The organism is Alcaligenes sp. SORT26 (genome assembly GCF_017377875.1).
GTDB lineage: Bacteria > Pseudomonadota > Gammaproteobacteria > Burkholderiales > Burkholderiaceae_B > Alcaligenes > Alcaligenes parafaecalis.
Window position 1 is genome coordinate 2,583,335 of record NZ_CP070975.1, and the last position, 57,671, is coordinate 2,641,005.

Sequence of the window (57,671 nt, forward strand, 5' to 3'; positions counted from 1 at the left end):
AAGGAACCCCATAGAAACCAGAGTCCAGAGCGTCTTCTTTCCCGATGTATTGCATGACCTTTTCGAACTGCGGGCCTAGCATCAGCCGGAATGAGTCCCCAATCGGAAAACATTCTCCCGAAGAATTTACGAAGAAACGAGCCAATGTTTCGGTCGCTTCTGCAATCCGAACCACAAAGGATTCAAAGGCACGCGACCCTACTCTTGAGCGCTTCAGCAACAACACACACTCAACAGCAAGTGCAGCGTTAAACACCTGATAAGAAGCCGAGTGCTCCTTGGTGTAGCCGCTATCAGTAAACATAGCTTGCAGTGTCTTCATTGCCCGTTTGACTACCATACCCACGTCAACACGCGCGGCTAAGCTTGGAAAGGCCAAACCACACTTCAGCAAAGCCATATCCAGCATCAATCCGTGGTTATGCCCAGAGCGATACACTGCCGGCCGACTCATATTAAGAATCTCTGCTTTAACGAGGGCCTCACATAGAGCAAGTCCTTGCGTATTGCCGGCTTTCTTAAAGCCATCCGCAAGCAATAACAATTCGGATGCCCGAATGGCCATCGTATGGTCACCCCGCAAATCGGAGTAATAAGGATTTTTTTTGCGCTTAGCGATATGAAAATCGTAAAAATCCTTCAGTACAGCAACGCGGAACTCTTCATCCCGATGATTTTTCAACCATCGCAAGCTGACAAAATTATGACGCCAGTTTCGATTACTAAAAGGATCTACATCCCATTTGATTGGAAAAGAAACCCTATGATTTCCAAATTTGCTGTAATTCAGCAGAAAGGGCTTAGCGCCTACTGACATCCGAGAACTCCAGAATCGTGTTAAGAGCATTCTCATAGTAGGCATCAACATAATGGAAAGGTGCTGGCCCCCATTGATGATTCAAGCTACTAACCAAATTCTGCGGATCTGCTCGCATTACCTGGAAACTCTCCAGATCAGCAGCCGCTCGCGAATAAAGCTTCTCCAGATACAGATTGGCAGCAACAGTTTGCTCCGGTGTAAACCCCCAAGCCGGAACACTTCCGTCAGAAGCGGCCTGTGCCCACCTAACCTCATTCAACAGGACACATTGTTTTTTGCCTAAGCTGTCGAGCAAATCAATGAACGATGTCCAGCCGCGCTCCCAGAGCTCATAGTGCTCATCACTACCTGTTTGAATACCACGAGCACGAGCCACCTTTCGGTCAAAACCCGAGTTTCGCAACTCATTCGAGAGTGTGCATAATGCACCACTGGAAAAACTGCCCAAGTGGAATCGTTCATCAATAAAATCTACCAACAAGACATCAAACTCCGTCTTGCGCACGATGTCAGGCCACTTTTTGTTCAAATCGGCACTGACCATACGCGCTTGAAAGCTGGAAGAAATATTGCCGGACCAAGTATCTTTAACTTTCACCGGACAAAATGCACTCGCAAAGGAAGAGCGGCCATAATATGAAGCCAATTTACATTCTTCAGTTTCCATCAATCGAAAAATATCTCGACTGACGCAACTCCCCAGGATCAATACCTTAATGCTCTGATTCATCTTTTTTATCACTAGTAAAATCAGGTTCCGCCTTATTTGAACCGAAACTCAAATTGCATTTCATCACCCGAAAATGGCCCAAAGACCACTGCTCTGGAGTCGTCAATCTTATTCACAGCAGTACTGATTACGCTGGGAAACTTTTGTTTAAAACCCAGGTAAAACGCAACAGGAAGTTTGGAGTCTGATGGAAAAACAAACATTGTTTTCCGTTTGCCGGTAATACTCACCCCCCCATCACATAACTCCAGGGTCTTATCCTTGGGCACATGAAAAATCCAATATCGAGGCATACCCTCATAACCGGAAAATTCATCCTGAATAGAAAAACAATCCTGATCTTTAATTAATAGCCTGCGTGTCACCAATCCCGATTGGTACATCCTCGTCTCGGCCTTGACTGCATACGGGAATCCAGCAACTTCTATTTGCTTCAATGACGCAAATTCCCGACCTACACTTGCCCGATCGATTTTTGCACCAAGAACAAACGGTACATTATGGGCTCGCGCAGAGCGCATATAGACTCTTACAGGATCAAGCCGATTGTGGTTGTAGAGCCCGGAGTCGATCAACCAATCTTCACCATAAGCATGAACCAAGACATTCAAATCATCATCCTGTCGATGGTAAGGGCTGAGAAACCCACTCTTCATGACAATGTGCGTATGACCAGGCCATGACTGCCACGAGGACCGGTATGCTGCGTAACCAGACTCCTCGTATACAGCAAAACGACCTGTCGGCTCGACCCCTGCTCGGCCACCGGTTGAAACCCACTCCACCATTGGGGCACTGGGCAAATCAGCCAACTCAGGATGAACGCTCGGTCTATAACTCGCACTATCGCCCATGTAAGCCAGAAAGCGATCGGGTCGAGTAACCCAAATCAAAAACCTGAGAGCCTTATCAAAGTGCTCATCAAAATCAGCGCTGAAGTGGCCAGATGCTTGTAGCAAGCGCCGTGCCCGCAACATATTGGCGATCATGCCAAAGTGATAAGAAGGGCTGTTCTCTACATGAACACCCTCATCAGTGAAAGCAAAATGAATTTCATCACCAAGACGAGCTAACCCGAGCTCACGCCATGCCCCTGCCGCCTCTGCGTTGGGAAAGGCCATGGAAGCTAAAATGAGCGACAAAGCCTGATCAAATCCGTGATTCGTATGTTTTGAATAAAAATCATCACGCATCAACAAATCTGCATGCCGTACAGCCAACTCAAGAAAGTCGCACTGAGGAAACTGCAGCTTAATTCTCGATAAGCGATCAAGACGCAAGGCTGTTGCATGATCATGCCAAGGAAAATCATGTTCGATAGCCTCATGCTCAAACCTGATCTTCCACGCCCCAATCAACTGGTTGAGCATACCCAAGCGGCCCGTCGCGATCAGCGGATCCAATGGAAGAAACGCATGCAAGGTCCAGCGCCAGGAACGGTCCTGCTGCGGGCCGCTGGACCACAAATCCGCACCACAATATATCGATCCAAAATTTTTTGTGTCGATAAAGTTCTCGTCAACGAGCCTCTCTGCCAACAACTCATCATTATCCGTTTTGGCGGGGAAAAGACTGCTGTGTGTCATCTTAAAACCGTTGCCCTGATTTGAGTTTTTGCGCGCACGCGCATTAATGATCAGCGATCAGGCTGATCTCCCGCTTGATCACCAAGCCAGCATCACTTTGCGCTCTGACGCGCTCCGCCGCCTTTGCTGAATAACGCAGAAAAGCATCAGCGTCCGAATAGAGAGCTGCTATGCCGTCTGCCAATTGCTCGGCATCCTCTGCTGATGCCAAAACACCGCAAGAATCATCGACGAACTCTGGAATAGCTGATACACGATTCGTAACTGGCACAAGCCCCGAAGCCATGGCCTCATCCCGCGACACCCCTTGCGAATCGCAACGGGTCGGCACAAGAAAAACCCCATTTTTCTTGTGCAATTGTGCAATTTCAGCCTGCGTCACAAACTTCCGATCAATACGGACATTAGAGAACTTGCGTAGCGGTGCCACCGTCTCCTCAAACAACTCACCATCACCCACAAAGTGAAACTGAATATCTTGAAAAAAAGGTTTTTCACTCAAGTACTGGACCGCCTTGACACTAAGATCATTGGCATAGGCACGTGCAGAATACGGACGAATCGATAACACTCGCTTGCGCTGCTCGGCATCCTTCACTTGATAGGAAAACAATGAGGTATCGATGGCGTTGTGGATAACGCTGTACTTATTCTTGGGCAAATTTATTCCAAGATCCGAGAATACTTCCTCTGCAAAATACTTAGACACAAACACCATATGCAGGTTGGGATGAGGCGCCTTGAGCACCTCACGCCAAAATACATTGCGTTGCTCGCCCAGCTTTTTCCTTCGCGCAACCTCTACTTCTGGGAGTCCTTCAAATTCGAACTGTCTACGCTGCCAAGCCTGAATCTCCGACCCATGCGCCCAAACGGTTACACGCACAGTATCCAGATACTTCTGCAACACCCGCCACATATTGCTGTCAAGAATGTGCACCAACACATGACGAATCTGCCCAGTAGCCAAAGTAGCATCGAGCAAATCAGCATCTCCACTCGCTACATCGATACCTTCAAATTCTCGGTAGCCTGCCGGATCTTTACTGATCCGGAAAATATCAACGATTTGCCCTTCGTTCTTATAAGCACGAATTCGACTATGCACGAAACCGTATTTATACAAATCATCATAGGCTGGATATTGTTTGGTCAAAACGAGACTTGAGGACCGACAAATAATGGCGGCTGGCCGCTCGGCATTGCTACCTAACACCAGGCGCTCAACCAACACATCACCGCTCCCCTCAATACGCAACCCGAAACGAATTTTGGTGCAATGAGCCGGAATGGCAAGCGCATGTTTGTCCCCCCCATGATTCATCTGATGAGAGATTTTTTTGCCAGCTTCATCCTGAAACTCGAATACAGTCTTGATAGCCAAAGAGCCTTCGCAGCAGAACTCAAACTGGCTGTTCAACAGCAAATTCATTTCTTCTCGTTTCTTGACCGTCTTGGCATACAAATACACAAACTGGCCCGGCTTCAAGGTCGAAACGATACGCAAGCGATCTTCACGCATACCAAGGCTTACTCCCTCACGAGCTGATAGCAGGCCGCGCAGCTCTGCCGCACTAATCTGCGGGAGATTGCTACTATCGCCACTCGCTATATGAGTAGCTGCGGGCAGCCGTGCTGATGTAACAGCAAGGTTCTCAGCAAATGACACACCCTGATCGGCCAAGGGCAAATCATCGACCTGCTTATGCAGAGCAATCGATAAAGCAGCCCCACTCTCTATGTAATTAAACTCATCGATCGCCAAAGTGCCCTTCAAATCGAACCGGAATTTCCCAGGCGCAGCCAGCATGGCTGTCAACCACCCCTCAGACAACACCGACAGCCTAGCAATCCCACTACGTGCAGCGACTGAAGCGACATATCGATATTGGCCATCAGGAATCTCCAGTGTGAGAGCTCCATCTTTGGCCGTATAACGAGTGTGTTTACCGAATGCGGGGGCATTGCAATAAGTACTAGCCAAAGCCAAGTCTGTCAGGTAATGCTTGCCATAATAATCACCAAGAATCCATTCACCCACCAGCGTCTCAGCGCCCAAGGTTTCCAAATACTTAAGCAAAGAACTAGCATCCGCATGTACTGTAATACCCGATGTACTGGTATCAACATCCGGCACACTGCTGACGATATGAAGTTGCTTGTACGGATATGCCTGCCGTTGAAAGCTTTCGACCAAACTCAACACATCTGCCCGCGTTGATGCACCAGCAACCAACACTACTGGCGGTAACGTCGGCTTATAAACCGTATTCGTCAGCTTGGCGCGTATATAAGCCAAGCGATGCGAATAGGTATGCTCCCCCATTACCTTACGCAAGCCCAACAAACGAGTCTTACGGTAAGTAACATCATCTTGGACGACGTCCTGCAGCCAACGCGTCAATGTTTCAGGTTGATCTGATGAAGCAACCAGATCGCCAAACAGCAATCGGACTCCGCGCGAAAAATTCGATACCACAACAGTATTCGAGGCCAGCAACTCAAACACTCTTCGCGCAAACATCGTCTGTGATTGCTTGATGGTGTTCATATTGATGCCGTAGCGATAACCTTTATAAGCTTTATCAATTTCGGCGAACGGTAGTTTGCCCAGAATCATGGGCTTGTACTCATCGGGGAAGGTGTAATGTGGATGTGGGTTATCCGCATTACGATCATAGATCTCAACTGGACGCAGATCTTTGACTGCATCAATCAGTGCAGCAAAGTCTCGTTGACGCTCTGGATAACGAAGATAGTAAGAGCCCGCAAAATTGAAAGCGTCCTTACGATCAAAAATCTCGATTGGATTATGCGTTTTAGGCTGTGCCGCGAAAGGCAAAAAGTAGACCTGGTCGTGGCCTACATGAGCCTTGTACTTGGGCACACAATCAATGTCAGTCGTAAACACATAATCCACTTGCTTGGCCAAAGGGATAAATGTGCCAAAGTGCACTGGATCCTCTTTATTCCAAAACAAGGTAGGTACGCCATTACGCTTGCACCAATCGATACAAGCATTGATTTCCGGCCCATTTGTACTGATTTTCAGTTTCCAGAGCTGTTCAAATCCCTGCCAGGCTGACTCAATAAAAAGTATATGTGGCTTGAACCTTTCTAGCTGCTCAATGCAATGCTCAGGATGCAACTGCAACAGCTCACATTCCGGGTCGTAGGAGTGAAAAGTAAATTCATCCATCACCCCCGCCACACGCAGTTGCTTAGCAGGCAAATGGGCTAACTCACCATAGCTTGCAGACACGCCTAGGCGTGACTGACATAAAGCTAAGTTCGCAGCAAAAAACTGGTGCCCCAACTGCTCTCCCAGCTCTTTGTACAGAGCCATCGCCTGAGCATAATCCCCATCGCGAAATGCCCGCGCAGCACTACTTACTTTCGATTGCAACATATCAGCCTTTTCTGCTTCTCTCGCGCTTATTCCGCAAACAAACCCACAACATCAATGCACTGAGCATGCTTACGAATCTCAGCAACTTGCTCGATGAATGAACGATGTTTAACAAGAACGCAGACGACATCAGCATCAGCCAACGCGCTACCTAAAGCAGACAGCTCAATACCTGTGCCTTGCAGCTTGGCAGGCAAGTCGTCGATGTTGGGTTCTACGGCATGTACTTTGCAGCCCAGGCTGGCAATTTTCTTGGCAACGCCAACAGCGGGGCTTTCACGCAAGTCATCGATATCAGGTTTGAATGCCAGGCCTAGGCATGCCACTTTGATATCCGCCATGCGGGCGTCAGGACGCAACGACAACACCCCTGCGATCGCTGCTTTAACTTTTTCTACCACCCACTCCGGTTTGTAGTCGTTGATCTCACGAGCCAAACGAACAATGCGCGCTTCCTCAGGAGTCTTGTCTACGATGAACCATGGGTCCACAGCGATGCAGTGACCACCCACCCCGGCACCGGGCTGCAAAATATTAACGCGTGGGTGACGGTTAGCCAGGCTGATCAGTTCCCACACATTAATATTCAAGCGATCGCAAATCAGGGACAGCTCGTTGGCAAACGCGATGTTGACGTCGCGGAAGCTGTTTTCTGTCAGTTTGCACATCTCGGCGGTACGTGCATTCGTCGGGACCAAGGCGCCTTCCACAAAAATCCGGTACAGCGCGGTAGCCATTTCAGTAGCCTTCTGAGTCATGCCACCGATCACGCGGTCATTGCTAACCAGTTCATGCACGACACGACCTGGCAAAACGCGCTCTGGGCAGTAGGCCACCTGAATATCAGCCTCCTCACCTGCCTGCTGCGGAAAGCTCAGGTCTGGACGTGCCTCAGCCAACCATTGAGCCAATTGCTCTGTAGTGCCTACCGGAGAAGTCGATTCCAGAATGACCAGATTGCCTTTTTTCAGCACAGGTGCAATCGCTTTTGCAGCGTCGGCGATATAGCTCAGATCTGGTTTATTACCTTCCAGGAAAGGAGTGGGTACGGCGATCAGAAATGCATCTGCTGGCTCAGGCGTCAACGTAGCGCGCAGGTAACCGCCATGCACGGCAGCCTGCACCAACATGTCCAGTTCAGGTTCAACGATATGAATCCGGCCTTGATTGATCGTGTCGACCGCGTAAGCGTTCACATCAACGCCAATCACCGTCTTACGGCGAGAGGCAAATAATGTTGCGGTAGGCAGGCCGATATAGCCCAAGCCGATCATGGATAGAGTTTCAAACATGCTGGTCTTCCGAATCAATAGTTCAAAGTTTTTAAAATTTCACCAATGCGGGTAGCGGCCTTGCCGTCACCATAAGGGTTGTGCGCCCGTGCCATACGCTCATATTCAGCGGCGTCATCCAGCAACTGCGTGGCAGCGCTGACAATGGCTTGTGTTTCTGTTCCCACCAGACGCACAGTTCCTGCATCCACGGCTTCAGGGCGCTCGGTCGTGTCTCGCATCACCAATACCGGTTTGCCCAAAGAAGGCGCTTCTTCCTGAATGCCCCCGGAGTCGGTAACCAAAAGGTCACAACGATCCATCAGGTAAACAAAGGGCAAATAATCCAGTGGTTCGATCAAATGAACGTCGGAAACGTCGGATAAGATACGACGTACTGGTTCCTGAACATTTGGATTCAAGTGCACTGGATACACCACCTGCACATCACCACGCGAGGCGATCTGGCGCAAAGCCAGGCAGATATTTTCAAAGCCAGAACCAAAGTTCTCGCGACGATGCCCCGTCACCAGAACCAAGCGTTTGGCTGGATTGATAAAAGAGAACTGAGCCTCAAAACGGCTACGCAGTTCCGAGTCCTGACGTACGCGTGCGGCTACATCCAGCAGCGCATCAATTACGGTATTACCCGTGATGTGTACCGTCTTGGGATCCACTCCTTCACGCAACAAATGCGATTGTGATTGCTCGGTTGGAGCAAAGTGCACATCAGCCAGTACGCCTGCTTGGCGACGGTTCATTTCTTCTGGCCAAGGCGAGTACTTATTGTGAGTACGCAGGCCAGCCTCTACGTGACCAACCTTGATCTTGGCGTAGTAGGCCGACAAAGCTGCGGCCATGGTGGTGGTGGTATCGCCGTGCACCAGAATCATGTCAGGTTGCCATTGCTTGTACACATCTCGCATACCCAACAGCACGTTACTGGTAATGTCGTACAGATCTTGACCTGGCTTCATCAGGTTCAAGTCAAAATCAGGTTTGATGGAAAAAATATCCAGAACCTGATCCAGCATCTGGCGGTGCTGACCTGTTACACAAACACGCGCATCAAACGCAGAGTCGGCAGCCAGTGCCTTAACCACCGGAGCCATTTTGATGGCCTCCGGTCGAGTGCCAAATACAGTTAAGATTTTCATAAACTTACTTTGAGTCTTTAGGGTAAACAGTTAATAAACAGGCGTCTTTTTCAAGCTTGTATTCAGTGGATGTCCCAGTCATTCCCAGGGCTTCCATATCTGCCAACCAATGTTGCACCACTTGTTTTTCATCTTCGCGGATATAGTCATCCATCAAAAAATCAATGTGTGCGTTAGGGAAATGCTCCACTAACAAAGGACCTGCGGGATATCGAGCTTGGGGACCCGTAGCAGCCGGAGGGCCATCCACAATCACCAAAATGCGTTTTCGAGAAGCTTGTCTTTGCTTGGCAAGTTTGGCCAAGGTGCTTTGGCAGCTGTAATACGGATAGACTTGACCATCCGCCGCCTGCCAATCCTCAATTGGCGCCAGTGTCAACTGGACAGCCTTCTCCAGCCCTGCTTGCTGGATATAAGCCAATGTCTGCTGATAATACGAATCCAGATGCTCGAAGGAAACGAACTGAGTCTGACGAGTGCCGTTACGTTCAGCCATCAAGGCCAAAGACTTGGCCACAATAACGGTGGACATCCCTGACCCAAACTCAATCACAAGGTCATAGGGTTTCAGCACTAGTTGCCGCATCAAACATAATGCAAAGTCCGCGGATACAGGCCAACTGTGAGCCTCGCTGTTGAACGCGGGTAGCACTCCAGTGGCAAAATACTCTTGCATCCCAACAAAGGACTGCAACTGACGTACAGCATTGGCACTATTATTCTTAAGCGCTGTTTCAAGATGACGACGGACTCGTACCAAATCGTCAGATTGTTTTTTAAACAACTCCTCATAGGCGGCTGGCACGGCCATCTCACGCGTTACCAACGACTGCACCTGAACATTCAGGCGCTCAAGCAAGTCCGTCTCACGTGCAGTCTGTGCCGACAATGCTTGCTGTAACTCCAACTGCCGAGCCTCCAGTGCGGCTTTACCCTTTTCCAAGTTCAGTTGCTCTTTAGCTTGCTGCAACAGCTCTCCCTGTCGCTGTGCAGCCAAAGCAATGTGTTCATCACGCACTTGAAAAGCTTGACTCAGCTCAGCCTGCAAAGACTTGTAGCCTGTTCGCTCCACATTAACTTGCTGCCTTGCCTCATCCAGTTCCTGCGTTATTGCCTGAACTTGAGATTGCAACGAGTGCACTTCATCCAACCGCTGGGCAGCAAGTTCAGCCAGCTCATCACGAGCACCTATCAACTCTTGTACTTGCGACAGTAAAGCGTCTTTCTCTGCCTGCGTATCCCGCAATTGCCCCCGGAGCTCCTCAGACTCAACCACTGATTCTTCTAACTGAACCAATAAGGACCCGACCTCCTCCAAGCGTTGCTCTGCTATTACAAGCAATTCATCATGAGCAATAATCAAGGCTTGAAGTTGTGACAAAGCTGCCTCTTTGTCCTGATGATGCGTCTGCAACTCTGCTTTCAGGCCCTCATACTGCTGGGCCATATCCGCTAAGCCGCCCTGTACAGTGACGCATTGCTCAAACCATTGCCCCGCCTGGACTTCCTTTTCAGCCAAGGTTTGCTCAAGCCGCTTCAGATCAGCTTGCAAGCCCAAGCACTCACGCTGCACCTGTGACTTCAACAACCCTTCTTGCTCGAGCTCACGTTTCAAATCCGCTACTTGCTTAAGCGCAGTCTCCGTATTGCTCTGCTCCTGAAGTACAAGTTGTCGCTGTTGATCCCCTTGCAGTTTTCGCTCTTGAAGCCTTTCCTGGTGTACTTCCTCTAACTGCTGGATCTGTGCCCGCAGCGATTCAGCTACTACACGTTGCTCTTGCTCTGCTTGCTTCAAACGCCGCGCCTCATCTCGCGCACCCGATAGCTGTCTACCTTGCTGCTCCAGCGTACTGGCAATCGTGTTGCGCGACTGAGCCAACTCATCCCATTGACGCCGCACATCCTCATATTGCGCATCAACGCCAGACAAAGAGCGAGCGTTATCCAAACGAAATTCTTCCGCCTGCTTCAGCAAACGGTCGCGTTGACGCGCCTCAGAATCAGTAAAAGGCACATCTTCCGGCAAGAGCGTCAAGAGCGCTTCTGCCTCCAGCAGATCACCCGACTCATGCAAGCGAAACGCCAACCACTTTTGCCGAAACCCACGTGGCTCCAAAGCAAACGCGCGGCGCGCCATCGTTGCAACCAGTGCGGGCTCTGTCGTCATATAGGTCCGGGCTACGGCTGTCCAAGCACTGGCTTGCACGCTTTTTGACACAGAAGCCTGACTCAACAAGGACTCGACCTGTTGGTCCCCTCCTTGCTGATAAGCCTGAATGATTTTGTCAAAGGACTTCCCACCCAATACAGCAGGAGGCTGCGTACGACGACTTTGACGCCAAGCCTGACGCAAACGCCCAGGCACCGAAATCAACGAGCCTGTGGACTGCACACCCTCAATCAAAATATCGCCTAGCTGAGCGGCTAAAACATGTTGCGTCTTTAAATCATGCAGTTGAGTTTGCACCTTGAGCAGGAACTCCAACCGGGCAGTTTCCGCCTGAGACTCTATAAGTCGCATATCTACAGGTGCCACATTAATGACCGTCGGCGTCAAACCACTCCCAACATCTTGGGGGCTATCGTACAAACGGCCCAATTCTTCCTGCACGACCTGCAACTGGTCTAACAACAAGCAGTTTTCCTTCTCGATCTGCTGCATATGCTTGGACTCGGAGCACTCCTGGCCTAACTCAGACGGCACAACAGGTGACATAGACATTAAATGGATTTCCTATCTTTCTTGTTAGTCCACATGGTCAAGCACAATGCTCTTGAGCAGCTTCAATATCCCAGCCAGGATCAGCGCCAACAGCAAGGTCACCAAGGTGTTATAGAGACGACGCGGCTCCATCGGGTACTCAGGCAAGGTCGCTGATTGCAACACTGACACTTTCTCCAACATACGAGTTGCATCGATACGCCCTTTCTCCAGAGCGCTTAAAGAGGACTTGTAAAGCTCTTGGGTGAACTGCACATTCATCTGCAGACGATTGAACTCTTCAACATATGTATTTAAGGTGCCACCCGATGGTGTAGCAAGTTTGAGTTTTTCTTCTTTAATCTGAGCATCCACCGCTCTCAAGGACTGCTTGAGCATCAGGATATTTGGATGATCACGATCCAATGACTTGGGTAAAGACGCTAGCTGAGTCTGCAACTGGGCTCGTTGCCCTTCCAACGTGGCAACAATGGCATTAATGCTTTCCGCTGTTGCCTGAGGCGACAGTAAACCCGCCTTATTCTGATAGCCCAACAAGTCCTGACTGGCTTTCTGGAAACGCTCCTGAGCCTGGTCAACCTGCGTCACCAAAAAGTTAACTTGCACCTGAGCCATTTCGTGGCCCAGCACATTCATATAACGTTCACCCTCTTGGACCAACTGCTGAGTAATAGCCTGTGCCATTTCCGGTTCATAAGCCTGCACTTGCATTCGTAGAACACCAGAAAATTCGTCAAACTCAACTTTGACTCGTGATAAGTAATATCGATGGAACCACTCCATGGAAGAATCTTGGAACCACATCCGTGAAACCCAGTCATGCTCAGACGAGCTGTAGTGCGCCCGCAGGTCCAACGACTGGTCAAGCTTCTTCAGCATATCGACAGACAACAAATAATCACGTAGCAATAGCTGGTTAGCTCGATCGGCAGTCGCTACTCCAGATACCAACATACCCAAGTCGAAAGATGGAGCACCAACAGAGTCTGTTTTACGAATGATGACATTCGCCTCAGAGACATAACGATCCGACGCGAAGAACAGCCAATAAGCCGTAGTCAAAACGGCCAAAATCAGGATAAGTCGCACAGCATGATCAAACAGGCGTAGAGAAAAACAAGCCTTGATACGCATAAGGAACGTAACTTTTTTTGATTTAGCCTGGGAAAATTCCGCACTGGCCTGCGTGGCTACACTAGGTGTTTCTGTCATTTGGGAAGTGAGTCCTTGTAGGCATCAAGCGCATCGTCTATCTGGTCAAACCAGTGCGCTTTACCTTGATGCAGCCAGACGCCTGCCTGGCAAAATTGTCTTAAGGTTTTGTTATCGTGAGCCACCATAATTAGGCCGGCACGATTGGTCATGGTTTTAAAAGCATCTGCCGCCTTTTTACGGAAAGCAGCATCCCCAGCCGCTGTGACCTCATCGGAGATATAGACATCAAAATTAAAAGCAAAAGACAAGGCAAACTGAAGTCTTGAACGCATACCCGAGGAGTAGGTGTAGACAGGCTCCTCAAACGCCCGACCAAGCTCCGAGAAGTCTTTAATAAAGGCAAGGCGGTCTACCAAATCCTCCTGGTGCCCATGGACGCGACAAACAAATTTGGCATTTTGACGCCCGCTTAAAGTGCCTTCCAAACCACCATTACCCATGGGCCAAGACACACGACACAAGCGCTGCACAGAGCCTTTATTTGGATGATCAACCCCACCGATCAAACGTAGCAAGGTAGATTTGCCTGCTCCATTTGAACCAATAAGCCCCACATTCACCTTAGGAGGAATCGTTAAATTCACACCCTCCAGCACCCATCTCCCAACACCATGGGCAGTTTTGTAGCGTTTATAAACATCGTTGACAATGATCATTTCATCACCAACTGCAAGGAAAATCGGCGGTACAACAGCAATCCAAGAAATAAGCTCACTACGCCCCAAGCATATAAATATCCCAAGCTAATTCCCGGCACCATGTGGTAATAACCAGAGAACCCGTGCCGCACTAGTTCCAACCCGTGAGCAATAGGGTTAAGTAGCAACCAGTCACGATACGGAGGGGGAACTGCTGAAAGCGGCATAATGACACCCGAAATCAAATACAAAGGCATCATCAAAATTTTCAAAATATGCTCCGTCTCCCGGACCAGCGCCATTAACACTGACGCCACAAGTCCATAGCCAGCACCAAACAACCACAGACCTAAGAAACTCACAAAAACTTGTAATGGGTCGTCTGGCAGGACGTTATGCCCTAATAACGCGACAGCACTCAAAATCAAGATCGACACCAACACCATCAAAAATGCTTCCAGGACTCCACGAGCAAGTGAAGTGTCAAAAGGCTTCACTTGTCTGTAAGCAAATAACGGTTTGTTGCTATCGGCCGCATACATTACTTGTGCTGCCGTCCGTCGGAATGTAAAAAAGCCCAACATTCCCACCACAATCCAAATCATGACGTCGATGCCGCCCACCGTTCGCATTCTGATAACGGTAAACACAAAGGTGATAAAACTGATGTGCAGCACCGGCTCCATCAACAACCAGAACCAGGCGGCCCGCATATCAAACAGACGATCCAACGACTCCCGCAAAAGTAACGCCCGCCAGACCGACCAGGTGACGGCCATGGGGCTACGCACCTGATTATTCATTCCGGCCTCTGTTGGGGGTATTGTTCTTAACCATGAACCCAATCACTTCATCATGTTGTTCAAAGTCGTACTGGGCACAGCCACCGACACCACTAGACGCAGAAACTTCTGGAACTCAGCCGCTGGCGAGTTGGAGACATAAATCACATCCTTATCCTGCACCGGGAAGTTCTGGGTAACGAAGAAAGAAGCCGGGTCACGCAGGTCAATCTCGTACACCACCGGGACAACTCCTTTCTTATCCAGCAGAGTCGACTCAGGGACACCGTCCACTAGCGCAGCATCTTCAAAGCGGAAGACGAAAACACCACGAGCATCAGCACGTGACGTATCCAAGCCTCCGGAGCGGGCCAGGGCCTGGACCAAGGAGATGCCTTTGGCTTCAAACGGAATCTCTTCGTTCTTGCCGGTCGCACCCAAAATGGAGAAGCTTTGGTTCTGATACAGCGCCGTAATCACATCGCCCGGTTTCAGCATGATGTTCTGGTTCGGATTACGGATGATCGTATCCAACGCCATAGTTGATGTGTTCATCTCACGCGAGAGCTGAATGGCGATACGGTTGACTGCTTGCTTTACGCCACCACCTGCGGCCAAGGCATCCAGCAGGCGTTCGCCTTTCGGCGTCAGCGGCATCAAGGTGCTTTGATTGACTTCACCCACCACAGTCACGTTAGAAGAGTTGTTCTGGGTAACACGCACCAATACTTGGGGGTTGTTGGCCTTGCCTTGCAAACGCTTGGCAATGCTTTCTTCAATCTGTTGGGTGTTACGGCCCTGAACGGCAATGCGGCCTGCAAATGGCATGCTGATCATGCCGTCTGACGTCACCATTTGTGACGGGAAGGCAACGGCATTAGTCGTCGCTGCCGTCGCTTTGGGGTCCAAGGAAATGCTGCCAAACAGCATGGCAGGCGGTGCTTCCCAAACCGACACTTCCAGCACATCTCCAGGGCCAATCAGATAGTTGTTCGAGCCCACGCTAGGAAACTGAGCGGCGAAGTCACCCATGCGCTTTTTAGCAGCCAGCTTCTTGGTCAACTCGTCAGTGACGTTGACCAGGGTGATGCCTTCGATACGGCCTTCACGTCGTTCCTGTACTTGCTGGCGGCTGGGGCCGTCTGCAGGCATCCAGTCGGGCATCGTGGCACATCCGGCCAGTACAGCGACCAGGGCGCTGGCCATCACGGGCCGTCCCATTGCTGCAATCTTGCTAACTGCTGTGTGTAGTAATTGAGCCATGCTTATTTCTTCATGAGCGTGTGAACGGTTTCACACGCCAGGTCTATGTCATCCTGGCTATGCGTGGAGGACAGGAAAAAGCGCAGACGTGCTGCTTTCTCTTCCACCGCAGGATGAATAATGGGTTGCACATTCAGACCGGCATCAAACAACTGGCCGGACAATTTGACTGCTTTCAGAGAACTGCCTGTAATCGCGGGAATGACGGCATAGCCTTGGGCAAAGCCGGTATTGATTCCCATCGAGCGCATCGAATTCAGAAACTGACTACCCCGCTCTTGCAGGGTATGCACACGCTCGGGTTCCCGGCGCATGATCTGCAGGGCTTTAAGCGAAGCAGCCGCCAGCACGGGAGAAATCCCCACGCTGTACACAAAACCGGAGGCCGCGTATTTAAGCAGCTCCACCAGCGCGCGGTCGCCAGCGATATAGCCGCCGCAGCTTGCCAGGGTCTTGCTCAAGGTGCCCATCCAGATATCGACATCACGGCCTGCCACAGCAAAATGTTCGTGCGAGCCGCGACCTGTCTTGCCCAGCACGCCCAAGGCATGCGCCTCATCGACCATCAAGAACGCTTTATAGCGCCGTTTTATGTCAATAAATGCAGGCAGGTTGGGAATGTCGCCATCCATGCTGTACAGACCTTCGATCACAATCAGCACACGCTCGAACTGGCCACGAATATCAGCCAGAATGCGCTCCAGAGCGGCGCTATCGTTGTGAGGGAAGGAACGGCGGGCGGCACCCGATAACTGGATGCCTTGCAAAATACTGTTGTGGATCAGGCTATCGTGAATCACCAGATCCTTAGGGCCGAACAGGTAACCAATAGTGCTGACGTTGGTGGCGTGTCCACTGACAAAAACTACGCAATCATCCACCTCGTAGTTCTGTGCCAACTCTTCTTCCAGCTCTCGCTGTACGCGGCGCTCGCCTGCTACCAAACGGCTGGCCGAGGCTGATGTGCCGTACTGGTCCATCGCCGCTTTAGCGGCCGCGTTAACTTCAGGGTGTGCGGACAGACCCAGATAGTTGTAATTGGCAAAGTTCAGATAGTCCCGCCCATCGATACGGGTGCGCGCAGCGGCCACGCCGTCGTGACTGCGAAAGAAGGGATTGCGCACGCCCATCCGATCTGCCATGGCCTTGGGCACCAGCATTTTCTCGTAGCCGGGATGGCGATCAAAGCGGGTAAAGGACTCCGGGATGTGGCTGGCCGCAGCCTGACGGCTTGCGGACTGCTCGGCCATGCGGCCATCGCTGGCAGCTTGTCCGGTTTTACGTCCCAGAATGCGCTGAATCAGCTGTGCTTTACTGCCTGGCGCCAGATCGTTCTTACTCATGAATCAGTGATGTCCCTGTTTCTGCCAATCGCTGTACATCCTGCGCCAAACCTTGCAAATCAGCCTCGGACATCTCATCCCCATGCTGACGTACGACATCGGCTACCAAATGCCCTGCTCCCTGCTCTGCCGAGTCCTCGCCACCGGCCGTCAGCTTGTCCACAATGCGGGCCGCGACGTTCCAAACGGTGGGGGAATCGTTCAGTACCATGGCGGGCAACTGCACGCCAAAGCGTTGCTCCAAGCCCAAGGCCAATTCCACAGCCATCAAGGAGTCCATGCCCAGGTCATGCAAGGAGCGTTGGGTTTCGATACGGTCTACTTCGGTGCGCAGAATGTTGGCTACTTCTTGTGCCACCCACTCGGCCACCAAAGCGTGAATTTGCTCGGGTGTTTTACCCGCGATCAAAGCGTGAATATCCTGCCCGTCGCTGCCGGAGTCGTGGTCCTTGCGAGCACGGTTCAAGATGGCAAAGCGTTCGCTCTGAGCCGAGGCCAGCAAGCGGGCCAAGGCGTTCCAGTCAAAGTTGGCCACGATGGATACTTCGCCATTGACGGCCAACACACGATCCAATTGATCCAGCGCCTGGTCAGACTGCAACGGTGCTTTGCCCAGGCGCTTGCCCAAGCTGTCTTTTACGGTTTCATTGCGGGTCAAGTAACCTGCATCGCCAATCGGCCCCCAAGCAATACAAGAAGCCGCCAGACCCTGGTTCTGGCGCAAGCGCGTCAAACCTTCCAGGCCTGCATTGGCGGCCACATAGTTCGCCTGTCCGGGGTTACCAATAGAGGTCGTCACCGAGGAATACAGCACAAAGTGCGATAGCTTCACCGCCTGCGTTGCCTGGTGCAGATTCCAGGCGCCGACCAACTTGGTTTGCAGCACCTTGTTCAGGCTGTCCTGATCCATATTGGCAATCAGGCGATCATCAAACACGGCGGCGGCATGCAGCACACCAGTCAGAGGACTATCACCAGCCTGAATCTGCGCGACAACAGCCTGTACCGCTGCGAAATCCGTGACGTCACACGCCACGATTTGCACACGGCAGCCTTGTGTCTGGAACTGCTCCAGCAGCTCTTGTGCGCCCGGAGTATCGGCACCACGACGACCTGCCAAAACCAGGGATGTCACGCCACGCTTGACCAGCCACTGGGCCGAAGCCAGGCCAAAGCCGGACAAACCACCCGTCACCAACCAAGTGCCCTGTGCGGACAAATCAAGGGGAGCGATAGCGTGTTTGGACGGCAATGCAGGCTGAGCATCTTTTAAGGACACCACCAGCTTGCCGATGTGACGAGCCTGTTGCATGGCACGGAATGCATCAACCACATGCTCAGCACCGAAGCTACGGTAAGGCAATGGGAACAGCGCGCCATCATGGAACAGTTCCATGACTTCTTTAAACAGGCGTCCGGCCAAAGCTGGACGTCCCGTCAGCAACTGGTCGGCATCAATACCGAAGTAGCTGATGTTGCTCTTGAAGGGGCGCAGGCCGATAGGCGTATTCTCGAAGAAGTCGCGCTTGCCCAGTTCCAGGAAACGGCCAAATGGGCTCAAGACATCCAGGCTGCGGCGCATGGCTTCACCTGCCAGCGAGTTCAGTACAACGTCTACACCCTCACCGCCGGTAGCGTCCATCACATCCTGAGCAAAGCTCAAGCTGCGCGAGTCGAACACACGGTCTGCTCCCAGCAGGGAGGCAAAGACGCGCTTCTCGTCTGTACCTGCGGTGGCATAAATTTCTGCACCCAAATGACGGGCCAACTGGATCGCGGCAATTCCCACACCGCCGGCAGCACCGTGGATAAGGACTTTTTCACCGGGCTGGATCTGGGCCAGATGCGTCAGGGCGTAGTACACCGTGAAGAACACGGTGGGAACCGTAGCCGCAGCTTCAAAATCCCAGCCTTCAGGCATGGGAGCGATCGCATCGGCACGCGTCACGACATGACTGGCAAAGCAGGAGGAGCCAAAGCCCATGACTGGCTGACCCACAGCCAAGTGGGTGACATCAGCACCAACGCGTGTGACCACACCCGAGAACTCCAGGCCCAGGCTGGCACCGGCAAAACCGTTTTCTACGGCTTCATCCGGCAACAAGCCCATCAAATACATCACGTCACGGAAGTTCAGACCGGCTGCCATCGTACGGACTTCAACCTGATCCGCCGCCAAAGCCGGAACTTGCATGGCTTGCCATTCCAGATTGCGCAGTTGTCCGGGCACCTGGAAGTCCAGCTTGAAGCGGGCGTCCTGATTCAGCCGCGTTTGTCCTGCCTGGGTGGCATCTGCCAACACCAAGGTATGACGCGCGTCTTGGGACAAGACGACTTCAGTCGCCTGATCTGGCCACAGCAGCTCTCGCTCCAGACGCAGGCTAAGATCGCTAGCCAAAGCATCATCTGCCAAATCGATCATGGTGCAGGACAGGGCAGGCAGCTCATTCATCAGAACCCGACCAAAACCCCACAGAGCCGACTGGGCCGGATTAACCGCCCAATCCAGCTTGTCTGCCATGGCGGGCAAAGCACCACCTTGAGTCACCAGCCACAAGCGGCCTTGAGCAGCGCGTGCGGACAGGCTTTGTGCCAGACTCAGCAGCTTGCCACTGGTATCGCTAACGGCGTCTACGGTATCGCCCCAACCCAGCATCTGCACCACATTGATGGCAGCCTGATCGGCCAACACATCGTCTGACAAAGGCCAGGTTTGAGCACTCACGGTTTGGCCAGCCGCTTGCAAGCGCGTCTGCAAAGACTGGGCTTGCATCTGGGAGGCGCCATCAAACAGCAGCACCCAATTAGCCGCGGGCACGGACTCTGTATTCTGTGCCGTCTGAGTCTTGGCCGCATTGGCCAGTAGCAGATAGGCACCTTCACTTAAGTCTTGGGCAGCAGGTTCCAGAGCGGTTTTCACCTGCTCAAAACCCGCCTGCTCCAAGGCCTTGTGCCAGCCCTCAGGCGACAACAAGGAAGAGGATTGCGTATCACCGGACTCATGCCACCAGCTCGGGTCCAGGCCAGACAGGAAGTCGGCATGCCAGTCCGGGTGACATTCAGCCAGCAACAGCACACCCTCGGCGGCCAGCCATTGTTTGCTATGCGCCAGGGCAGGCGGCACATGCACCGTGCGGTGCAAGCTATGGCGCAGAATCACGACATCAAATGCAGTGATGTCAGCCTGCTCCAACTGCCATTCCTGCAAGTCAAAACCAATAACTTGTACATTTGCCAAGCCATGATGCTGAGTTGCCTGACGCGCTTGTAAATCAGCGTCGGGCAATGCCAGCACATAGTCGAACTGATCTTCAGACAAACAAGCCGCCAAGGTCTTGGGCAAATTGCTAGGGCCTACGGCGACTTCCAGCACGCGCAGGCGCTGCGAGGCAGGCAAGTTAGCGGCCAGCTCGCGCAATTGGGCTTCCAATGCCAGACGCACACCCAGATACATGGTGTCGTCGTCATACAGCACTTCAACCACGGGAGAACGGCGCAAGGAGGCCAGCAATTTCGGGCCTGACACTTCGCCACGCAGCAAGGCAGGCAGTTGACGGCCCACCGAGCCAATTTGGGTCAGTTGTGGCAGGCTATTGGGTGAATCCTGCAAGATAGTGCGCCACAAATCTTGAGCAGGCGGCATATCGGCCTGATCCACCACATTCCAGCCCTGCTCGCTGTCTTGCAACAGCTCTTCACGGCGGAGCAGATCTGTCATCCAGCGGCCATATGGGCTAGTCATGACGTCGGCGCTAATAGCGGAAGGCTGGGTCGACAGGCTTTGGAAGGCTTCGTAGATAAAAGACAGACTCAGCGCATCCAGCAAAGGCAGGCTTTGCTGGAACCAGGTTTCGCGTTCTTGCTGCTGATCAGCCAGTGCTGCCCAACCGCTTTGGGCCAGTTGTTCGGGCGCGAGCGTAACAGCAGCTCGCTCATCACGAGGATGAGGGCGCAGATACGGGGTAATTTGCCAGTTGGAGACCGCATGACGATCCTGGCGCAAGAAATACGCTGCGCGGAAACGGCAAGCCTGCGCGCTGGCCAGCAAGCAGCCATCAGCACCGTACAGCTCAAAATCTGCCAAGACCGAACGAGTACTACTACGACGCAGATGCGCACGGAAGTGCGTCACCTGTCCTTCAGTGGACAAGGTAAAACGCCCTACTTTCACAGGCAGCAAGGCCACGCCTTGGCCCGCTTCAATATCTAGTGCGAAAAAATCCACCAGAGACTGGTAACACACGTCCATCAAGGCCGGATGCAGCAGGTAAGCCTCTTGATCCAGGCTGATCGGCATATCCAGTTCGGCACTCAAATAGGTGCCCTGAACGTGGGCCTCTTTCAAGCCCTGAAAGGCAGGACCGTAATCCAGACCCAAGGTGTGAGCCAGACGGTAATGACGCTCGCGATCAATCTGCAGCGTGGACGACACCAGAGGCTGTAGTTCCGCTTTAGGCAGGCGCTCATCAGACGCCAAAATACGGCCACTGGCATGGACGACCCACTCGTCCTGACTCAGGCGCTGACGGCTCTTGATATGGAAACTGCCATCGCGCGGATTCAGTACAAATCGCAGGCTGCGGGCATGCTCACCGTCGAACACCAATGGGGCCAGAATATCCAGCTCATCCACCAGAATCAGGGTTTCGCCCAACCACTCGCGGGCGGCGGCCAAGGCCATTTCCAAATAAGCGGCACCGGGGTAGACCATCGCCCCGCCAACTTTGTGGTCGGCCAGCCAAGGCAGAATCACTGGGTCCAGCACGTTTTCCCAGCCAAGATCGCTGTCGGGTAAACGCCAACCCAGCAAATCATGCACGCGACGGCGCTCAATAGAGCGCATCCCTTCTGTGCTGGACTTGTACCAATGGCGCTCGCGCTGCCATGGGTATACAGGCAGATCCACTGAATTACCGGCCACGGGGAAACGGGCTTTCAATTGGGTCGACAACAAGGCCAAGGTATGCAAAGCCGTATCGGCCAGGCGCTGCGGGCCATCGTCATGCTTGCGCAGGCTGGACAGCACCACACCCTGAACATCAAGCTGAGTCAGGGTTTCACGGATATAGCGCTGCAAAATGGCGTGCGGGCCAATCTCCAGAAACACACGACAGCCCTGTTTGGCCAGGCAGGCAATAGCCTGCTCGAACTGCACGGGCTCGCGAATATTGCGCCACCAGTAATCCACGCCCAGCTCTTGCGAGGACAGCTCTTTACCGGTAACGGTCGAAACAAAACGGGCTTGTGCTGCTTGCTGGCCGGGCTGCAAATCACCCAGGCTCTTGTCCAGATGCGGCAACAAGCCATCCATATAGGGGCTATGGAAGGCGTAATCCAAATCCAGCAGACGGAAGAAAACGCTTTGGCCTTCCAGGGCAGACTGAATACGCTGCAAGCCTTCCAGGCTGCCGGACAGAGTGATATTGGAGGGGCTGTTCACACCCGCCACATTCACGCCCAAGTCTGCACCCAAGCCTTCCAACAAGGTATTCACCGCTTCCAGCGACAAACCAACAACGGCCATCCGGCCTTGGCCACGAGTCAGACCCTGAGCCTGACTACGGGCACAAATCACGCGTATGGCTTGCTCCAGATCCAAAGCACCGGCGGCCCAGGCGGCAGCGATCTCGCCCACACTGTGACCAGCTACGGCATCGGGCTGAATCCCATCTTCGCGCAGCATGCGCGTCACAATAACTTGTACGGCAAACAGCAAAGGCTGGGCGACTGTCGTGTCGTCCATGCGGGAAGCGGCAGGTTCGGCCTGTAATTGCTCCAGCAGCGAGAAGCCCGCCAAGGGCTTCATCATGCTGTCCAGTTCGGACAGCAAAGCCGCGAAACGAGGGGACTCGCGCAACAAGGTCACGCCCATGCCCAGCCACTGCGCGCCGTTACCGGCGTAGACAAAGGCCAATTGGCCTTCTTTGCTCAGGGCGTCTACGGTTTGCAGACCTTGTGGGGCCTGACCGTGCGCGTAAGCACGCAATTGCGCCACGCCTTCTTCAACCGTTTCGGGTTGAATGATCAAACCACGGGCCAAAGTCTGACGACGGTGAGCAACAGCGTAGCTGACATCGTAAAAATCTTGGGCTGTTTTGCCGTCCAGCAAGTCCGCATAATTACCCGCCTGCTCGCGCAGGGCGGTTTCTGTCTTGGCCGACAAGGCCAAAGGTGGCAAACCCGTGTTCGGCAGCGTTATCGATTGGCTTGCTGTCGCTACAGGAGCCTGCAGCAAGACGTGGGCGTTGGCACCACCAAAACCAAAAGAATTCAGGCCAGCCACCAAAGGCTTGCCATCGCTACGCAGCAATTCGCGGCCTTGTGGCAACAGCTCCAGATTCAGCCCGTCAAAATCAATAGCGGGATTGGGTGTCTTCAAATGCAAGGCAGGGGGCAAGGCCTGATGCTGCAAAGCCAGCACCGTTTTGACCAAACCGGCCATGCCGGAGGCCGATTCCATATGTCCCAAGTTCGCTTTGACTGAACCGATAGGTAAACGCTGTTCGCGCGATTTGCCATACACCGCGCTGATCGCGGTAGTTTCAATGGGATCGCCTACAGCCGTACCGGTGCCGTGAGCTTCTACAAAGTCCACATCACCCGCCGTCAGGCCACTGCGCTCCAGCACGGAGCGCATCAACTCAATTTGTCCCTGACAGCTAGGGATAGTGATGCCGGTCTTGCGAGCGCCATCAGCATTCACGCCCGTTGCCAAAATGACGGCCTGTACCTGATCACCATCGGCCAGGGCCTGCTCCAAGGGCTTGAGCATCAATACAGCGCCGCCCTCGGAACGTACATAACCATTACCGGCTTCATCAAACGCCTTGCAGCGACCATCTGCCGACAGCATCGAGGCTTTGGTAAAACCGATAAAGGGATAAGGATGCAGCAACAGATTGACGCCACCCACCAGAGCAGTGGAGGCCTCGCCATTACGCAGACTTGAACATGCTTGATGCAAAGCGACCAAGGAAGACGAGCAGGCGGTATCCACCGCCATGGACGGCCCATGCAAATCGTAGACATAAGACAGACGATTGGCCGCAATACTCATGGTATTGCCGGTCATCATATGAGCTGTCAGGCTGGCCAGATCATCCAGGCCGCGCATGCCGTAATCCAGACCGGAAATACCGACATAAACCGCGCAATCGCTACCGGCCATGGCGGACGGCAAGACACCGGCATTTTCCATGGCCTCCCAGGACAGCTCCAGCAACAAACGCTGCTGAGGGTCCAACCAGGCGGCCTCGCGAGGGGAAATGCCAAAGAAGTCCGCATCGAACTCGTCGATACGAGACAGAACGCCCGCCGAAAAAGTGATGCTGCGGCCCGGTTCGGACCGTTTATCGTGCTGCAACTCGGCCGTTGCCCAGCGATCTGCCGGGATTTCCGTAACCAGGTCACGCTTTTCAATTAAGGCATTCCAGAACTGTTCGGGTTGCGACAGGTCGCCCGGAAAGCGAAACGCCATACCAATAATGGCGATTGCACCAGACGAAGTACTGCTTTTATTAATATCCGTACGGGATGCTTCTAACTTATTAGCATCCTTGCCTGTATTTTGAGACACGCACCCTACCCTTTCGATCTTTACTGACTCGCCCTGTCACCCCGGAGCACGGAATAGTCATATTTGATAAAACGCTATTTCGGACAACGACTTCTGACATCGTCGTGTCGCAGGCAGCACACCAGTAAACAATGGTGAAAATTACACACAGTTACTATGATTTACAAACAATAATTACATGGAAGATAAATAAACCCCATGCAATTTGATAATATTTATTTTCGATTTTTATTTAATTCTTTACGCAATAAATAAAATATCCAAATTAAATATCCACCGACAATATTGTTCTATTTATTTTTAAAAACAAAAATCCAGTGTTTGAAAAACAACCAGGCCTTGGGCGCATTTATCAAGGCAAGCCAATCAAGACACTAGAAAAACATCAAAGGCGGTTTGATTCTGCTGCCACCCTGCATAGAATCAAATCCGCAATTTGTTATTCAGCGAAGACCTTTATCCGCAAGGGAAACTCTTTGTTCTGAGAGCTTGCCCACAACGCTTCAAAAAGATATACAACTGAGAATGTTACCATTACGCAGTTGTTCTAATCTATAAAGAATTGAAATGAAGCTGGGGAGCACTGTAACAATCCGATGCTGCTCTAAAGGCGCCAAACAAGCATCTTGATCACTATCAGGTGGCTTAGCACCCAGTCATAATTGACACGCTCGTCCCAAAGCATCAACCAAAAAAGACTATCCAGTCGTATTAAAAAAGCCATTTTTGATACAAACACGACAAGCGCGCGACGAGTGCAAACCCGTTACTGGTGCAGGTATACAACGATCTTCCACTCTGACCTGACGATGTGGCCCCGAAGCAGTGTTTTCCCTTAGCGACCTCAAAAACACCCGAATCAGGGCATTTTTCTTGGGGGTTATCCCTCATTTATAGCCAGGGTCACCTAGGCTCTATACGAATTGTCTTATGGCACGGCTGTCGCACGCCGTTACATTGAAATGGCTTCATCTAATAATTAATCCACTCTGGAGACATTTCATGGGTACGAACGCGACCACCGCACCCGTCGACGAACGATTACCAAACGGCAGGCTGGCTGCACTGGGCCTGCAGCACGTTTTGGTAATGTACGCCGGTGCCGTCGCGGTTCCACTAATTGTGGGCCGGGCATTAAATCTGACGTCTGAAGAAGTATCTATCCTGATCGCTGCTGACTTGTTTGTCTGCGGCATCGTATCCATCATTCAATCGATGGGTTTTACGCAGTACTTTGGTATCAAACTGCCTGTCATGATGGGCGTAACCTTTGCCGCGGTAGGCCCTATGGTCTCGATGGCACAGGCCAACCCCGGCCAGGAAGGCGCCCAACTGCTCTTTGGCACTGTGATCGGGGCGGGGATCATTACGATGATCATTGCCCCTGCCGTCAGCCGAATGCTGCGCTTCTTCCCCCCTGTAGTCACCGGCACGATTATTGCCATGATCGGTATTACGCTGATGCGCGTGGGAATTAACTGGATTTTTGGCAATCCCTTCGGCCCGACTGCCCCCAGCGTCATCAACCCGGACCACTTGGCCTGGATACAGCACGCCCAATCGGCTGCGGCCATGCCAGGTTCTGCCCTGCCTCCCTTGCCAGAAGGTCTGGCCCTGAAGGCGACAGTTCCTAACCCACGCTACGCCAACCTGACTGGCCTGGGTATTGCCGCCATCGTACTGACCTCGATCCTGCTGATCGCTAAATTTGCAAAAGGCTTTCTGGCGAACGTAGCCGTATTGCTGGGTATTGTCATTGGCGCGATTGTGGCTTCGGCCATGGGCATCATGACCTACGAGAAGGTCGCCAATGCAGCTTGGGTTGATCTGGTATTGCCGTTCCACTTTGGCATGCCCAAATTCAACCTCCTGCACATTGCCACCATGACACTGGTCATGATCGTTGTGCTGATCGAATCCACCGGCATGTTCCTGGCGCTAAGCGACATGACAGGCAAGAAAGTGGATCAGAAGGATCTGGCTCGCGGCCTGCGTACCGACGGTCTGGGCACTTTGCTGGGCGGTATCTTCAATACCTTCCCTTACTCCAGCTTCTCGCAAAACGTGGGTCTGGTTGCGGTAACCGGTGTACGCAGCCGCTTTGTCTGCGTGGCCGGTGGCGCCATTCTGATTATTCTGGGCCTGCTGCCCAAGATGGCTGCCCTGGTTGAGTCCCTGCCTACCGTGGTTCTGGGTGGTGCCGGTATTGTGATGTTCGGTATGGTCACGGCCACGGGTATCCGCATTCTGTCCGGCGTGGACTACAAGACCAACCGCAACAACTCCATGATTGTGGCTATCTCCATTGGCGTCGGCATGATTCCTCTGGTTGCGCCCAACTACATGCAGTGGATGCCTCACGCCATTCACCCGCTGATCGAATCGGGCATCTTGCTGACCTCGATTGCTGCCGTTCTGCTGAACTTGTTCTTTAATGGTGCTAAAGAAGATACACAGGCAGCGGTAGAAGCCGCCAAGCACGCCGAAGCGTAAATCGCCAGCCATGCTTGTCATGAAACCGGCCTGTCTACTGAAGTAGACAGGCCGGTTTTTTTATCGCCTAAGGATTCCAGAGGTTCAAGGCCTTCGTCAGCCAGCAATATCGCAGCAAAGCTTTTTATGCTCCGCTCATCACGAAGCAAAACGACGGGCACCTGCCACACACAAAGCCGCGCCTAAGGTGACCCAAATCATGCTGGGATTGACGGCCTCGCCCAGTAAAGCCGCCGCCAGCCCCAGTCCCATAAAAGGCTGCAACAACTGCAACTGCCCGACCGCCGCAATCCCGCCCTGCGCCAGTCCTCGGTACCAGAACACAAAACCCAAAAACATGCTGAATACCGACACGTAGGCAAAGCCTAGCCAGGCCGAGGCATCAATCCCGCTGAAGTTCTGCGGCCAGAACCAGATCATCATGACAAACATAAAGGGCGAGGACAGCACCAAAGCCCAGCAAATCACTTGCCAGCCTCCCAGACGACGCGACAAACGTCCCCCTTCGGCATAGCCCATACCGCACACCACCACAGCGGCCAACATGTACAGATCGCCCTGCCAGGCGGCATCCAGCCCTTCCCTGGCGGCATACGCCATCACCACCAGGCTGCCCAGAATGGAGAAAAACCAGAACACGGGTTTATGCCGCTCACCGGCCAGGATGACGCCAAATACTGCCGTACACAAAGGCAACAAGCCCAGATACACAATGGAATGGGCCGAGGTAATGTACTGCAGGGCCAAAGCGGTCAGCAAAGGAAAACCCAGGACAACACCAAAGCCGACCAGGGCCAGAGAGGCCAGGTCGGTGCGTTGCGGACGCGCCACTCGTCCGATCAGCAACCAGAGACTTGCCAGCAAGGCGGCCACGACCGCTCGCCCACCCGTCAGAAAAAAAGGATCCATGCCCAGTACAGCAACTCGCGTAGCCGGTAATGAACCCGCGAAAATTGCTACCCCGATAAAGCCGTTCAACCAACTGACTGCCTTGCTATCCATCATTCACACTCCCACCAAGAAGCTTGTCAGTACAACACAGCTATGCCAGCATACACAGGCACAGTCCAGTACAGTTTTTAAAAACTGTATTGCTCACTAGACCCATACACCGTGCCCAGCCCATGCCCTCTTTAACTCGCATCGACCACATCATGCAATCCGTGCGCGAACGCATTGCCGCACGCACCTACCCGCCCGGCACCCGGCTCCCGTCCGTACGTGCTCAAGCCCAATCGGCAGGGGTATCAATCTCTACGATTGTGGAGGCGTATGGCAGGCTGGCTGCCGAAGGCTTGATAGAGGCACGGGCAGGCTCCGGTTTTTACGTGACCGCCCCCTTGGCCCCCTTGAGCCTGGCTGCGCTGGAACCTGCACTGGAACGGGATATCGACCCCCTATGGATCTCGCGCCAATCGCTGGAAGCAGGTCAGGACATGTTGATGCCGGGCTGTGGTTGGCTACCGTCGGACTGGATGTACGACCAAGGCGTACGCCGAGGGCTACGCAAAGCCGCACGCAGTTCTAATGCAGACCTGACGGATTACGGCTCGCCCCTGGGCCTGGAGCCGCTACGCCAACTGCTGGCCCGCCGCCTGGTCCAGTCCGAGATTGATGTCGCCCCCCATCACATCATGTTGACCGACTCGGGCACTCACGCCATTGATTTGATCTGCCGCTTCTTTTTGGAGCCGGGCGATACCGTGCTGGTGGACGACCCCTGCTACTTCAATTTCCATGCTTTGCTGCGCGCGCATCGCGCCAAAGTTGCCAGTGTCCCGTATACCCATCAGGGACCGGACCTGCACGCCTTTGAAGCCGCCTTGCAAGAACACAAACCTCGCCTGTACATCACCAATTCCGGTATACACAACCCGACCGGAGCGCGTTTGTCAGCCACAACTGCCCACAGTGTTCTGGCCATGGCGCAACGTGCAGATCTCTACATTATCGAAGACGATATTTTTGGGGATCTTGAATCTCGTCCTGCCACCCGCCTGGCCGCCCTGGATGGCCTGTCCCGGGTGGTACAGATAGGCAGTTTCTCCAAAACCTTGTCTGCATCCTTGCGTTGCGGCTATATCGCCGCCCAGGCTCCGTGGATAGACAGTCTGGTCGATCTGCGTACGGCCACCAGTTTCAGCAGCAACCGTCTGGCTTCGCATATCTTGCACAGCGCACTTGGCGACAGCGGCTATCGCAAACATCTGGAGCGAGTCCGGCACCGGCTCTCCAAGGCGATGGACCACACCGTGACACAACTGGAACAGCTAGGCCTGACACCGTGGTTACGCCCCCGCGAGGGCATGTTTCTGTGGGCTTGCTTACCCGCCGGACACGATGCACTCAGGCTGGCACGCGCCTGCCTGCCCCATGGCGTGGTGCTAGCTCCCGGCCCCGTCTTCAGCCAAGCCCCGGATGCCGCCCGGTTTCTGCGTTTCAACGTGGCCCAATGCAGCGACAAACGGATCTTTAACGTGTTGAAGCGGGCACTTGATAAAGAGTTGTCTGTTTAAAGAGTCAGGCAACTCCCGATCTGGCTGTAGCCGCCCAAGCCAGATGCCCGCGCCGCAGCCAGAGGATTACAATCGGCTCTGTTAGACGGCCCATGCGGACCGCCGCCACCGACACCATTCCCATGTCCCCCAAAGACTTACGCGATTTATTCCTGCTGGCCGCCATTTGGGGCGGCTCGTTTTTATTTACGCTTCAAGCGGTCCCGGAGTTTGGCCCCTTTCCGCTGACAGCAGTCCGTGTCGGTGTCAGCGCCCTGGCTTTGATGAGCTACATCACCGTCACAGGACGCTTGCCCGTCTTTCTGGCGAACTGGAAACCCATCTTTGCCTTGGGTGTTCTGAATGCCGCCGTGCCCTTCTCCTTATATGCCTTTGCGGCCCTGCGTCTGGAGTCAGGCTTGCTGGCCGTTCTGAATGCCATGGCACCCTTGTTTGGCGCACTGGTCGCCCGCGTCTGGCTGAAGGAACGCCTGACACCCAGCCGCATACTGGGGCTCTGTTTGGGCTTTCTGGGTATTCTGATTCTGGTGTACGACAAGCTGAGTTTCAACAAAGGGGCCGAAGGCTGGGCCGTCCTGGCTTCCTTATTGGCTACCGTGTTTTACGGCATTGCTGCCAACTTTACAGCCCGCTATCTGCGAGGCGTACAGCCACAAGCCGTGGCCGCAGGCAGCATGGTCAGTGCGACTCTGATTTTGTTACCTGCTGCCATTTACTGGTGGCCCGCCCAACTGCCGGGCCTGCATGCCTGGGGCGCAGCGCTGTCTTTATCCTTATTGTGTACGGCCGTCGCCTATCTGATTTTTTACCGCCTGCTGTCCAATGTCGGCCCCTCCAAAACCATTACGGTGACCTTTCTGGTCCCGCCCTTTGGCGTGCTGTGGGGAGCCTTGCTGCTGGACGAAGCTCTGACTGCACAAATGCTGATCGGCATGAGTACGGTACTGTTTGGCACCTTGCTGGCCACGGGGCTGATTGGCAGGCGCAGGGCAGCGTAAGTCCGCTGCGCTGCCCACAGGCAGCGCTTCTAGCACCTGAAAGCCGAGGAGCAGAAATCAGTCCTCCAACCCCTGCTCCTGACGCCAGTGCTGGTAACGTCGCTCCAGCACGGGACGCAGGGTTTCGTAGGTATCCCAATCGTCAGGCACATGGTAGATGGACGGCAGAACCTCGTCGTCCAGCGTTTCCACGTAATCGTCCAGATACAGCTCGTCGTAATAAAAATCGCTGAAGGATTTGCCCAGATCTGACAGATCTTCGCTGACCAGCACATCGTCACAACACTCTTGAAGCAGTTGCGAGCCCTTCAGCATGTGATCTCGACACTGCCGGACTTCGTTGGGATAGCGATCCAGAAAGGCATTAGCCAACAGGCCTTTTTCTACCAGCCAGGCCAAATACATGCCGATATGTGTGCGCCCGCCTTGCGGACCCAAGTCAGAAGGGTAGTCCCCACCCACATGCCAGTCCACAGCATCGTACTTAACGGGATCAGTGTGCGTTTTCAATGTCGTACCTCCGTAGGTATGTGAATGTCCTTGGGAAGCGGCTGCCCGGATTTTGCTCGTGCTCTTGCCTTTTATCAGTATATCGATCACACGGCGGGCCACTAGTATTTTTGCAGATACCTGCTTCCTGTTTCAAAGTGGGGCATACCAGCGCTCAAGTACGACGACAATCCGCATCACTGTTTCTATCTATCCCACAACATAGCGTCAATCACCATATGAATTCGACACAGGCCGAAGCTGCAAGGCGACCTGTTCACGATCAACAGCGCAAAGCGCAGGATCATTAGGGTCGCATAGCACAGCCACGGTGTTACCCGGACGGAATCGGCTGAACAACTCGGGCTGCACCAGAACATCTACAAACGCCCTGCTGCCAGCCACATCCAGGCTTAAACGCAATAGGGGGTAAGCCAACTGGAGCACACCGGGAAGCAATTCATCGTGGGCCACGATCATCGCTTGGCACCGCTTGGCATCTTGTGACACCAAACGCTGATACAAGCACTGCTCAGGCAAGGCCCGCTGATAGCGTATAAAAGCTCGGCCACTAGCAATCAGGAAACCGACGGGCACGAGCAGTACCAGCGCGGCCAGATACGGCAAAGAGCCGCCCCACTCCAAGGTAATACCGACAAGTACCACCATTGCCGCCAAGCCAAAAGCCAAGAGCATCCACAAAAGCAGCACGACCATCTCACCTCCTTTGCAAGCACCCGCTCAAAAGCAGTTATCAAAGTGTGACAGGCGGAGTGGATGCTGGGCCTGCGTATCCAGTCGACCGCCAGATAAAAGAACTATGATGCGAGTCCATGTCCACTCTATGACAACAACAAACCTTTACGTTTTTGATACTTGAGCAGTTACCCTCCAAAGCCTGGCGAGCATCAATAAAAAAGCCGCCCGAAGGCGGCTTTGTACTACAGCGATAGAAGCAGTGGCAGACCTGAGATTAGGTTCGCTCGAAAATCCCGGCAGCGCCCATGCCTGTACCAATACACATGGTCAGCATGCCGTACTTCAGTTGACGACGCTGCAAGGCATGAACCACGGTAGCAGCACGCATGGCACCGGTCGCACCCAAAGGGTGGCCCATGGCAATAGCGCCACCCAGCGGGTTGACGCGCTCTGGGTCCAGGCCCAGATCACGAATCACCGCCAGAGATTGAGCGGCAAAGGCTTCGTTCAGCTCGATCCAGTCCATCTGATCTTGCTTCAAGCCAGCCAAGGCCAAGGCATGAGGCACGGCTTCTTTAGGACCGATACCCATGATCTGCGGAGGCACGCCACGGACCGAGAAAGTCACGAAACGGGCCAACGGTGTCAGGTTGTGCTCACGCAAAGCACGCTCGGAAACGACCAGCAAGGCACCTGCCCCGTCCGAAGTCTGCGAGCTGTTGCCAGCCGTGACCGAACCACGAGCTGCAAATACGGGGCGCAGCTTGGCCAGCACTTCCAGGCTGGTATCGGGGCGCGGGCCTTCGTCACGATCCACCACTTGGGTTTTGACCGAGATTTCCTGAGTGCTCAAGTTAGGCTGACGGCGCGTTACCGACACGGGCAGAACCTCACCCGCGAACTCGCCGGATTCCCAGGCCTTGACGGCTTTCTGGTGCGAAACCAAGGCAAACGCATCCTGATCTTCACGGGATACTTTCCACTGACGGGCCACTTCTTCAGCCGTCAGACCCATGCCATAGGCAATGCCATAGTTTTCATCCGAAGTGAAAATCTCCGGGCTGAATGTGGTGCCAACGCCCATTACGGGCACTTGGCTCATGGATTCCACACCGGCAGCCACAATGATGTCCGCCTGACCCGTACGGATACGGTCGGCAGCAATGGCAATGGCACTCAAACCCGAGGCGCAGAAACGGTTGACGGTCATGCCCGCCACGGTATGTGGCAGACCTGCCAGCAAGGCAGAGATACGCGCCACGTTAAAGCCTTGTGGGCCTTCGGGCAGAGCGCAACCAGCCACGACTTCTTCAATGGCAGCCGGGTCCAGAGTGGGCACACCCGCCAGCGTGCCGCGAATGGCTTCAGCCAGCAACTCGTCAGGACGGTAGGCCGAGAACACACCGCGAGGTGCTTTGCCGATGGGCGTACGCTTGGCAGCGACGATATAAGCTTGTTGTACAGTCATGTCTACTCCTTGATCCGCTCTAGTTACGCACCGGCTTGCCAGTACTCAACATCCCAGTAATACGTTCCTGGGTCTTGGGGGAATTGAGCAGCTCCAGGAAAGCCTGCCGCTCTTGCGCCATCATCCATGCTTCATCCACCAACGAGCCTGGATCAACATCGCCCCCGCAGATCACGGTTACGACCTTCTCGGCGATATGGAAGTCATATTCCGAGATGAAACCACCTTCTTTCATGTTCACCAGTTGAGCCTTCAGCGTGGCGATGCCATCGCGACCGGCAACCGGGAAGCGACGTGGCAAAGGAGCACGCCAACCGGTGCTGGCCAGAGCCTGTGCCTGACGGACGGCAACGTAAACCAGTTCCTGACGGTTCATGACGATGGTGTCGGACTCTTTCAGGAAGCCAAGCTGACGAGCATCCAGAGCGGAGCGCGACACTTGAGCGCTAGCAATCGCCAGAGCAAAACGCTTCAGGTAAGCCAGCAATGGGGCGTCGGGTGCGCCCATCGCCTGGAGTTCAGCAGAGCGGCGAGCCGAGTACGCCAGGCCACCTGCACCTGGAACCAGACCCACACCCACTTCCACCAGACCGATGTAAGACTCGAAATGAGCGACACGGTGCGCGCAATGCACAGCCAGTTCGCAACCACCACCCAAGGCCAGACCGGCAACCGCAGCCACCACAGGCACTTGTGCGTAACGGATACGTAAAACCATGTCTTGCATGGCACGTTCCACCGGCTCAACTCCAGCCACACCTTCTTTCTCAAACACAGGCAGAATGGCTTTCAGGTCGGCGCCTGCGGAGAATGGATCACCATCCTGAGCCACCACCAGAGCCTGATACGAGGCTTCGGCCAATTCAATTGCCTTGAACATGCCATTGACCACACCGGGGCTTAACGTGTGCATCTTGGTCTTGAAGGACACGATCAGCACATCTTGTGGGTGCGGTGCAGGCAGCGTCCAGCAGCGTACGGACTCATCTTCAAAAACCGTAGTGGTTTCCAGAGACTCGACCTCGCCCACCAGCAAAGGGGTGCCAATGTGACGCTGGTAAACAGGCAGTTCGCTACGGCCTTCAAAGCGCGATTGCGACGGATTCCAGGAACCGGCGGCGGTATGCACGCCTTGCGCCTCCCATACGGGACCACGGGTAGCCCAATCTGGCAGCGGCTGGCTGCTGAGGGTCTTGCCATCCTGGATATCCTGATTGATCCACTCGGCCACTTGACGCCATCCGGCAGCTTGCCAGATCTCGAACGGGCCTTGCTTGTGACCAAAGCCCCATTTCAAGGCCAGGTCCAATTGACGTGCGTTGTCAGCAATGTCTTGCAGATGAATGGCGCTGTAGTGGAAGGTGTCGCGCAATACCGCCCACACGAATTGAGCTTGAGGCTTGTCGGACTCACGCAACTGACGCAGGCGCTCAGCCGGGTCACGTACAGCCAGAATGGCAGCAACATCGGGATCAATTTTCTGATCAGCAGCCACGTAATCACGTTGCTGAGCATCGAAGCGCTGAATCTCACGGCCTTTCTTGCGGAAGAAACCGGCGCCTGTCTTCTGACCCAATGCGCCCGCATCGATCAAGCCCTGCACTTCGGGCGGCAAGCCAAAGTGAGCTTTGAAGCTGTCATCAGGCAATTGATCCTGCATGGTGCGGATCACGTGAGCCAGCGTGTCCAGACCGACAACGTCGGCGGTACGGTAAGTACCCGATTTGGCACGGCCCAGGCGAGTGCCTGTCAATTCATCAACCTGCTCGTAAGTCAGGGAGAAACGGCGAGCTTGCTCGAACACGGACAGAATGCCAAACACACCGATACGGTTACCGATGAAGTTGGGGGTATCTTTGGCGCGAACCACGCCCTTGCCCAACTGCGATACCAGGAAAGTTTCCAGAGTATCCAGCAAGGCTGGCTGGGTGTATTTCGTGGGGATCAGCTCCACCAGGCTCATGTAGCGGGGTGGGTTGAAAAAGTGCACGCCGCAAAAACGTGGGCGCAGCGCTTCCGGCAAAACGTCTGCCAGGGAAGTGATGGACAGGCCGGACGTGTTGCTGGCAATGATGGCGTTGGGATTCAGAGCTGGCCCGATCTTGCGGTACAGGTCCTGTTTCCAGTCCAGACGTTCGGCAATGGCTTCGATCACCAGATCGCAATCGGCCAGACGGTCCAGATTATCTTCGTAGTTGGCGGGCTCGATCAGGTCAGCCAGGTCTGGCGTACCCAAGGGAGCGGGATTCATTTTGCGCAGATTGGCAATCGCACGAATGGCGATCCCGTTTTTCGGCCCCTCGCGGGCGGGCAGATCAAACAGAACTACTGGTATGCCTGCATTCACGCAATGAGCGGCAATTTGCGCGCCCATGACGCCGGCACCGCACACGGCGACCCGACGCAAGGTACGGGCACCGCCCGTCACTGCACTGGCTGAACTAGATGTCATAGGTTTGTCTCCAGGAAACTGAAACCCCACGCAGCATAAGGTCCCAAACGGACGCTCTACGATGCGAGGCAATCGAATAATCGTACACGCACAACCGGTTTTAAGACCATAAAGTCTTTTTTATTTTGATTCAAAGATGGGCATAGATCAAATCCATCTTCATAAAACTGTCCATGACTCGATCGTGGCTTGCTTGCCTGGTGACTCCAGCACCTTGTAGAGAATTCAAACAGTCGTTTCAATCTCTTTTATTTCAACAGATTGAACCTGAAAAAAGCTCATTACACCCCTCATTAGCCAGAAGCTGACCCAGCCTTGGCAAGCTGGCATCCCGCATGGTTTCAAGTTATTTTTTTAATTCTTTTTTTATTTATTTCAATCAGATTTCTATTTAATTTTTAAACCCTGTTAATTAATTTATTTCATTAAATATTTCAAACAAATAAGAAACACTGGAGGACTGAAAAAAAATTTGGCCTCCCCTGCCTGGACCCCATTTTCTTGCCCACAAGGGCCCGAAAACACCGTTACCCCGGAGACTAGCCTGCCCACACAAGCCCACAAGAGGGCAAAAACGGCTTAATTTGTATGCCAGAATGTTCAAACTTCCACTTTTACGAGCCCGATCCGCCCTCATTTCCCTATGACCCGGTCCCAAGAAGCTGCCCCTTTATCCTTAAGTGCCCTGTTTCTGATCTTTGCCCGCATTGGCCTGACCAGCTTTGGCGGGGGCTTGAGTGGCTGGTTAATGCGCGAGTTTGTCGTCCAGCGCCGTTTGATGAGCCAAGCAGACTTTCTGAGCGGCCTGGCCCTGTCCCAGGCACTGCCCGGCATCAATGTGGTGAATCTCTCTATATGGATTGGTTACCGTCTGCTGGCCGGACCGGGGGCTTTGGTTGCCACGCTGGGCATGGTGCTCCCGCCGCTGCTCTTGGCTATTCTGATGCTGATTGGCCTGGAACAACTGACGGGGTCTACTCTGGTGCCCCAGGTCATGGCCGGAATTGCCGCCGCAGCAATCGGTCTGTCGCTTGAAATGGGGGTACGTTCGGCGCGCAGCGCCGCCACCGGAATCGTCCCAATTGCGATCATGTTGGCAGTTTTTGTCGGCATTTTCGTCATGGAATGGAGCCTGATCCCCGTTATTCTGATCTGCGCGCCGCTGTCCGTCTGGTATGCCTGGTTGCAGCTAGGAGACTCATCCGTGGAGCAATCATGATCACGATTCTGCTCCAGCTCATGCGTGTATTCGCCCCCCTGTCTTTTCTGACGATAGGTGGCGGGCAAAGCATCATTCCCGAGATTCATCGGCAATCAGTAGAAATCCATGGCTGGCTCAGCAATCAGGAGTTTCTGGATCTGTTCGCCCTGTCACGCCTGACGCCCGGCCCCAAATCCTTACTTGTCACCCTGGTGGGCTGGAAAGCGGCAGGCTGGGCCGGAGCACTGGCCGCCTCTGTCGCCATTTTCCTGCCCTCTGCCTTGCTGATCTATTACCTGGCGACCATCTGGAAGCGCTATGAAGGCACCCGCATTATTCGCGCCATCGAGATCGGCCTGCTGCCCATTGCCGCCGGGATGATTCTGGCGGCCAGCGGCACGATTCTGAAAGCGGCTCAGGGCGGGCTGTGGGCCTGGGGTACGGCTCTGGCCTGTACAGCCATTTTGCTGCTTAGCCGCATCAACCCTTTATGGTTGCTGGCATGCGGCGGATTGCTGTTCGCTTTGATACAACCCGCTATCTAAGACAAATTCGACACATAAAAAGGACGACTTCACAGCCAAACCCGGCTTGAAGTAAGCGGCTGTATCAAGGGCCACAAAAGGGTCATAAAAGAGTCACGATCTGCCGTTCATGGAGTGCAATACATTGAGCCGCCAGACGCGCAAGCGGTACAATGGCAGGTCCTTTTATCCCATCTTGCCCGCGACATGGCTGTAAATACTGACCAAGCCGTACTAAATCTGGATTCTGCTTCGCTGGGCTATGGTGCCTTCACCGTGCTGGCGAACGTGTCCATGACCGTCCAGAAAGGCCAGGTCGTCGCCATGATGGGGGGCTCAGGTTCCGGAAAAACAACACTTCTGCGTGCTGCCACCGGGCAAATCCGTGCGCAGAAAGGGACTGTTACGGTTTTTGGCCAGGACTTGGCCAAACTCGACGGCGAGGACCTGCGCCAAACGCGCCAACGCATGGGTGTCCTGTTTCAGCAAGGCGCTCTGTTTACCGACCTGAATGTGTTTGAAAACGTGGCCTTTCCCTTGCGAGAGCTGACCAATGCCAACGAATCCGACATCCAGGACCGTGTGCTGGACAAGCTGGATGCCGTAGGTTTGCGCGCCGCCGCCCATTTGGGCGTGAACGAGATCTCTGGCGGCATGGCTCGCCGGGTCGCCTTAGCCCGCGCCATTGTGCTGGAACCGGAACTGATTCTGTACGACGAGCCCTTTGCCGGTCTGGACCCCATTTCCATGGGTATTACCGCCCAACTGATTCGCGACCTGACCGACCGCCTGAACTGCGCTTCGGTACTGATTACGCATGATGTTGCCGAATCCTTTGCCATTGCCGACCAGGTCTATATGGTGGGCCAGGGCCGCTTGCTGACCCAGGGTACGCCCACAGAGCTGCGGGCATCCAAAGATCCTTACGTACAGCAGTTCCTGCGTGGCGAGCCCGACGGCCCTATCGCCTTTAACTACCCCGTCACCCCGGCTTTTGAAGCCTGGCTCCAGAATCGGACGACGCGCTCATGAATTTCATCACCGCCCCGATTAGCGCGCTAGGCGCTGCCATACGTAATAGCATTTACGGCCTGGGTGCATTCAGCCGCCTGTTTGCCGCCTTGCTGGCCCGTTCGTCCCTCTTATGGCGTCGTCCGCGTCTGGTTTCCCAGCAAATCCACTTTATTGGCAACTATTCGCTGCTGATCATTGCCGTTTCCGGCCTGTTCGTGGGTTTTGTACTGGGTTTGCAGGGGTATTACACGCTGAACCGCTATGGCTCCGAAGAGGCTCTGGGCCTGCTGGTCGCCCTGTCACTGGTGCGTGAGCTTGGCCCCGTCGTCACCGCCCTGCTCTTTGCAGGCCGGGCAGGCACCTCGCTGACCGCCGAAATCGGCCTGATGAAGGCTGGCGAGCAGATTGCCGCCATGGAAGTCATGGCAGTAGACCCCATACGCCGCCTGCTGGTGCCGCGTTTTTGGGGCGGCATAATTGCCATGCCCATACTGGCCGCGGTGTTTTCCATGGTCGGTATTTTGGGCGGCTATGTAGTCGGTGTACAAATGATCGGCATTGATGCAGGCGCCTTCTGGTCGCAAATGCAAAACGGCGTCGATGTGATTGATGACGTACTCAACGGAGTGATCAAAAGCCTGGTATTTGGCCTGATCGTCACCTTGATTGCGCTCTATATGGGCTGGCATGCCAAGGCCACGCCCGAAGGCGTTTCTCGCGCGACCACACGCACGGTCGTCAGCGGCGCTTTGGCGGTATTGGGCACGGACTTCCTGCTCACCGCCCTTATGTTCAGTTAACTATTTAGGAATTGCTCAGCTATGAATCGCGAGAAAACCGATTTCTGGGTTGGCCTGTTTGTTTTGCTGGGGCTGGTCGCACTGGCATTCCTGGCCCTGCGTGCGGGTAACCTCAGTACTTTTTCCTTTGCCAAAACCTACCAGGTATCGGCCAAATTCGATAATCTGGGTGGCCTGAAACCGCGTGCCCCTATCAAGGCCAGCGGTGTGGTCGTGGGTCGCGTGGGCTCCATTGGTTTTGATAATCAGGATTTCAAAGCCGTGGTTACGCTGGATATGGACGAACACTACAAATTCCCCCTGGATACCTCGGCCTCTATCCTGACCTCGGGTCTGCTGGGCGAGCAGTACATTGGCCTGACCGCCGGTGGCGACGATAAAGACCTACAAGGTGGCAGCACCATTACCTATACCCAAAGCGCGGTTGTGCTGGAAGAACTGATCAGCAAGTTCCTCTACAACACAGCCTCCAAGGAAGGCGGCTCCAAAACGGAGTAAGACCCGGCTGCCTCATGCTCATTACAGACGACACAATCATGAATACAACAACAACTCGCCGCTCTTACTCCCTGCCCCGTGGAGTCCGTTTGAGCCTGATCGGTGCCAGTGCTGCGCTTGTGGCTGGTTGCGCCAGCGTGCCTAACCCCAACCCCCAGGATCCTTGGGAAGGCATGAACCGCGGCATCTACGCCTTTAACGAAACCGTGGACGGCGCGCTGATCAAACCGATTGCAGAAGGCTATAACGCTCTGACGCCGCAGCCTGCACGCACATGTATTAGTAACATTTTCAACAACCTGGGCGATGCCTGGTCGGCCGTCAACAGCTTCCTGCAAGGCGAACACGTTGACTTCTTCAACACCCTGGGTCGCGTCCTGTTCAACTCCACCATGGGGCTGGGCGGTTGTATCGACGTTGCCACCATGAACGGCTCCAAGCGCATCCCCAACGACTTTGGCGTGACGCTGGGCGTATGGGGCGTCAAATCTGGCCCTTACGTGGTTCTGCCCTTCTTTGGCCCCAGCACGGTTCGTGACGGTGTGGCACGCGGCACCAGCTTCCTGGAAGGCTTCTCGTCCACGGGTCCGATCATGGCCATCAAGGATGTACCCGTACGCAACAGCATCATGGGTCTGTGGGCTCTGGATGCCCGCGCTGGCGTGCTGGATGCAGAAAAACTTGTTAACGACATCGCCCTTGACCGCTACAGCTTCATACGCGACGCTTACCTGCAACGACGCCATGCCTTGGTGCAAGCTCGCCGCACCGGTGGCGATACCAGCCAGGATTTGCCTGATTACTCGGACGCAGACGAATAAAAACGCCCTGCCCGCAGAACACTCATCTGGAGTTTTTTTATGATTTCCCGTCCCGCCTTGGGCGGGACTGCTTTGCAGTCCTCTCCCTCTCGCCTGATTTCCTGGATTCTGACCGTCTGTGCAGCCTTGGCCCTGTGTTTGCACGCTGTGGCGGCTCAAGCACAAGCGGCTGACCCCAAAGGGGAGCCCAACAAGTTTGTTGAAGCGGTCGGCAATCAGGCCTTGCAAGTCGTCAAGGAAAGCGAATCCATCCGCAAGGGTGATCGTGCTGCCATCATGGCTGCGGTCAACGACCACATCATGCCTTACGTGAATCTGGAAAAGACCACCCGCCTGGCTGCTGGTCGTTACTGGCGTCAAGCCAATGCCGAGCAGCGCCAGAAGCTGGTTGATGCCTTCAAGGGCACGCTGGTGCGTACCTATAGCGGCGCCCTGTCCCGCGTTGACGACAAGACCCAACTGACCATTCTGCCTTTCCGTGGCGATGCCAATGCGGATGATGTGGTGGTGCGCTCCTCGCTGACCCAGCCTAACGGCGGCCCCGTGGGCGTGGATTACCGTCTGGAAAAAACACCAGAAGGCTGGAAAATCTACGACTTGAACGTGGAAGGCATCTGGCTGATCCAGAACTACCGCAACCAGTTCTCCCAGCAAATTGAACAGGGCGGTATTGATGGCCTGATTCAGGCGCTGAACAAGCAAAACAGTTAAGACAGGCCGTGGCAAGCACGGGCGCTTTGGTCGGGCATTCTTAAGCAGACCAGAGTCGTACTCTATAATAAAGAGCCTGATCACCCTCAAACAGGTCTACGCCCATGCGTAGGCCTGTTTAGTTAACAAAGACGCTACAGCGACGACTTCCACCGCCACACCCGCGTCAGGCCAACCCACACTGCCATGTCCGCCTTCAAACTCGATAACGTCAGCAAACGCTTCGCTCCCCAAAGCCGGGGACTCAAAAGCCTGTTTTCCCCTCCTCGTTCCGATGCCGGTTTTCTGGCCGTCGATCAGGTCAGCCTGACTATCGAACATGGTGAATTTTTTGGCTTGCTCGGCCCTAACGGCGCCGGCAAAACAACCCTGATCTCCATGCTGGCCGGCCTGACCCGCCCCACTAGCGGCCAGGTCAGCGTCTGTGGTTACGATGTGCGCACCCAGTACCAGAAAGCCCGCCAATCGCTGGGCGTGGTGCCGCAGGAAATTGTTTACGATCCCTTTTTCACCGTCCGTGAAACCCTGCGTCTGCAATCGGGCTACTTTGGCCTGAAAAACAATGACGACTGGATCGACGAAATTCTGGCCAATCTGGCCTTGAGCGACAAGGCAGACGTCAATATGCGTGCCTTGTCCGGCGGCATGAAGCGCCGCGTTCTGGTGGCCCAGGCGCTGGTGCACCGCCCCCCTGTCATTATTCTGGATGAACCCACTGCCGGTGTGGACGTGGATCTGCGCCGCACGCTATGGGAGTTCATCATTCGTCTGAATCAACAAGGCCACACCATCTTGCTGACCACCCACTACCTGGAAGAAGCCCAGGCTCTCTGTGGTCGGCTGGCCATGCTGAAAAGCGGCAAGATCGTTGCTCTGGATACCACGCAAGCCATCATGGAGCGCGCAGGCGGCCACGATCTGGAGGATGCATTTGTGCGCATCATGCACAACGAAGGAAAAATGGGGGTGGCGCTATGAATCAGAACAACTCCCCAAAACACTGGGGCGTGCCTCAGAACACGGACGCTCCCGCAGCCAAAATCGGGACCCTTAGCCTGCCCCCGCAACCCAAAATGGGTTCGGGCTTTCCAACGCTGCTGCGTAAAGAGCTGATGCGTTTCTGGAAAGTGGGCTTTCAGACCATCGCCGCCCCCGTGCTGACGGCGCTGATGTATTTGCTGATTTTCGCCCACGTCCTGGAAGGCCGCGTCACGGTGTACGACTCCGTGCCCTATACCGCCTTCCTGATTCCGGGCCTGATGATGATGAGCATGTTGCAAAACGCCTTTGCCAACCCCTCTTCATCACTCATTCAAAGCCGTATCACGGGCAATCTGGTCTTTATCCTGCTGCCGCCGCTCTCGCACCGCGAAATCTTCTCGGCCTACCTGCTGGCGTCCATCGCCCGCGGTATCTGTGTGGGCCTCTGTGTCTGGCTGGTGTCCCTGTTCTTTGTGTCTCTGCCCATCTCCAAGCCCTTGTGGGTATTGGTCTTTGCCATCCTGTCTTGCGGCATCATGGGCACCCTGGGGCTGATCGCCGGTTTGTGGTCTGAAAAATTCGACCAACTGGCAGCGTTCCAGAACTTTCTAATCATGCCCGCCACCTTCCTGTCGGGTGTGTTTTACTCCATCCATAGCTTGCCGCCCTTCTGGCAAACTGTTTCACACTGGAATCCGCTGCTCTACACCATTGACGGATTCCGCTACGGTTTTTTTGCCGCCTCGGATATTTCTCCCTGGTTCAGCCTGACCGTTGTCGCCAGCGTCTTTGTTGCGCTGTGTCTGATTTCGCTACGCCTGCTTGCCTCAGGCTATAAATTACGGAATTGATTTCATGTTGCCGACCCCCGAACAAGTTCACCAATACATTGCCGACAACCTGCCCTGTGAACACTTGCAAGTGCAAGGCGATGGTTCGCACTTTGAGGCCCTGATCGTCAGCACCGCCTTTGAAGGCAAACGTCTGATTGCCCGTCACCAACTGGTCTACAAGGCCCTGGGTGACCGCATGAAAGCTGAAATCCACGCCCTGTCCATGCGCACGCTTACCCCCGACGAATACAAGGCCAATCCGAATGGATAAATTACGCATCACAGGCGGTCAACGCCTGAATGGCGAGATCACCGTCTCTGGCGCCAAAAACGCCGCCCTGCCTATCTTGTGCGCCAGTCTGCTGACGGCTGATACGGTGTACCTGGAAAATGTCCCGCGTCTGCGCGATATCGACACCACCCTGAAACTCTTGGGTCAGTTGGGTGTCAGCCAGGCGCGCAATGGCACGCTGGAGCTGAATGCAGGCAATATCACCAATCTGGAAGCGCCGTACGAGCTGGTGAAAACCATGCGTGCCTCGATTCTGGTGCTGGGCCCCTTGTTGGCCCGCTTTGGCGAGGCCCGCGTCAGCCTGCCCGGTGGTTGCGCCATTGGCCAACGTCCCGTGGACCAGCACATCAAGGGCCTGGCGGCCATGGGTGCGGAAATCCATGTCGAACATGGTTTTGTGAATGCCCGCGCCAAACGCTTGCGCGGTGCCGTCGTGCGCACCGATATGGTGACTGTCACCGGTACTGAAAACCTGATGATGGCAGCGGTCCTGGCGGAAGGTCAGACCATTCTGGAAAACGCCGCACGCGAACCCGAAATTATTGATCTGGCCGAACTGCTGATCAAAATGGGCGCCAAAATTCAGGGCCACGGCACGGACCGCATTGTGATTGATGGTGTAGAACGCCTGCACGGTGCCACCCACCGCATTTGCCCGGACCGCATTGAAGCAGGTACGTTCCTGTGCGCCGTTGCTGCTACCGGTGGCGAACTGACCTTGCGCAATACCGATGCCGACGCCATGGGTGCCACTCTGGACAAGCTGCGCGAAGCGGGCCTGCAGATTGAAACCGGCCCTGACTGGATCAAGGCCAGCATGAATCAGCGCCCCAAGGCCGTCAGCTTCCGCACCAGCGAATACCCGGGCTTTCCCACGGACATGCAGGCTCAACTGATGGCACTGAACACCATTGCGGATGGCACTGCCTCGGTCGTGGAAACCATCTTTGAAAATCGCTACATGCACGTACAGGAACTGAATCGCCTGGGTGCACAGATTGATATCGAAGGCCATATGGCCGTCATTACCGGCGCCCCCTATCTGACCGGCGCCACCGTCATGGCAACGGATCTGCGTGCTTCGGCCAGCCTGGTCATTGCGGGCCTGGCCGCTCGGGGTGACACCACCGTCGAACGCATCTACCATCTTGACCGTGGCTACGACCGTATGGAAGCCAAGCTTCAAGCCGTAGGCGCCAATATCGAGCGAATCAGCAGCAAGGAAACCTAATGAGTCCCGCCGGTTTAAATCAACCTCTGACGCTGGCCTTGTCCAAAGGCCGGATTTTTGACGAAACCCTGCCTTTGCTGGAAGAGGCCGGTATCAAGGTGCTGGAAAGCCCAGAGACGTCGCGCAAACTGATCCTGCCTACCAATAGTCCTGACCTGCGTCTGATTATTGTGCGTGCCACGGATGTCCCGACCTATGTGCAGTACGGTGCCGCCCATATCGGGATTGCCGGTAAGGACGTGCTGTACGAGCACATGGAACAGCACCCCGGCGGTCTGTATCAGCCGGTAGACCTGAACATTGCCCGCTGCCGTCTGTGCGTGGCCGTAGCCGAAGGCTTTGACTACCATTCGGCCGTCAAGCAAGGTTCGCGCCTGCGTATCGCCACCAAATACACCCGAGCTGCCCGCGAACACTTCGCCAGCAAGGGTGTGTACGTGGACCTGATCAAGCTGTATGGCTCCATGGAGCTGGCTCCGCTGGTCGGTCTGGCCGACGCCATTGTGGATCTGGTCTCCAGCGGTGGCACTCTGCGCGCCAACAAACTGGTGGAAGTGGAAGATATCAGCCCTATCTCCTCGCGCCTGATCGTCAACCAGGCCGCCATGAAGAACCGTGGCGCTCAGTTGCAACCCCTGATCGACGCATTCTCGCGCGCTTCGGTGGACGAATAAGCCCTCTTCACCTCCCTGGTGTAAACAGTCGGTGAATCCAGCTTAGGCAAAAGGCGTAGACCGCTTTTTGCCTAAGCGAAATGTTATACACTGGCCTTTGAACCTTAGCTTTTTCCTATAGCGACATGTCACTGATCCATCGCCTGAACTCCCAATCCGCCCAGTTCGATGCCGAACTGCGCACTCTACTGGCTTACGAAGCGTCCGAAGACGCGTCTATTGAGCACGCCTGTGCCGAGATCCTGCATCGTATCCAGCATGAGGGAGACACGGCCTTGCTGGACTACACACGCCGCTTTGATCGCATGGCGGTTGAACAGGCCAGCGCACTGGAAATCTCTAAAGAAGAACTGTTTGCGGCTCTGGGCAGCCTGCCTGCCGATCAGCGCAAGGCACTGGAACAGGCCGCCGAACGCGTGCGCCGCTATCACGAGCATCAACGCACGGAAACCTGGACCTACACAGAAGCCGACGGCACCGTGCTGGGACAACAGGTCACTCCCTTGGACCGTGTGGGACTGTACGTTCCCGGTGGCAAGGCGGCTTACCCCTCTTCCGTTCTGATGAACGCCATCCCTGCCAAAGTGGCGGGCGTTCCTGAACTGATCATGGTCACGCCTACACCCGATGGCGTGCGCAACCCCATCGTACTGGCGGCTGCCGCTCTGGGTGGTGTTGATCGCGTATTCACCATTGGTGGCGCGCAAGCAGTAGGCGCCCTGGCCTACGGTACAGACACAGTGCCTGCAGTGGACAAGATTGTCGGCCCCGGCAACGCCTATGTGGCCGCTGCCAAGCGCCGCGTCTTTGGCGTGGTGGGCATCGACATGATTGCTGGCCCCTCCGAGATCCTGATCATCAGCGACGGCAGTGCCCCTGCCGACTGGGTGGCCATGGACCTGTTCTCCCAGGCCGAACACGACGAGCTGGCCCAGGCCATCTTGCTGTGCCCCGATGCCGACTTCCTGGATCAGGTTGAAGCGGCTATCGAACGTTTATTGCCTACCATGCCACGTGCGGACATCATCCGCCGCAGCCTGTCAGGCCGTGGTGCCCTGATCCACGTCCGTGATCTGGACGAGGCCTGTCGGATCAGCAACCATATCGCGCCGGAACACCTGGAAGTCTCTACCCAGAACGCCCAGGACTTGTTGGGCAAAATCCGCCATGCTGGCGCCATTTTCCTGGGCCCCTACAGCTCCGAATCGCTGGGCGATTACTGTGCCGGGCCTAACCATGTCCTGCCGACGGCACGCACTGCGCGTTTCTCGTCACCCTTGGGCGTCTACGATTTCCAGAAACGCAGCAGCATTATCCAGGTTTCAGAATCAGGCGCCCAAACACTGGGACCCATAGCCGCTACGCTGGCACAAGGCGAGGGGCTGTACGCCCACGCTGCCAGCGCGCAATTCCGATTGAACCAATCCTGATACCGGCCTTGCCGCCGGCTCTGATATGCGTACCGCCGAGATTACCCGCAATACTAATGAAACCCGCATCCGCGTGGCCGTTAACCTGGACGGCACTGGCCGTCACTCGCTCAACAGCGGCGTGCCTTTTCTGGACCACATGCTGGACCAGATTGCCCGCCACGGCCTGATTGACCTGGACGTGCACTGTGAGGGCGATACCCACATCGACGATCACCATACCGTCGAGGATATTGGCATTGCGCTGGGCCAGGCTTTTGCCAAGGCCGTAGGCAGCAAAGCCGGTCTGCGCCGTTACGGCCACTCCTACGTGCCGCTGGACGAAGCTCTGTCGCGCGTAGTCGTGGACTTCTCCGGTCGCCCAGGTCTATTTTATTTTGTGCCCTTTACCCGCGCACGAATCGGCCAGTTCGATGTAGACTTGGCACGCGAGTTTTTCCAGGGTTTTGTGAATCACGCCCTGGTTTCTATGCACATCGATAACCTGCGCGGCGAAAACGCACACCACCAGTGCGAAACCGTGTTCAAAGCCTTTGGCCGAGCATTGCGCATGGCTCTGGAGCTGGACCCACGTAGCGAAGGCGTGGTGCCTTCGACCAAAGGGGTTCTGTAAACGTCCTTCGGACACATATCGTGACCACTATCGCTATTGTCGATTACGGTTCGGGCAACATCTTCTCGGTTGCCCGAGCACTGCATGCCGCCGCACCTGATGCGCGCATCATTCTTGCTCAAACCCCTCAAGCCATTCTGGATGCGGACCGGGTTGTATTACCCGGCCAGGGCGCCATGCCTGATTGCATGGCCCACCTGGACCAGTCCGGTTTGCGCGATGCCCTCCTGACGGCAGCACGCAGCAAGCCCTTGCTGGGTATCTGCGTTGGCGAACAAATGCTGTTCGACTCCAGCCAGGAAGGCGACGTCCCCTGTTTAGGTCTGATTCCCGGCCAAGTGCGCCGTTTTGAAGGCCCCAACTACAAAAGCAGTGATCCTGCTGACTCCGGCCCCGGGTTGAAAGTGCCCCATATTGGCTGGAACCGCGTACACCAGACTCAGGATCATCCCTTATGGGCTGGCATTGAGGATGGCGCGTTCTTTTACTTTGTACACAGCTACTTTGTCGATCCGCTGCATATAGATCAAACTTGTGGTTCGACGCACTATGGCCAACGCTTTACCTCTGCGATAGCAAACGCTAATATTTTTGCGTTGCAATGCCATCCTGAGAAAAGTGCAGACAACGGCCTGCAACTGTTCCGGAATTTCGCCAACTGGAAGCCATGATTTTTCAATAAGCCTCCCCAGCGTTTTTCTGACTTTTTCCGACCCAGTATTTCTTACGTTTTTTACGGCTAAAGACCATGCTTTTGATTCCCGCCATCGACCTTAAAGACGGGCGTTGTGTGCGCCTACGCCAGGGTGACCTGGATGACGCCACTATTTTCTCGGATGATCCGGCCAAAATAGCAACACAGTGGCTAGAGCAAGGGGCCCGTCGCCTGCATCTGGTGGACCTGAACGGCGCCTTCGCGGGCAAGCCCAAAAACGGCGAAGCCATCAAATCCATTATTGCTGCCATTGACGGTGAAATTCCCGTCCAGATCGGCGGTGGTATTCGCGACCTGGATACCATCGAGCGCTATCTGGATGCTGGCATGAGCTATGTCATCATTGGCACCGCCGCTGTCAAAAGCCCCGGCTTTTTGCAAGACGCCTGCAGCGCTTTCCCAGGCAGCATCATTGTTGGCCTGGATGCTCGTGATGGCAAAATCGCCACCGACGGCTGGAGCAAGCTGACGCGCCACGACGTGCTGGATCTGGCCAAGAAGTTTGAAGACTACGGCTGCGAATCCATTATCTACACCGACATCGGCCGTGATGGCATGCTGACAGGCGTCAATATTGAAGCCACCGTCAAGCTGTCCCAGCACGTGAAGATCCCGGTTATTGCCTCTGGCGGCGTGACCAACCTGAAAGACATCGAAGACCTGTGTGCCGTCGAGCACGAAGGGGTTGAGGGTGTCATTCTGGGCCGCAGCATCTACGAAGGCACCCTGAATTTTGCCGAGGCACAAACCTTTGCTGACGAGTACCAGGCATGAGCCAGGACGTCACAAGCGAATTAGCCTGCCGCATCATTCCTTGTCTGGATGTCACCGCCGGTCGTGTCGTTAAAGGCATCAACTTTGTGGGCCTGGTCGATGCCGGAGACCCGGTTGAGATCGCCCGCAAATACAACGACCAGGGCGCTGACGAACTCACATTCCTGGACATTACCGCCACCTCGGACAACCGCGATCTGATTTTGCCCATCATCGAACAGGTGGCCAGCCAGATTTTCATCCCCCTGACGGTGGGTGGTGGTGTGCGCGAAGTGGCCGACATCCAGCGCCTGCTCAATGCCGGTGCGGACAAAGTGTCCATCAACAGCGCCGCCATCAGCAATCCTGACCTGGTGCGTGCCGCCAGCGACCATCACGGCAAACAGTGCATGGTCGTGGCCATTGATGCCCGCCGTGTCAGCGCCGAGAACGAAGCCCCCCGCTGGGAAGTCTTTACCCACGGTGGTCGCCGCGCAACCGGCCTGGATGTGGTTGAGTGGGCTGCTCGCATGGCCGAATACGGCGCAGGTGAGCTGCTCTTGACCAGCATGGACCGCGACGGCACCAAATCCGGCTTTGATCTGGAACTGACCCGTGCTGTGTCTGATGCCGTCTCCGTTCCCGTCATCGCCTCTGGCGGTGTGGGCGGGCTGCAAGACCTGGCCGATGGCGTCATCCAAGGTGGTGCCAGCGCCGTACTGGCCGCCAGCATTTTCCACTATGGTCAACACACTATTGCTGAAGCCAAGGATTTCATGGCTGCGCAAGGTATTCAGGTGCGACGCTAATGGCTGACTTACCGGCTTGGCTGGCTGAAATCCGCTTTGATGAACAGGGTTTGATTCCTGCGATTGCGCAGGATCAGGCCACGGGCAAAATCTTGATGGTGGCCTGGATGAACCAGGAATCCCTGCAAGAGACCGTCAGCACCGGCCGCGCCGTGTACTGGTCGCGTTCCCGCAAGCGCCTGTGGCGCAAGGGCGAGGAGTCCGGCCACGTACAACATGTCAGCGATTTGCGCCTGGATTGCGACGGTGACGTTATTTTGCTCAGCGTGGAGCAGGTTGGCCAGATCGCTTGCCATACGGGGCGTGAAAGCTGCTTCTTTCGCCAGCTACAAGGCCAAAGCGATGAGGCACAGTGGGTCACAGTTGACCCCGTCCTGAAAGACCCGGAGCATATTTACCGATGAGCGAACAACCTACCATCGACACCATCCTGGATCACCTTGGCCGTACGCTGAAGTCCCGTTTGCCTGCTCAAGGCGGGGACCCATCCTCGTCCTACGCGGCCAAGCTGCTGGCCAAAGGCCCGGATGCCTTTTTGAAGAAGATTGGCGAAGAAGCGACCGAGCTGGTCATGGCGGCCAAAGATGAAGAGCGCGAGCGCATTGTCTACGAAACCGCTGATCTGTGGTTCCATAGTCTGGTGGCCCTGACTTATTACGGTTTGGAGCCGCGTGATGTGCTGACAGAACTGCTGCGCCGTGAAGGTACATCAGGACTGGAAGAAAAAGCTTCGCGGCCTAAGGATCAAGTGTAATCCTGTCATCTAGTCGCGCTACACTGTCCTAATACCTAGATTTTCGGCACTCGCTAGGCGAGTGCCTCGCTACCGAGGTTGCTATGAGCGAGAACTGTCTGTTTTGTAAAATTGCTGCTGATCAGATCCCGTCCAAAAAAGTCTACGAGGACGAGGACTTTCTGGCGTTTCACGACATCAACCCAGCCGCACCAATCCATATCCTGGTCATCCCCAAGAAACACGTCGTCTCCATGCAGGACGTATCGGGTCAGGATAGCGAATGGTTGGGTAAAATGATGGCTTTGGCACCTTCCCTGGCCGCAAAGGCTGGTTGTCGCCCCGGCCCAGAAGGCGGTTTCCGCATTGTCATCAACAACGGTTTGGATGGCGGGCAGGAAATCAACCATTTACACATGCACATCTTGGGCGGTGAGCGCCCATGGCAACAACGCGCAGCCATGGCTGCTTAAGGGAGATACATTATGGGTAGCTTTAGCATTTGGCACTGGCTGATCGTTCTGGTCATCGTTGCCCTGGTTTTCGGCACCAAAAAACTGCGTAACATCGGCTCGGATCTGGGCGGTGCAGTCAAAGGCTTTAAAGAAGGCATGAAAGACGTGGGTGAAGAAGACAAAACACCCGAATCCGTCAGCCAGCGCGCTGCCGATCCCCAAACGATCGACGTGCAGGCCAAGGAAAAATCCGATCGCGCCTGATCCCCTTCTTGTGTGAGTCTGAATGTTTGATGTCAGCTTTAGTGAACTGCTCCTGATTGGAGTGGTTGCCCTGATCGTCATCGGTCCTGAACGTCTTCCTAAAGTAGCGCGCACTGTCGGCCATTTGCTTGGCCGCGCGCAGCGCTACGTGAACGAGGTCAAGACCGATATACAACGCGAAATCAATCTGGATGAGGTGAACAAGCTCAAAGACCAGATGGAGGACGCTGCGCGCTCGGTGCGCAGTTCGGTCGAGGACACGGGCAAAAGCATCAGCCAGCCTCTGACAGAAGCCCGCGATACCCTGCAAAACGCGTCGGAATCTGCACGCAAAGTCTTTTCGGATACCACCGACAAAGCCGCTGTGCAGCCCGATGCGCCAGCCAGCGAATCGCTTGCAGAACCTGCTACCCAGGATGCAGCCGCCCAGCCAGCGCCCAGTGCGCCAGCCAGTGACGACGCTCCCCGTCCTACGGATGCTCCCGCCTCTACCCCTAAAGGACCTACGGCATGAGCACCGACGCGCCTCAAGAAGATACCTTTATCTCCCACCTGATCGAGCTACGCACACGCTTGTTGCGTGCCGTGATTGCTGTGGTGGGGATTTTTATCGTGCTGTTTACCTATCCGGGTGCTTCCGCCATTTACGATGTGCTGGCACAGCCCATGATGAGCTCCCTGCCCGAAGGTACACGCATGATCGCCACCGGGGTGATCACCCCCTTCATGGTGCCGGTCAAAGTCACGCTGATGGCCGCTTTCGTGCTGGCCTTGCCCGTGGTGCTTTACCAAGCCTGGGCCTTTATTGCTCCCGGACTGTACAACCACGAAAAGAAACTGGCTTTGCCGCTGATCATGACCAGCACCTTGCTGTTCATCGCTGGTATGGCCTTCTGTTATTTCGTCGTATTTCGCACCGTCTTTCACTTCATCGCTTCGTTTGCTCCGCAATCGATTACGCCTGCACCAGACATTGAAGCCTATCTGGGCTTTGTCATGACCATGTTCCTGGCCTTTGGCATTACCTTTGAAGTGCCTATTGCCGTCATCTTGCTGGTGAAAACAGGGGTCGTCACCGTTGCCAAGCTGCGTGAAATCCGTGGCTATGTAATTGTGGGCGCATTTGTGATTGCCGCGATTGTGACGCCACCCGATGTCGTCAGCCAGATTCTGTTGGCTGCGCCGCTCTGCCTGCTCTACGAGATAGGTATTCTGGCCGCCAGCCTGATCAAGAAGCGGGAAGCGGAAGCCAGCGAAGGCCGCGAGCTGGATCTGTAAGCCGTCCTGCATAAAACCCGGGCCGGATAGGCCACGAACATACAGACCATAAAAATGGCTCTCTACGCCGCTCCTTACGGAGCCAGGCAAGAGAGCCATTTTTTATGAATACCCTGCAGCGCTTGTGCGCCACTACGATCTGCAAGACAGCGTAGCCAAATGCAAATCACCGCATAGCGAACAGCCCATAGGTGAGACGCATTGCCCTGAATGCCACCAGCGCCTCCCCAGCCTCCCGAATCATCCCGCATAGGCAAGAGGGAGGGCTTTCCTTTTACTTGCGCACCTGAGGCCGCACACCGACCTTGACGGCTACATCCAGTTCCTTGCCGTCGCGCAGCACACTCAAAGTCACCGTTTGCCCCGGTTGCACCGGGCCAATCTGATTGAGCAGCCCAATCGAATCAGCGACCTGCTGACCATTCAATCGCAAAACAATATCCCCGACGAGCAAATGCGCCTCCGCTGCCGGGCCGTGACGCTGCACACTGGCAATAATCACCCCGGCATCACTTTTCAGCTTGAAGGACTTGATCAAATCCGGGGTAATGTCCTGAGGCTCCAGTCCCAGCCAGCCACGCGTCACTTCGCCATTACGGATAATTTCGTCCATGATGGCCAGCGCTGTTGCTGCAGGAATGGCAAAACCGATACCCAAAGACCCACCTGTCTCGGAATAAATAGCCGTATTGATCCCGACCAGACGGCCAATGGCATCCACCAAAGCGCCACCGGAGTTGCCAGGGTTAATGGCCGCATCCGTCTGGATGAAGTTCTCGTAAATATTGATGCCCAGTCGATTACGACCCAGGCCGGACACAATACCCATCGTGGTGGTCTGCCCCACCCCAAAAGGATTGCCGATAGCCAGCACCACATCCCCCACCTGCAATTGATCCTGCGCCTGGGTCTGAATCACGGCCAGCTTGGGCAAATTCACTTTCAGCACGGCCAAATCACTTTCGGGGTCCGTACCAATCAGGCTCGCCTTGGCCTGACGTCCATCCGACAAGGCAACCTCAATCGCGTCGGCCGCTTCAATGACGTGGTAATTCGTCAGGATATAGCCCTGTTCGTGTACGATCACGCCCGAACCCAGGTTGATCGTGGAGCGACGCCCCATCAGATCAGGCAGTTCCCGGAACAGGCGTTGCAGGTCAGGATCTTCCAGCAAGGGCGAATTGCCTTCCAAATGCTTGCTGGTGTACACATTAACGACAGCAGGCGCGGCACTGGTGACAGCCGAGGCATAGGACAGCGGGCCTTCCTGCGCAACAGGTGCCAGCAAAGAAGGAACCGGCGCAGGCAAGACCACGGTATTCGTAGAACGAACGGGTGCCTGGGGTGCTTCCACCCACTGCGGTCGCAGCGTCACCACAATAAAAAAGCCCGCCAGACAGATCGTCACCGCTTGAGCAAACACTAGCCACAATCGACGCATAGCACTCTTTCAGATAAGGATTTCCATGACTCAGGTTTCAACGGCCGAACTGGCCAACTGGCTCAATAGCACCTTGGATATCGCCCGTTTCAAGGACTACTGTCCCAATGGGCTCCAGGTCGAAGGCAAGCCGTATATTGGCAAACTCGTCACCGGCGTGACGGCCTCGCTGGCACTGATTGATGCCGCTATTGCCCGCCAGGCGGACGCAATTTTGGTGCACCACGGCTGGTTCTGGAAAAACGAAAACCCGTGCATTGTTGGCACCCGAAAAACTCGTATCGAACGCGTCCTGTCGCATCAGCTTAACCTCTTGGGCTATCACTTGCCCCTGGACGCCCACCCCGAGTTGGGCAACAACGCCCAGTTGGCTCGACAGCTAGGCATTGAAGTGCTGCGCGATGCAAACGGCCAGGCACAAACCTGTGGTCCGGATGGACTGGTTTGGCTAGGCGAACTGCCAGCCCCCGTCTCGCTGGAAACATTCGGCCTGACAGTTTGCAATAATTTACAACGCAAACCGCTGATTGTTGGCGATTTACAACGGAAAGTTCACCGAATAGCCTGGTGCACAGGAGGGGCACAAGGCTTTATTGATGCCGCCATCGCCGCCCAAGCCGATCTTTACATCAGCGGCGAGGCCTCGGAGCAAACATTCCACAGCGCGCAGGAAAACAATATTGCCTTCATGGCGGCCGGGCATCACGCCACTGAGCGCTATGGTGCCAAGGCGCTGGGTGAGGAAATTGCCCGCCAGTTTGGGATCGAGGTCGAGTTCATCGACCTGGACAACCCGATCTGATGACATCAAAAACCGGCGCGTATGACTTTGCACAAGCTTTAAAGCGGCACAGGCTAGACAAGCCCAGGCCATGAAAGGCTAAAATCAGGCATCCGGCGCGGGCGAACTTGACCTTGCCGGTGGGTTTACATAAACAAAAAGGTGCCGAAAGGCACCTTAAAGCTTTGATACGGTTACGCTTTTATTTTTTCAGCGAATCCCTGATTTCACGCAGCAAGATCACGTCTTCAGGGGTTGGTTCGGGTACGGCTTGTTCAGCCTCAGCCTTGGCCACGGTGGCACGCATACGGTTAATCATCTTGACCATGCAAAACACAACGAAGGCCAGCAAGATGAAGTTGATCAAAATGGTCAGGAAGTTACCCCACGACAAAACAACAGCGCCGGCCGAATTCAGAGCCTCCAGGGTTTCTGGGCCGGTATAGCCCTCTGGGGTACGCAAGACCGTGAACTGATTGGTAAAATCCACTTCGCCGCCCAGGATGAAACTGATGACGGGCATGACGATGTCTTTAACCAGCGAGTCGATAATCTTGCCGAAAGCAGCGCCAATAATGACACCGACCGCAAGGTCCATCATGTTGCCCTTGACTGCGAACTCCCGGAATTCGTTAAGGAAACCTCGAGCCTTGTTCATATGTTCACCTTTGATCAAGTTATGCTGCGCTGGGTAAAGCGTATAATGTGCGGTTGAATAATATACCCAGGCCCAAATCCGTAAATTGTGGTATTGCCCGAGTCGGGCAGGAATAAGGATACTAGAATGAGTCAGAATACGACACAGCCCGATGCCATAGGCGCGGTTGATTTCAACCTTCCGCCCGATCCTTCGCGCCGAACCTGGGTCGCCACCGCCTGTGCATTAGGTGGTGTCGCTGGTGTGGCGACAGCTGTTCCCTTTGTCAGCTCCTTTGCTCCTTCCGAGAAAGCAAAAGCGGCCGGCGCTCCCGTAGAGGTTGATATCTCTGGTATCGCCCCCGGTCAGATGCGCACCGTTGAATGGCGCGGGAAACCCGTCTGGATTCTGCACCGCACCCAAGAGCAACTGGACGCACTGCCCAAACTGGACAGCCAGCTTGCCGACCCTGAATCGGATCGCCCTGGTTACACCCCTGCGTACGCCAAGAACGAATACCGTTCGCGTCGCCCTGAAATCTTTATCTGTATCGGTATTTGCACCCACCTGGGTTGCTCCCCTACCCCGCATCTGGCCGCTGGCGCTGGCGCTGGTCTGCCCGGTGGTTGGGAAGGCGGCTTTCTATGCCCCTGCCACGGCTCCACGTTTGACCTGGCCGGTCGCGTCTACAGCAACAAGCCTGCTCCAGACAATCTGGAAATCCCGCCCTACGAGTTCTCGGCCGACGGCACGATGGTTACCATCGGCGTAGACGAAAACAACAAGGCCTAAGGCGGCTGTAACCCAATACGTACTATTTAAAAAGATAAAGGAGCCGTTTCATGGCTGGCGAGAAAACCGTCGAAACGACAGGACTCTTGGGATGGATTGACAGGCGCTTCCCCCTGACATCCATGTACAAAGAGCACATGTCAGAATATTACGCGCCGAAGAACTTCAACTTCTGGTACTTCTTTGGCTCTCTGGCACTGCTGGTGCTGGTTATTCAGATCGTGACAGGTATTTTCCTGGTCATGAACTACAAGCCCGATGCCAAACTGGCTTTCGAGTCGGTTGAATACATCATGCGTGAAGTGCCCGGTGGCTGGATCATCCGCTACATGCACTCCACCGGCGCTTCCATGTTCTTCGTGGTGGTGTACCTGCACATGCTGCGCGGCTTGTTCTACGGTTCTTACCGCAAGCCACGTGAACTGGTCTGGATCTTCGGCGTTGCCATTTTCCTCTGTCTGATGGCTGAAGCCTTCATGGGCTACCTGCTGCCATGGGGCCAGATGTCCTACTGGGGCGCCCAGGTGATTGTTAACCTGTTCTCGGCCATTCCTTTCATTGGTCCTGACCTGGCTATTTTCATCCGTGGTGACTACGTGGTGTCCGACGCCACCCTGAACCGCTTCTTTGCCCTGCACGTGATTGCTGTGCCTCTGGTCCTGCTGGGTCTGGTTGTGGCTCACCTGATCGCCTTGCACGAAGTGGGTTCCAACAACCCCGACGGTATCGAAATCAAAGAAGGCCCCAAAGACGCCAAAGGCCGTCCTTTGGATGGTATTCCCTTCCACCCCTACTACTCGGTGCACGACATCCTAGGTGTGGCTGGCTTCCTGATTGTGTTTGCTGCGATTGTGTTCTTTGCCCCTGAAATGGGCGGCTACTTCCTGGAGTTCAACAACTTCAGCCCAGCCGATGCTCTGAAGACACCTCCACACATTGCTCCAGTCTGGTACTTCACGCCTTTCTACTCCATGCTGCGTGCAACCACTGCCGACTTTACCTGGGTTCTGGCCGGTGCTTCCGTGCTGGGCGCTCTGGTGCTGTTCATCAAAGGCAAGCTGCCCGGTATCTGGCGTCTGGCCGTCCCCGCTATCCTGATCGGTGTTGCCGTGCTGCTGCGCGTTATTGATGCCAAGTTCTGGGGTGTGGTAGCCATGGGTGGTACGGTCGTGATCCTGTTCTTCCTACCATGGCTGGACAAATCGCCTGTGAAGTCGATCCGTTACCGTCCAAGCTGGCACAAAGTGTTGTACGCGATTTTCCTGGTCAACTTCCTGATCCTGGGTTACCTGGGCACGCAAGCTCCAAACGACTTGTTTAACTTGCTGAGCCAGATCGGTACGGTTATCTACCTGGCCTTCTTCCTGCTGATGCCGGTATGGAGCCGCATGGGTACGTTCAAACCCGAACCCGATCGCGTGACTTTCCGCCCTCACTAGGCCCCCAACAAGAAACGGAATGACCATGATTAAAAAACTGCTTGGCGCTCTGGCCTTGTCCCTTACCTGCACGGTGGCTGGTGCCGCCGAAGGTGGCTATGCCCTGGAGCGCGCGCCCGACCGCATGCATGACATGGCGGCGTTGCAAAATGGCGCAAAACTGTTTGTAAACTACTGTCTGAACTGTCATAGCGCCAACTCCATGCGCTACAACAAGCTGACAGACCTTGGCCTGACTGAAGAAGACATCAAGAAAAACTTGCTGTTTTCCTCGGACAAGGTCGGTGATCTGATGAAGATCGCCATGACCCCGGACATGGGCAA

50 protein-coding genes (2 of these 50 running past the window's edge) are annotated in these 57,671 nt (G+C 54.8%); 30 read left to right on the plus strand and 20 right to left on the minus strand.

Translation table 11 applies throughout. The annotated features are described in order from the left end of the window. The 13 genes from JYG33_RS11855 to JYG33_RS11915 all read right to left on the minus strand — a co-directional run. Positions 1-817: the 5' portion of a heparinase II/III family protein gene (locus JYG33_RS11855; RefSeq protein WP_207872442.1), read on the minus strand. It extends 728 nt beyond the left edge of the window; 817 of the gene's 1,545 nt are visible here — the first part of the coding sequence; the start codon lies at positions 815-817; the stop codon falls past the left edge of the window. Next, positions 801-1,550, minus strand: coding sequence for a DUF6270 domain-containing protein (locus tag JYG33_RS11860; protein ID WP_207872443.1), 750 nt, complete (start codon positions 1,548-1,550; stop codon positions 801-803). The genes JYG33_RS11855 and JYG33_RS11860 overlap by 17 nt, the downstream gene beginning before the upstream one ends. 32 nt (positions 1,551-1,582) lie before the next feature. Beyond that, complete coding sequence (locus tag JYG33_RS11865; protein ID WP_207872444.1) at positions 1,583-3,136, minus strand: heparinase II/III family protein; 1,554 nt, start codon at positions 3,134-3,136, stop codon at positions 1,583-1,585. Positions 3,137-3,179: 43 nt separating this feature from the next. Continuing rightward, entirely contained in the window at positions 3,180-6,545 is a 3,366-nt protein-coding gene (locus JYG33_RS11870) for a glycosyltransferase (RefSeq protein ID WP_207872445.1), read from the minus strand. 26 nt (positions 6,546-6,571) lie between these two features. Beyond that, positions 6,572-7,837, minus strand: a complete 1,266-nt coding sequence (gene wecC, locus JYG33_RS11875) for a UDP-N-acetyl-D-mannosamine dehydrogenase (protein ID WP_207872446.1) — start codon at positions 7,835-7,837, stop codon at positions 6,572-6,574. A 14-nt stretch (positions 7,838-7,851) separates the two neighbouring features. Next, entirely contained in the window at positions 7,852-8,973 is a 1,122-nt protein-coding gene (gene wecB, locus JYG33_RS11880; protein ID WP_207872447.1) for a UDP-N-acetylglucosamine 2-epimerase (non-hydrolyzing), read from the minus strand. 4 nt (positions 8,974-8,977) lie between these two features. Then, positions 8,978-11,635 carry a hypothetical protein gene (locus tag JYG33_RS11885; protein ID WP_207872448.1) on the minus strand — a complete coding sequence of 886 codons (2,658 nt, stop codon included), beginning with the start codon at positions 11,633-11,635 and terminating at the stop codon, positions 8,978-8,980. Between the two features lie 84 nt (positions 11,636-11,719). Further along, entirely contained in the window at positions 11,720-12,907 is a 1,188-nt protein-coding gene (locus tag JYG33_RS11890; protein ID WP_207872449.1) for a chain-length determining protein, read from the minus strand. Next, positions 12,904-13,566: an ABC transporter ATP-binding protein gene (locus JYG33_RS11895; RefSeq protein WP_207872450.1), complete on the minus strand. Its 663-nt coding sequence runs from the start codon at positions 13,564-13,566 to the stop codon at positions 12,904-12,906. Before JYG33_RS11895 ends, JYG33_RS11890 begins: the two co-directional genes overlap by 4 nt. Next, a complete protein-coding gene (locus JYG33_RS11900) occupies positions 13,563-14,351 on the minus strand; it encodes an ABC transporter permease (protein ID WP_207872451.1) in 789 nt (262 codons plus the stop codon). Before JYG33_RS11900 ends, JYG33_RS11895 begins: the two co-directional genes overlap by 4 nt. Positions 14,352-14,393: 42 nt before the next feature. Beyond that, complete coding sequence (locus tag JYG33_RS11905; RefSeq protein WP_243430163.1) at positions 14,394-15,593, minus strand: polysaccharide biosynthesis/export family protein; 1,200 nt, start codon at positions 15,591-15,593, stop codon at positions 14,394-14,396. A 2-nt stretch (positions 15,594-15,595) separates the two neighbouring features. Beyond that, complete coding sequence (locus JYG33_RS11910; protein WP_207872452.1) at positions 15,596-16,936, minus strand: aminotransferase class I/II-fold pyridoxal phosphate-dependent enzyme; 1,341 nt, start codon at positions 16,934-16,936, stop codon at positions 15,596-15,598. Continuing rightward, complete coding sequence (locus JYG33_RS11915) at positions 16,929-24,512, minus strand: type I polyketide synthase (protein ID WP_243430164.1); 7,584 nt, start codon at positions 24,510-24,512, stop codon at positions 16,929-16,931. The genes JYG33_RS11910 and JYG33_RS11915 overlap by 8 nt, the downstream gene beginning before the upstream one ends. A gap of 1,002 nt (positions 24,513-25,514) precedes the next feature. On the opposite strand from JYG33_RS11915, the gene JYG33_RS11920 reads away from it, so the two are divergent. After that, positions 25,515-27,005, plus strand: a complete 1,491-nt coding sequence (locus JYG33_RS11920; RefSeq protein WP_207872453.1) for a nucleobase:cation symporter-2 family protein — start codon at positions 25,515-25,517, stop codon at positions 27,003-27,005. Between the two features lie 138 nt (positions 27,006-27,143). Here the strand turns inward: JYG33_RS11920 and JYG33_RS11925 are convergent, their stop codons facing one another. Continuing rightward, positions 27,144-28,007: a DMT family transporter gene (locus JYG33_RS11925; RefSeq protein WP_207875837.1), complete on the minus strand. Its 864-nt coding sequence runs from the start codon at positions 28,005-28,007 to the stop codon at positions 27,144-27,146. A gap of 122 nt (positions 28,008-28,129) precedes the next feature. On the opposite strand from JYG33_RS11925, the gene JYG33_RS11930 reads away from it, so the two are divergent. Together JYG33_RS11930 and JYG33_RS11935 are read left to right on the plus strand one after the other, a co-directional pair. After that, on the plus strand, positions 28,130-29,521 hold the full coding sequence (locus JYG33_RS11930) for a PLP-dependent aminotransferase family protein (RefSeq protein ID WP_207872454.1): 1,392 nt from the start codon (positions 28,130-28,132) through the stop codon (positions 29,519-29,521). A gap of 92 nt (positions 29,522-29,613) precedes the next feature. Continuing rightward, complete coding sequence (locus JYG33_RS11935; protein ID WP_222669037.1) at positions 29,614-30,519, plus strand: DMT family transporter; 906 nt, start codon at positions 29,614-29,616, stop codon at positions 30,517-30,519. A 57-nt stretch (positions 30,520-30,576) separates the two neighbouring features. Here the strand turns inward: JYG33_RS11935 and JYG33_RS11940 are convergent, their stop codons facing one another. From JYG33_RS11940 to JYG33_RS11955, 4 genes are all read right to left on the minus strand, one after another. Continuing rightward, positions 30,577-31,029 (minus strand): hypothetical protein, encoded by a 453-nt coding sequence (locus JYG33_RS11940; protein ID WP_207872455.1) that lies wholly within the window; start codon positions 31,027-31,029, stop codon positions 30,577-30,579. A 207-nt stretch (positions 31,030-31,236) separates the two neighbouring features. Next, positions 31,237-31,725: a hypothetical protein gene (locus JYG33_RS11945; protein ID WP_243430165.1), complete on the minus strand. Its 489-nt coding sequence runs from the start codon at positions 31,723-31,725 to the stop codon at positions 31,237-31,239. 256 nt (positions 31,726-31,981) lie between these two features. Next, positions 31,982-33,175, minus strand: coding sequence for an acetyl-CoA C-acyltransferase (locus JYG33_RS11950; RefSeq protein ID WP_207872456.1), 1,194 nt, complete (start codon positions 33,173-33,175; stop codon positions 31,982-31,984). Positions 33,176-33,194: 19 nt separating this feature from the next. After that, positions 33,195-35,627: a 3-hydroxyacyl-CoA dehydrogenase NAD-binding domain-containing protein gene (locus tag JYG33_RS11955; RefSeq protein ID WP_207872457.1), complete on the minus strand. Its 2,433-nt coding sequence runs from the start codon at positions 35,625-35,627 to the stop codon at positions 33,195-33,197. 643 nt (positions 35,628-36,270) lie between these two features. Between JYG33_RS11955 and JYG33_RS11960 the strand changes: the two genes are divergently transcribed. From JYG33_RS11960 to tatC, 23 genes are all read left to right on the plus strand, one after another. After that, positions 36,271-36,846 carry a chromate transporter gene (locus tag JYG33_RS11960; RefSeq protein WP_207872458.1) on the plus strand — a complete coding sequence of 192 codons (576 nt, stop codon included), beginning with the start codon at positions 36,271-36,273 and terminating at the stop codon, positions 36,844-36,846. Further along, on the plus strand, positions 36,843-37,373 hold the full coding sequence (locus JYG33_RS11965) for a chromate transporter (protein ID WP_207872459.1): 531 nt from the start codon (positions 36,843-36,845) through the stop codon (positions 37,371-37,373). The genes JYG33_RS11960 and JYG33_RS11965 overlap by 4 nt, the downstream gene beginning before the upstream one ends. 186 nt (positions 37,374-37,559) lie before the next feature. Beyond that, positions 37,560-38,384: an ABC transporter ATP-binding protein gene (locus JYG33_RS11970; protein WP_207872460.1), complete on the plus strand. Its 825-nt coding sequence runs from the start codon at positions 37,560-37,562 to the stop codon at positions 38,382-38,384. Further along, positions 38,381-39,166: a lipid asymmetry maintenance ABC transporter permease subunit MlaE gene (gene mlaE, locus JYG33_RS11975; RefSeq protein WP_207872461.1), complete on the plus strand. Its 786-nt coding sequence runs from the start codon at positions 38,381-38,383 to the stop codon at positions 39,164-39,166. The genes JYG33_RS11970 and mlaE overlap by 4 nt, the downstream gene beginning before the upstream one ends. Positions 39,167-39,187: 21 nt before the next feature. Next, positions 39,188-39,664: an outer membrane lipid asymmetry maintenance protein MlaD gene (gene mlaD, locus JYG33_RS11980; RefSeq protein ID WP_207872462.1), complete on the plus strand. Its 477-nt coding sequence runs from the start codon at positions 39,188-39,190 to the stop codon at positions 39,662-39,664. Between the two features lie 38 nt (positions 39,665-39,702). Next, complete coding sequence (locus JYG33_RS11985) at positions 39,703-40,485, plus strand: VacJ family lipoprotein (protein ID WP_207872463.1); 783 nt, start codon at positions 39,703-39,705, stop codon at positions 40,483-40,485. Between the two features lie 39 nt (positions 40,486-40,524). Continuing rightward, the gene (locus JYG33_RS11990; protein WP_222669045.1) at positions 40,525-41,196 is read left to right on the plus strand and encodes an ABC transporter substrate-binding protein; all 672 of its coding nucleotides are present in this window, start codon (positions 40,525-40,527) and stop codon (positions 41,194-41,196) included. 186 nt (positions 41,197-41,382) lie between these two features. Beyond that, positions 41,383-42,174, plus strand: a complete 792-nt coding sequence (locus tag JYG33_RS11995) for an ABC transporter ATP-binding protein (RefSeq protein WP_009455490.1) — start codon at positions 41,383-41,385, stop codon at positions 42,172-42,174. Positions 42,175-42,269: 95 nt separating this feature from the next. Continuing rightward, entirely contained in the window at positions 42,270-43,028 is a 759-nt protein-coding gene (locus JYG33_RS12000) for an ABC transporter permease (RefSeq protein WP_207875841.1), read from the plus strand. Between the two features lie 4 nt (positions 43,029-43,032). Next, complete coding sequence (locus JYG33_RS12005; RefSeq protein ID WP_009455487.1) at positions 43,033-43,281, plus strand: BolA family protein; 249 nt, start codon at positions 43,033-43,035, stop codon at positions 43,279-43,281. Further along, positions 43,274-44,533, plus strand: a complete 1,260-nt coding sequence (gene murA, locus JYG33_RS12010; RefSeq protein WP_207872464.1) for a UDP-N-acetylglucosamine 1-carboxyvinyltransferase — start codon at positions 43,274-43,276, stop codon at positions 44,531-44,533. Before JYG33_RS12005 ends, murA begins: the two co-directional genes overlap by 8 nt. Then, positions 44,533-45,207 carry an ATP phosphoribosyltransferase gene (hisG, locus tag JYG33_RS12015; protein ID WP_189392723.1) on the plus strand — a complete coding sequence of 225 codons (675 nt, stop codon included), beginning with the start codon at positions 44,533-44,535 and terminating at the stop codon, positions 45,205-45,207. Before murA ends, hisG begins: the two co-directional genes overlap by 1 nt. A gap of 125 nt (positions 45,208-45,332) precedes the next feature. After that, positions 45,333-46,637, plus strand: a complete 1,305-nt coding sequence (hisD, locus tag JYG33_RS12020) for a histidinol dehydrogenase (protein WP_207872465.1) — start codon at positions 45,333-45,335, stop codon at positions 46,635-46,637. A 25-nt stretch (positions 46,638-46,662) separates the two neighbouring features. Further along, positions 46,663-47,250, plus strand: a complete 588-nt coding sequence (hisB, locus tag JYG33_RS12025) for an imidazoleglycerol-phosphate dehydratase HisB (RefSeq protein ID WP_094197990.1) — start codon at positions 46,663-46,665, stop codon at positions 47,248-47,250. Between the two features lie 20 nt (positions 47,251-47,270). Next, the gene (gene hisH / locus JYG33_RS12030; RefSeq protein ID WP_207872466.1) at positions 47,271-47,921 is read left to right on the plus strand and encodes an imidazole glycerol phosphate synthase subunit HisH; all 651 of its coding nucleotides are present in this window, start codon (positions 47,271-47,273) and stop codon (positions 47,919-47,921) included. A 77-nt stretch (positions 47,922-47,998) separates the two neighbouring features. Beyond that, complete coding sequence (hisA, locus tag JYG33_RS12035) at positions 47,999-48,739, plus strand: 1-(5-phosphoribosyl)-5-[(5-phosphoribosylamino)methylideneamino]imidazole-4-carboxamide isomerase (RefSeq protein ID WP_207872467.1); 741 nt, start codon at positions 47,999-48,001, stop codon at positions 48,737-48,739. Then, positions 48,736-49,527, plus strand: a complete 792-nt coding sequence (gene hisF, locus JYG33_RS12040; protein WP_207872468.1) for an imidazole glycerol phosphate synthase subunit HisF — start codon at positions 48,736-48,738, stop codon at positions 49,525-49,527. Before hisA ends, hisF begins: the two co-directional genes overlap by 4 nt. Continuing rightward, the gene (gene hisI, locus JYG33_RS12045; RefSeq protein WP_207872469.1) at positions 49,527-49,931 is read left to right on the plus strand and encodes a phosphoribosyl-AMP cyclohydrolase; all 405 of its coding nucleotides are present in this window, start codon (positions 49,527-49,529) and stop codon (positions 49,929-49,931) included. The genes hisF and hisI overlap by 1 nt, the downstream gene beginning before the upstream one ends. Then, a complete protein-coding gene (locus JYG33_RS12050) occupies positions 49,928-50,281 on the plus strand; it encodes a phosphoribosyl-ATP diphosphatase (protein WP_207872470.1) in 354 nt (117 codons plus the stop codon). The genes hisI and JYG33_RS12050 overlap by 4 nt, the downstream gene beginning before the upstream one ends. A gap of 83 nt (positions 50,282-50,364) precedes the next feature. After that, positions 50,365-50,733 (plus strand): histidine triad nucleotide-binding protein, encoded by a 369-nt coding sequence (locus JYG33_RS12055; protein ID WP_026483636.1) that lies wholly within the window; start codon positions 50,365-50,367, stop codon positions 50,731-50,733. A 12-nt stretch (positions 50,734-50,745) separates the two neighbouring features. After that, on the plus strand, positions 50,746-50,979 hold the full coding sequence (gene tatA / locus JYG33_RS12060) for a Sec-independent protein translocase subunit TatA (protein WP_207872471.1): 234 nt from the start codon (positions 50,746-50,748) through the stop codon (positions 50,977-50,979). 22 nt (positions 50,980-51,001) lie between these two features. Further along, positions 51,002-51,493: a Sec-independent protein translocase protein TatB gene (tatB, locus tag JYG33_RS12065; protein WP_207872472.1), complete on the plus strand. Its 492-nt coding sequence runs from the start codon at positions 51,002-51,004 to the stop codon at positions 51,491-51,493. Then, the gene (gene tatC, locus JYG33_RS12070) at positions 51,490-52,257 is read left to right on the plus strand and encodes a twin-arginine translocase subunit TatC (protein ID WP_207872473.1); all 768 of its coding nucleotides are present in this window, start codon (positions 51,490-51,492) and stop codon (positions 52,255-52,257) included. The genes tatB and tatC overlap by 4 nt, the downstream gene beginning before the upstream one ends. Positions 52,258-52,531: 274 nt before the next feature. On the opposite strand, the gene JYG33_RS12075 is transcribed toward tatC, so the two are convergent. Further along, positions 52,532-53,698 (minus strand): trypsin-like peptidase domain-containing protein, encoded by a 1,167-nt coding sequence (locus tag JYG33_RS12075; protein WP_207872474.1) that lies wholly within the window; start codon positions 53,696-53,698, stop codon positions 52,532-52,534. Between the two features lie 25 nt (positions 53,699-53,723). Here JYG33_RS12075 and JYG33_RS12080 point away from each other — a divergent pair, with 25 nt between their 5' ends. Next, entirely contained in the window at positions 53,724-54,500 is a 777-nt protein-coding gene (locus JYG33_RS12080; protein WP_243430166.1) for a Nif3-like dinuclear metal center hexameric protein, read from the plus strand. 181 nt (positions 54,501-54,681) lie between these two features. Here the strand turns inward: JYG33_RS12080 and mscL are convergent, their stop codons facing one another. Beyond that, entirely contained in the window at positions 54,682-55,137 is a 456-nt protein-coding gene (mscL, locus tag JYG33_RS12085) for a large conductance mechanosensitive channel protein MscL (protein WP_189392736.1), read from the minus strand. Between the two features lie 126 nt (positions 55,138-55,263). Here mscL and petA point away from each other — a divergent pair, with 126 nt between their 5' ends. The 3 genes in view from petA to JYG33_RS12100 are tightly spaced (at most 50 nt apart) and all read left to right on the plus strand, a layout consistent with a single transcriptional unit that may run on beyond the window. Next, on the plus strand, positions 55,264-55,908 hold the full coding sequence (gene petA, locus JYG33_RS12090; protein ID WP_207872475.1) for a ubiquinol-cytochrome c reductase iron-sulfur subunit: 645 nt from the start codon (positions 55,264-55,266) through the stop codon (positions 55,906-55,908). A 50-nt stretch (positions 55,909-55,958) separates the two neighbouring features. Then, positions 55,959-57,347 carry a cytochrome bc complex cytochrome b subunit gene (locus tag JYG33_RS12095; RefSeq protein WP_207872476.1) on the plus strand — a complete coding sequence of 463 codons (1,389 nt, stop codon included), beginning with the start codon at positions 55,959-55,961 and terminating at the stop codon, positions 57,345-57,347. A 19-nt stretch (positions 57,348-57,366) separates the two neighbouring features. Then, positions 57,367-57,671, plus strand: the 5' portion of a protein-coding gene (locus tag JYG33_RS12100) for a cytochrome c1 (protein ID WP_207872477.1). It continues 550 nt past the right edge of the window; only the first 305 of its 855 coding nucleotides appear in the window; it begins with the start codon at positions 57,367-57,369; the stop codon falls past the right edge of the window.

What these genes read in the sequence shown, in the direction of transcription:
- JYG33_RS11970 (WP_207872460.1), top strand. Translation starts at nt 37,560, where the DNA reads ATGGCTGTAAATACTGACCAAGCCGTACTAAATCTGGATTCTGCTTCG.
- JYG33_RS11860 (WP_207872443.1), bottom strand. Translation starts at nt 1,550, where the DNA reads ATGAATCAGAGCATTAAGGTATTGATCCTGGGGAGTTGCGTCAGTCGA.
- wecB (WP_207872447.1), bottom strand. Translation starts at nt 8,973, where the DNA reads ATGAAAATCTTAACTGTATTTGGCACTCGACCGGAGGCCATCAAAATG.
- JYG33_RS11945 (WP_243430165.1), bottom strand. Translation starts at nt 31,725, where the DNA reads ATGGTCGTGCTGCTTTTGTGGATGCTCTTGGCTTTTGGCTTGGCGGCA.
- JYG33_RS12005 (WP_009455487.1), top strand. Translation starts at nt 43,033, where the DNA reads ATGTTGCCGACCCCCGAACAAGTTCACCAATACATTGCCGACAACCTG.
- JYG33_RS12075 (WP_207872474.1), bottom strand. Translation starts at nt 53,698, where the DNA reads ATGCGTCGATTGTGGCTAGTGTTTGCTCAAGCGGTGACGATCTGTCTG.
- JYG33_RS11920 (WP_207872453.1), top strand. Translation starts at nt 25,515, where the DNA reads ATGGGTACGAACGCGACCACCGCACCCGTCGACGAACGATTACCAAAC.
- JYG33_RS11935 (WP_222669037.1), top strand. Translation starts at nt 29,614, where the DNA reads ATGCGGACCGCCGCCACCGACACCATTCCCATGTCCCCCAAAGACTTA.
- wecC (WP_207872446.1), bottom strand. Translation starts at nt 7,837, where the DNA reads ATGTTTGAAACTCTATCCATGATCGGCTTGGGCTATATCGGCCTGCCT.
- tatA (WP_207872471.1), top strand. Translation starts at nt 50,746, where the DNA reads ATGGGTAGCTTTAGCATTTGGCACTGGCTGATCGTTCTGGTCATCGTT.
- JYG33_RS11890 (WP_207872449.1), bottom strand. Translation starts at nt 12,907, where the DNA reads ATGACAGAAACACCTAGTGTAGCCACGCAGGCCAGTGCGGAATTTTCC.
- JYG33_RS11870 (WP_207872445.1), bottom strand. Translation starts at nt 6,545, where the DNA reads ATGTTGCAATCGAAAGTAAGTAGTGCTGCGCGGGCATTTCGCGATGGG.
- JYG33_RS12095 (WP_207872476.1), top strand. Translation starts at nt 55,959, where the DNA reads ATGGCTGGCGAGAAAACCGTCGAAACGACAGGACTCTTGGGATGGATT.
- JYG33_RS11895 (WP_207872450.1), bottom strand. Translation starts at nt 13,566, where the DNA reads ATGATCATTGTCAACGATGTTTATAAACGCTACAAAACTGCCCATGGT.
- hisB (WP_094197990.1), top strand. Translation starts at nt 46,663, where the DNA reads ATGCGTACCGCCGAGATTACCCGCAATACTAATGAAACCCGCATCCGC.
- JYG33_RS11905 (WP_243430163.1), bottom strand. Translation starts at nt 15,593, where the DNA reads ATGGCTCAATTACTACACACAGCAGTTAGCAAGATTGCAGCAATGGGA.
- JYG33_RS11865 (WP_207872444.1), bottom strand. Translation starts at nt 3,136, where the DNA reads ATGACACACAGCAGTCTTTTCCCCGCCAAAACGGATAATGATGAGTTG.
- hisG (WP_189392723.1), top strand. Translation starts at nt 44,533, where the DNA reads ATGAGTCCCGCCGGTTTAAATCAACCTCTGACGCTGGCCTTGTCCAAA.
- JYG33_RS12050 (WP_207872470.1), top strand. Translation starts at nt 49,928, where the DNA reads ATGAGCGAACAACCTACCATCGACACCATCCTGGATCACCTTGGCCGT.
- hisA (WP_207872467.1), top strand. Translation starts at nt 47,999, where the DNA reads ATGCTTTTGATTCCCGCCATCGACCTTAAAGACGGGCGTTGTGTGCGC.
- JYG33_RS11985 (WP_207872463.1), top strand. Translation starts at nt 39,703, where the DNA reads ATGAATACAACAACAACTCGCCGCTCTTACTCCCTGCCCCGTGGAGTC.
- JYG33_RS11960 (WP_207872458.1), top strand. Translation starts at nt 36,271, where the DNA reads ATGACCCGGTCCCAAGAAGCTGCCCCTTTATCCTTAAGTGCCCTGTTT.
- hisI (WP_207872469.1), top strand. Translation starts at nt 49,527, where the DNA reads ATGGCTGACTTACCGGCTTGGCTGGCTGAAATCCGCTTTGATGAACAG.
- mlaD (WP_207872462.1), top strand. Translation starts at nt 39,188, where the DNA reads ATGAATCGCGAGAAAACCGATTTCTGGGTTGGCCTGTTTGTTTTGCTG.
- mscL (WP_189392736.1), bottom strand. Translation starts at nt 55,137, where the DNA reads ATGAACAAGGCTCGAGGTTTCCTTAACGAATTCCGGGAGTTCGCAGTC.
- mlaE (WP_207872461.1), top strand. Translation starts at nt 38,381, where the DNA reads ATGAATTTCATCACCGCCCCGATTAGCGCGCTAGGCGCTGCCATACGT.
- JYG33_RS11930 (WP_207872454.1), top strand. Translation starts at nt 28,130, where the DNA reads ATGCCCTCTTTAACTCGCATCGACCACATCATGCAATCCGTGCGCGAA.
- JYG33_RS12055 (WP_026483636.1), top strand. Translation starts at nt 50,365, where the DNA reads ATGAGCGAGAACTGTCTGTTTTGTAAAATTGCTGCTGATCAGATCCCG.
- JYG33_RS11965 (WP_207872459.1), top strand. Translation starts at nt 36,843, where the DNA reads ATGATCACGATTCTGCTCCAGCTCATGCGTGTATTCGCCCCCCTGTCT.
- JYG33_RS12000 (WP_207875841.1), top strand. Translation starts at nt 42,270, where the DNA reads ATGGGTTCGGGCTTTCCAACGCTGCTGCGTAAAGAGCTGATGCGTTTC.
- tatB (WP_207872472.1), top strand. Translation starts at nt 51,002, where the DNA reads ATGTTTGATGTCAGCTTTAGTGAACTGCTCCTGATTGGAGTGGTTGCC.
- JYG33_RS11885 (WP_207872448.1), bottom strand. Translation starts at nt 11,635, where the DNA reads ATGCAGCAGATCGAGAAGGAAAACTGCTTGTTGTTAGACCAGTTGCAG.
- JYG33_RS11950 (WP_207872456.1), bottom strand. Translation starts at nt 33,175, where the DNA reads ATGACTGTACAACAAGCTTATATCGTCGCTGCCAAGCGTACGCCCATC.
- hisD (WP_207872465.1), top strand. Translation starts at nt 45,333, where the DNA reads ATGTCACTGATCCATCGCCTGAACTCCCAATCCGCCCAGTTCGATGCC.
- JYG33_RS11925 (WP_207875837.1), bottom strand. Translation starts at nt 28,007, where the DNA reads ATGGATAGCAAGGCAGTCAGTTGGTTGAACGGCTTTATCGGGGTAGCA.
- murA (WP_207872464.1), top strand. Translation starts at nt 43,274, where the DNA reads ATGGATAAATTACGCATCACAGGCGGTCAACGCCTGAATGGCGAGATC.
- JYG33_RS11910 (WP_207872452.1), bottom strand. Translation starts at nt 16,936, where the DNA reads ATGAGTAAGAACGATCTGGCGCCAGGCAGTAAAGCACAGCTGATTCAG.
- hisF (WP_207872468.1), top strand. Translation starts at nt 48,736, where the DNA reads ATGAGCCAGGACGTCACAAGCGAATTAGCCTGCCGCATCATTCCTTGT.
- JYG33_RS11995 (WP_009455490.1), top strand. Translation starts at nt 41,383, where the DNA reads ATGTCCGCCTTCAAACTCGATAACGTCAGCAAACGCTTCGCTCCCCAA.
- JYG33_RS11990 (WP_222669045.1), top strand. Translation starts at nt 40,525, where the DNA reads ATGATTTCCCGTCCCGCCTTGGGCGGGACTGCTTTGCAGTCCTCTCCC.
- petA (WP_207872475.1), top strand. Translation starts at nt 55,264, where the DNA reads ATGAGTCAGAATACGACACAGCCCGATGCCATAGGCGCGGTTGATTTC.
- JYG33_RS11955 (WP_207872457.1), bottom strand. Translation starts at nt 35,627, where the DNA reads ATGACATCTAGTTCAGCCAGTGCAGTGACGGGCGGTGCCCGTACCTTG.
- JYG33_RS11900 (WP_207872451.1), bottom strand. Translation starts at nt 14,351, where the DNA reads ATGAATAATCAGGTGCGTAGCCCCATGGCCGTCACCTGGTCGGTCTGG.
- JYG33_RS12080 (WP_243430166.1), top strand. Translation starts at nt 53,724, where the DNA reads ATGACTCAGGTTTCAACGGCCGAACTGGCCAACTGGCTCAATAGCACC.
- tatC (WP_207872473.1), top strand. Translation starts at nt 51,490, where the DNA reads ATGAGCACCGACGCGCCTCAAGAAGATACCTTTATCTCCCACCTGATC.